A 57,671-nucleotide genomic window follows, 5' to 3' on the forward strand; every position below is an offset into this window, starting at 1 on the left:
TGTACGCATGGGCGAAAACTGCCAGAAACCAGGACGTAGCGTAACGAAAACTGGCAATTCCAGCACACCGATAACGCAGATGAAGCCTTGCAATGGATGTGGTCTGGGGTTTTTCAGGGGCGACTATCTACATCCCGCTATGGGCTGTGCGTAAATAAATCGTTTGGATGCGAGCAGGCCCATAGCGTTCTGAGTGCGCTGTCGCAGATCGCGGAATTGTCGATGCGCCGGGTCAATCATCCGCATGGGCGTGCGAGCTCACGTGAGGTGTGGCGCAGGTCTTGGTTAGGTGATTCCACCGGCTCAACTTCGTGTGCGGCGCGGCCGGTTCGCAGTGCTTCGCTAAAGCGCGTATCTCGGCGCAAGAAAATGTGCCGCGCCCAACTGACGCAATCGCAGTCCATCGAATCTTCCTTACGGAGGATTTCAGATGACGCTGGAATCACAAAATCAGCATGCAGCGACTGCCGCGTTTTTTATTGGCCTGAGCGCATGTCTCGGGTTACCTGGTGAGCTTGCGCAGCGGCTTGGTGAAGGCGAAACCATTCTGGGGCCTGCCGGCATGTTGTGCCGTGTCCACACGCACAGGCAGCAGGGCGAGCTGATGGCGTTTCCCGAAGTCATTCTGCCGCTGGCAGCGTGTGAGCTCGGTGGCGACGAGGTGGTGACCCTGCTGGCGCTGCAGGAGCAGCTGCTGACCGAGTATGGCTGGCGGCTGACGCTCTCGGACCTCGGTCTGCTGTGCGTTTGCCCGCTGTTGCTCGTGCACACGCCCGAAGATGTGGCTGCTGCACTGGAGCGTGGCCAAGTGGTCGCACGCGTTGCGCTGGACGCGCTGGTGGCGCTGGTAGATACCACGGCCGGGGTGGCGTCATGAAACTCTCCGGCGAGATCGGGATGGCTTCCACTAGCCGCGCAACGTCGCCTGCTCACGCACGACCCACCCAGTCCGAAGAGGTCGCTGCGCAACCAGAAGAACATGTACCCACCGGCCCTCTTGCTGGCTTGGGCTCAAGCGCGGGGTTGCGCGGCCGTCGCCCATCCTCGTCACGTCGCGCATCCTTGTCACGTCGCGCGGCGACCGATGCAGGTCAGGAAGGGAAGATACACGGTGGATCCCATCGGTCGGGGTTGTCGCAGTCGTCGGATGCAACGTCTCACACCGGACTGCAAGCGCCTCCTGCTGGGCTCAGCGACGCATCGGAGACGCCTGCCGCCAAAGAGACCTACGCCCAGCGCAGCGCGTCAGCCGCTGCCGAAGTGAAAGCGGACCTGCGTGCCCGCCTGGAAGAACTGCCATTTGCTGCGCCCTCGGAAGAGCAAAATGCACTGCAGGCCAGCTATCTGGAATGGGCAGACGCACGTGTGCAGGAACGCATCGCTGCGTTTGGGCCCGATGCCGGATACCAGGCCGTCGGTGATATGAAGACCGCTGGCACAAAAGCGGCGTGGCCGATCGCCTACGAGTGTCTCAGGGCTTTCATTACCAGCGCGATGCGCAGCCCGGTCGGTCTTGCCACAGGTGCAGCCTACGCTGGCTCGCGCCCGCCTGAAGCGGAGGGGCTGAGTACGGCGGTGCTTGCCGGTACGGCGGCGGCAATGGCGTCCTATACCAGCGAGACATTGCTGATCCCGGCCATGGACCGACGCGCGCGCGTCGCCAACTTGCCACGATTTCAGGCGATAGACCTCAAGATTCTGTTGCCCGATCCACCGCCGGTCATTCTGGAAATAACCGCCGAAGGCAAGCGCTTCACGCGTCCGGGCGAGGGCAATGCGCCCACGCTCGAGGAACTCGAGGCGCAGGCCTACGACGGCCGGCAGGGGATCGCCCACCGACAAACGTTAATGGAAGACAAATCGATCGACACCTTGTTGCTCAAGCCGACCATCAATGCAGGCTTCAATGCCGCTCGGCGGGCCGGCAGTAACCCAGGTCTGCTGACGCCGGCTGGCCAACTGGGGTTGAGCGCGCTCGCCATTGGCGGAGCCGCGATCGTCCAAAAGGCGCTGCTTGAGACGAGCAAAGCGATGTCACTTACCGGTCAGATCAGCGTCCCGGATCTGCTCGGCGGACAGCAACGGTTGAATCTATTTTCGCTGGCCTTGCCTGACAAGACACGTCGCCCGGCGCAGTGGTCTGATGCCTTGCATTTCCCGCCCAGGTATCTCCTGGAGACAGGGAAAGAAGCCTTCGCACTGGCAAAACAGGGCTTCAAAACCACCAGTGCGGTGACCACCACGGTGCGAGACCTGCTTGCCCGCCACGTGCTGAGCAATGTCATGGCCAGCTTCGGCTCGATCGGGGCCGGGCGCATCATCGTGGCACCGTTGCGTGGCGGCAGCCACATCCGTGTTGCCGGCGAAGCAGTCAATTCCACGCCCGTCGTCTTACAGCAGTTCGTGCAAACGGTCTTCAACGACGTGTTCTGGAATGCACTCAAGGCCAGGAACGGGGCCAACACCTCGCAGGCGACACGATTGGATAACGAGCGTGCCGCCATCGCAGCGGGCTATCGGCGAACCATTGCGCAGACGCTCGAGGCCTTGGTCAATCCCATCGACCAGGCGATCGCCGGGTTATCGGCAGCGGCGCCAGGTGAGGTGGCATGCGCCCTGGAGGACGGTATAAGCCCGGCGCCTGTTCCCGGTTCGCGTCGCGATAGCTTGCGTACAGCGTTGGAGACATTGCGCACCGAGATCGGCACGCAGTCTGTCTCGATCGCAACCGTTGACGCCGTACGCACTGAGCTGCATGACGGTTGGAGGGAAGCGTTTAGCGGGTTGCCACGCAACAACGACACCCTGGCACTGGATCGTCAGCTAGCAACACTCAAGCGTGCGTTGCGTGAGAGCGAGGAGCTTCGTCAATGGCAAAGCGGGCGACCATGAGCGCTCGGTCACTGCATTGATCCGCGTGCATATGACACGCCGTCGCCACAGACGCAGCCGCTGTTGTATCCGCGTCTGTGGCTTGCTGGCGGTGTGAGTGCTACGTGCTTGCGGATCTTCTTTGTACGCAGGTGCCTTGAGAGACGAAATGCATGGCATCGGTGATGTGGCTGGGCTGGCGACTGATAACGCAGACCATGGTTGGCTTCGCCTTCGCGCGGACTAGGTGTTTAGTCCCCCAGATGGCGTGCTGCGGCAATGGATCATCGAAGGGTGGGTGCTGGGCGCAGGACGTAGATGGTCGCAGGCATCCTGACTCGCAAGTACAAACCCTACGTATTTCCAGACATTGGTCAGGCTGGCCATGGAGTTTTTGTCGACGAATAGCGTGGCTAGCGAGTTGCTCTTGGTAATCGCTTGGATTGGTGCGGAGCATGCCCTTGCCGCAGTTCTGCTGGCATCCTTGAAGTTCTGGGGACGGCGTTGCCTTGCCTCGACGACGATACGCAGTCGGCCTAGCTCGCATGACGTGTACGGACTAGCCGTTTTAAACGAGCGGCCCCTGTATGGGCCAGTTACGCGGCCGCTTCGTCCCATAGCCATTTCAGTACCGAAACTAGAGCGGGTTACAGAGGCCGCTCGAGGGGCGAAAGTGCCCGTGCCACGACCATGGGTGGTGCATCGGCATGATGCGGATACAAGCCTGAATCACGCACGCAGCCATAGGTAATTGCCCGTGGCGATCCCCTCGAACATCTCGTCGTGCGCAACAAAAATATTATTGTTCCAGTAACGGCCATGCTCGGCGTAATGGGCGAGCAGATCACAGATCCACGCTCCGTCCACATCATCGTCCAGCGGCACTCGCACGATCAGGACAATCACGCCGGCATCATTCAAACCAAGCTGGGCCTGGTCCTGCGCATACACCGACAGATTCGCTTCCAGCAAAAGCCGGAAGACCGTCAATGTCCGCCCTGCAGGTGCCAACCCATATGAAATTCGCAGATAAAGTGCTTCTTCCTGTACGTCGTCTTCGGGTTGGGGCTCCGGCATGTGGAGATAGACTTCGAACCCTTCTACCCAGAGCACACGGCGACTGAGCACAGACTGGACGTCCGGCAAGTCCAGTGCCTCGCACATTTCGTGAACGATTTTCTCGAATCGGATGCTGCTCATCTTTGGTACGACATGCGCAGGGCCCTGTACCGGCCCTGCGGCATGTCAGTGCCAATTACTGGCCAACCAGTGACTTGGCGTTATCGCCGGCCTTACCGATGAATTTGTTAAGCGCCACATTAAAATCCAGATCATTCTTGAGCTGGGTGATCTTGTTGTTCATTCCTTTCTGTGCCTCGTCCGATGCACTAAGGTCGCCGAGAAGCGAACCGATCTGCCCATTCTGCGCAGCCAGACCACTGGCGCCGGAAATTCCGTTAGAAATGCCTCCAGTCAGGCCGTCCATGCCCTGCCCGAAGCGCGAGTTCAATGCACTTGCTTGTGGAAAAAGTTGCATACCAAGACTCCCTAACAGTTGAGGTGTAATGGAGCGCCTGCCGGCGCGTTTTCCCTGGTCGAAGCGACCAAGAGACTGATTTAGGGCATGCCGGCAATGTGCGCCACGATGTGGCGTGCGGCATTGAGGCCCTCGTATAAGGTGTTGAAGTCGTTACGTGCAGTCTGGTCACTTGCCGCAGACCAATGCACACGAATCTGTTGCGCAGTGGCATCAAGCGCCGACTCAAGGTTGCGCAAGCGCTCGCCAGAGGTATCCACCGCTTTGGTTTGCAAGATCTTGCTCATATCTTGGGTAACCGTTTCAGTCATGGCATCGAACATGGTGCGATTCTCATTGCGCCGCTTGCTGCGGCAGGGAGGTGAGATGTTTTGTACCGTCCGGAGTCTCGACGTAATGCAGCCCATCAGCGAGCAGAGCGGCATCGTAATTGGCGGGAGGCTTCAGGGCGGGGTCTTGCTGGGTGATCTCCACATGGAGCGCGCGAATTTCTGGCCCAAGATCGCTGCGCAGATCGGTAATGCGGCTACTTGCACGCTCGGCGTTATCACTACTGCCGGTGACGGAAAAAACGCCCTTTCCATCGTAGCGCACGCTCAAGCTGGGATCGGCGAGAGTGTCGCGCAATGTTGCCAACACTTCGTCGACTACCACCACATTGACGCCGGCGGCCTGATGGTCGCGCTGCAGCTGCGTGCGCAGGCGTGCCGCATCTGCACTGCTGTTGACCAGGCCTTCGATCCGCACGTGCGTACCGACTTGCTCGACACGCGCTTCACCAAAGCCCAGCTGCTTCAATAACGCTCTGGCCTGATTGACCTGATTCCCTACACGCTGCGGTGTGGCGGCATCGGATCGAAACGCCGGTTGCAGTGAGGGGATCAATGCTGCTGCCGCCAGCGCTAGCACGGCGCCCACCACTGCGCGCACGGCTTTGCGCGTGGGCGTGCGTGTGGCCTGCGTCGCGGCTGGGGAGAGCAGCCGCTCCAGCAGCACCACATCATCTGGCCAATCGGCCGCAGCGTCGCCAACACACAGGACCAGGGGGCCAAAACGAACCGGTTGCAGTTCGACAAACGGTGTCGCCGGCAACGTGTCACTGCGATAACGTATTTGACCATCATGATCTACCTCGATGATAAGTGAGGAACCAGGCCAGTCGTCGATCCGTATATCGGTATGGGGGTCGGTACCCAGGGAATATGTTCCTGGCACCAAATCTAATCGTGCGCCAGCATGGGTTCCGATCAGTACGCGAAGCTGTATGGTCATGCGCGAACCTCTTGCGTTGCCCGCTCAGGGTGCTCAATCAGCAGTGTGTTCAAACGCGTGATGGCGGTTGCACGATCAACGCGTCGACGCGGCTTTTCTGCATTTAGCAATATCAGTGGGAGCAGTAGATGGAAGTTGCGCAGTGCTGGCGTCGGTTCCGGATCTGCCGTTACAAGCTCGATCAAGCGCTTGCGTAAAGCCTGTAGGTTCTCGGTAGAAGCGCTCGCGCCGCTGGAGTGCAGATGTGCGCGCATTAACTTCCAGACCATCGTCGTCAACGATGCGGTGGCAGGATGGGCAACGCTGATGGCGCGCAGTTCGACGAGCGCAGCGGCAAGCGCATGTCGCCGCACCGCTGGATCGGTAGAGCATGTTGTCGCGTAGCGATCGATCACGCCGTCGATGCGCGCACGTGCGCTGTCGTCCACTTCCACCGGGGACGCGCCTTGCCAGCGTCCCGCCTGCGGATCGTCGGCATGCGTGTTACCGCCGCCGCCGTGCTGATCACCCTGGTGTTGTTCCTTGCCCTCGGGTCGCGCAATAGCGACGCTCACCCGCCCGCGCAGCGCACACGCACGCGTCGCTTCGGCGTCTTCCTGCTCGGTGGCATCGAAGTCGTCCAGGGTGTCCAACGACCCCATGCTACGTCGCCGCCTGCGGGGCGGGGCCGGACGCAGCCGCGGGCCATGCGTTGCGGTGTCGGTAACCGGCGCCGCGTTGGCGGATGCCGCGTCGGCATGTTTGTGCGTTGTCCGATGCGTACTCGGAACCGACGGCGGCAAACTGCCTGGAAAAATTCGGCGGATCATGGGAATGCCGCCTGCATCAGTGCCTGGCCGAATTGCATGATTGCCGAGGCGCCCCATGGCGCAGTGACTGCGATGGCAGCCACCACCACGACCAGCTTGAGCGCAAACGAAATCGATGCATCCTGCAGTGACATGACCGCCTGGATGAAGGCGATCAGCAGCCCAGCCAACGCGGCCACAGCCACCACTGGCAAGGACACCTTGAGGCAGAGCAACAAGGCTTCGGAGGTGAATCGCACCAGATCGTCATGGTCCATGGCGTCACCGATAGCTCAGAACCAGACCATGGATCAGCATAGACCAGCCGTCCATTGCGACGAACAACAGCAGTTTGAAGGGGATCGCAACATTGGTGGGTGTCACCTGCGAAAGCCCCATGGCCATCAAGGCGTTGGCCACTACCAAATCGATGACGATGAACACCAGGTACAGCAGGAAGCCGATGCGGAACGCTTCGGTCAATTCGCTGAGGGTGAATGCCGGTGCCAACACCAGCAAGTCATCTGACTTGAGTGCATCGGCTTTGTCCTTGGGCCAGATCTGCTGCGCAGAACGCATGAAAAACGCCTTTTCGCGTTCACGGGTGTGCTTGAGGAGGAACTGCCGAAATGGCTCGCGGCACGCATCGAGAAGGACAACAACCCGGTTGTTCTCCGAGCCAGCGCCGTAGTTCTGCGCAGCCTTGAACGCCTCCATGCCCACCGGCGCCATCACAAAGCACGACACTAACAACGCAACGCCATTGAGCACCATGTTCGGCGGTACCTGCTGCACCCCAATGGCATTGCGCAGCAGGCCTAGCACGACCGCGATCTTGGTATAAGAGGTGACCACCATCGCTGCGAAGGGCAGTAGCCCCAGCATCAAGACCACCAGCAGCAGGGAGCCAACATCAGGCATCTGCATGGGGGCTCTCCGACATGCTGAGGATCTGCACGCCAAGATGTTCGCCAACTGCCAATAATCTGCCGGTGCCGATGGTCTGGCCGTAAACAACCAGGCGGATGTCGGCTTGGTCGATCGGCACCGACAATTCCAGGATCTGACCGGGCTGCAAACCCGATAGCACCGAAAGGGGCAGCGCAAGCTGATCCACTTCCAGCTGCACCGGCAGTTCCAGCGCTGCCACATCGGTACTTGGCAGCAAGGCTTCGGGCTCGGTTATATCGTGCTGCATGGTGGGAATGTCCTCCAGAATCATCTGTTGCAGGTTCAGGCGCACCGGAGCGCGCAAGACCTCGCCTCCCGATAGGCCCCACAGCACTTCGCCGTTATGTATCGGAGCCGAGGTGATGCCGTGCAGCAAAACATCGCCCGGCCGCAGCGATTGCAGTAGCGCTGCCGACGCGGTGCGCTTGCCGATACGCAGACGCGTAGTGACCCGCAGTGAGGCCAGCCAGGCTGGCAGCTGCACAGGCGTTGCCAGTCCTGCAATGGCTGCTTGTAGTGCGGCAAGCAGAGAAGGGCTTGCGGTCAGTGGAATTGCGTCGATATCGCCCAGCGTCATGCCGAAGCCGAGAGCATCGCCTGCCTCTGCATCCCGCTGGAAGGCGACGACTTCGGCAACGCCCATTCCGAGGGGAACAAATGCCCCAAGGAAATCGCTTAACAGTGTTCCGGCAATCGAAACGCGCAGAGTGTCGTCGTGCTCATTCAATAGCAGTGCCAAGCCGTCGCGCGCGGCAATACGCAGATGCATGTGGCCACTTTCGAACTGCAGCCGCAGGCACGCAGCATCAGCGGGCAGGATCTCGCGGCTGTGCGTAGAGAAGCCGCAGCGGCGTACGCCACGCAGATCGCCAAGCGATCTGCTCAGCTGCGCGCGCGCGGCGGGAACGTGCGTTAGTGCCTGAGAGAGCGCACGTGCCGGTGGAACTAGGCTTTGCTCGGCTTGCAAGACAACGTCCCTCCGTATGGCCGTTCTGCCGCGCGTGGTGCCTCAGATAACTTCGATGCTGATCTGGAGCGGGCTGCTCAACGCGGCTTTCAATGCAGTATCCAAACGCTCCTTTCCACTAGAAAGTACCTCACAGGCATCTGGCGAGCTGCTGCTGAAGCGAAGCAATAGGTGGTCCGGCGAAAGCCGCAAAAACAAGGTAGTTTGCGCAACGATGTCCTGATTGATGTCCAGCCACGCTTCCCAGGTTCCTGCACCGCGCACCGGGGTAGCGTTGCAAAAATCGGCCACCCGCAGCGCGATGTGGGTGATTGCCATTTGCGCGCGTTGAGTGCGGATCCACTCGGCCGCGATTTGCCGCCCAAGTGCGTCACTGTCGTTGTCCCGGGAAACCGGGAGGTGCTGAGCCGGGTCGAGGCGAACCGTCTGGTCGCTGCGAACCAATGCAGGCTCATGCCCTTCGCTGGACGTATCCTCAGCCTCGGTTTGCGGTCCATCCTCGTCGCACTGCGGTGGCAACAACGTGCTCGGGAACGCGAGCTGCGTGCTGCTCAGGCGCCTGCGCAGTTGCGCAAAGCTATAGCGTTGCACCATCCGAACCGGTGTGACCACGGCTACCGGCCGCAGCGGTGCACCGCTGACTGGCAAGATACGCACATGGCGGACGGGTTGTTTGCGCATCAGACCACCACCCTGCCGATCGGCTGTAATTGCACCTCCGCACCCAATTCCTGAAGCGAGTAGACCTGCAGCCAACCCAGCCGCGCCTCGATCATGCGGCGCACATAGCGGCGCACATCCATCGACGCAACGACCGCCAGTGGATGCCGCACCTGATCGCCCACGATCCGCTCCACCTGTTCGACGAGCTGGCTAGCCTGCTCCGGCGGTAGCGCAAGGAAATTCCCGGCCGGGGTGGCCCGAATCGATTGCCGGATCAGTTGCTCAACAGCATGGTCGAGCATCACCGCAGGCAGTTGCCCCGTGCCTGCGGTCGCGGTATGCGCCAGATAGCGGCTGAGATCGCAGCGCACGTACTCGGTCAACATCAGAAGATCCTTTTCCTTTGGTCCCCAGGTCACCAGGCTCTCCAGAATGCTTTTGATATTGCGCACCGGGATGCGCTCTTCCAGGAGTCGCCGCAACACATCGGCGATGCGCTGGGCCGGCATGGCCTTATTGACCTCTGCAACCAGCCCTGGATAGTCGGCGCCTACCTGTTCCAGCATCCACTGGGTTTCCTGGATGCCGACGAACAGGTGTGCACGTGCATGTAGCGGCGCGATAGCCTGCTGGGCCAGTGCCGTTTGCATATCGGCGGTGTCCTCCAATTCGGCACGTGTCTCGGGCACGTCGTGTATCAACACCTCGTACTGCATGTCCTGCAGCGCCTCGGTCTGCCAGATCGCAATTCCTGGAAATGGCAATCCCAGCAGTTCGACCAATTGGCGGCGCTCGATTTCGATGGCCTGATCCAGCAGCGCAGGATCGAGGCGTGCGGCCAACTGTGGCGACAGCCGCATCGACAAGGGTGATGCGAAATCCGGTGCGCTTTTGCGAATATGGGGTGCTTCGCCTTTGGCACCTTTGCGGCTGGTCGATGGCAGTGTGCGCTGATCGCCGCCACTCATGTCGCGTTGCTTGCGCCAGATCGCATAGCCGCCCGAACCAACTGCCGCTGCCAGCAGCAAGAACAGCACTGCCGGAAATCCCGGCACGAACGCAAAGCACGCCAGCAGTACGCTTGCCGCCATCAATGCGCGGGCGTTGCTGGTGAGCTGGCGGCCGATATCAAGCCCAAGCGAGCTGATCTTGGTCTCGTTCTCGTTGGCAACGCGGGTAATCATGACGCCGGCCGCCACCGAGATCAGCAGCGAGGCAATCTGCGAAACCATGGCATCACCCACGGACAGAATTGCGAAGCGATTCGCTGCTTCGCCAGCACTCATGCCGTGGTAGGTCACGCCCACCACAATGCCCGCCAGGATGTTGACCATGGTAATCACCAAGCCGGCGATCGCATCGCCCTTGACGAATTTCATTGCGCCGTCCATGCCGCCATGCAGTTGACTCTCGATGGCCAGCCGCGCGCGCTTGCGGCGTGCTTCATCGGCAGTCAAATTTCCGCCGCGTAGATCGGCATCAATGCTCATTTGCTTGCCGGGCATTGCATCCAGCGTGAAGCGCGCGCCCACTTCCGCAACGCGCTCGGAGCCCTTCGCGATCACGATGAATTGGACGGTGGTGATGATCAGGAACACCACCAGACCCACCACCAGATTGCCGCCGACCACCAGCTCGCCGAAGCTCTCGATGATGTGGCCCGCCTCGGCATGCAACAGGATCGATTTGGTCGAGGCGATGTTCAACGACAGCCGCAGCAGCGTGGTGAACAGGAGCAACGAAGGAAACGACGACAGCGAGATCGAATCTGGCACATACATCGTGACCATCAGCAACACCACGCTCAGCGTGATGTTGATGCCCAGCAGCGTGTCGATCAGCGGGGTCGGCAGCGGCAGGATCATCAGGCCAATGACCGCCACTACCAAAGCGGCGATCGCCACTTCGCCGCTGTACGCGAAATATCGTGTCGCTCGCATGCGATCTCCTAGCAGGACAGAGGGTTGCCGCTGTCGTCGTGGTCGCGACCGAGGTCATCGACCCAACGCAACACCACCGCAACCGTTTCGAAAAGTGACTCCGGCACTGCATCGCCCAGCTCGACCACGTACAGCGCACGTGCCAGCGGCGGATTGGCAACAATCGGAATGCCCTGGTTGTGCGCAAAGGCGCGTAACTCCAGCGCACCGTCGTCCACCCCCTTGGCAACCACCTGCGGTAAGCCGAAGCCGTCCGGCTCGTAGGCCAATGCGACCGCGTAATGGGTGGGGTTGACCACCATCACCTTGGCCTTGGAGACGCGCTCGCGCGGATCACCGAAGATCAGCTCCTTGGCGAATTCCTTGCGCTTTCCCTTCACTTCTGGGTCGCCTTCACTCTCCTTGTGTTCGCGCTTTTGCTCGTCTTTGCTCATGCGCTTGTCGCGGATGAACAGCCAGTGCTGCACGCTCCAATCCGCCGCGCCAACCAGCACGAAGACCAATACCGCCAAGGCGCACAGCGTGCCCAAGGTGCGCCATGCGATCTGGGCGATGTCGGGTGTTGGCTCGTAGGCCAGCCCGATGATCATCGGCATGAGCGCACGGATACCGAACCACAGCACCACGCCAATCAATATGGCCTTCACGACTAACTTGAGCAGGTTGATGAAACTTCGCAGCGAAAAAAGCTTTTTCACCCCATTCACGGGATTAAGTGAATCGAACTTGGGTGTCACCGGTTTGAGCGAGGCATTCATGCCGGTTTGTAAAAAGACGCCGATCAATCCGCCGAGCAGGCACGCCACCAGGAACGGCAGCATCAGCAGTAGTCCCTCAATGCCAATACGGCCAAGCGCGCGGTTCATGGCCGTTGCATCGCGTGTATTTTCGGTGAAATCCATGCCGATCTGCATCAATGCGCGCATGTGTTCTACAAAGTAGCTGCCAGCCAGTTTCATGACCAACATGGCGCCAAGCAGCACCGCCGCTGCAGTCACATCCGGGCTGATCGGGATGTCGCCGTCCCTGCGCGCATCCTGCAACTTCTTTTCAGTCGGCTTTTCGGTCTTCTCATCCGACATGGCGCTCTCCGGCCGGTCTTGCTGCGTTCCGATTCTGGTAGAGCCGTCGCGAGTCAGCCCGTCTTTCAGGCGAACACCTGCATGGTTTGGCGAAGTCGCAAGGTTTGTTCGCCAACGTATTCCGATGTTCGCTTCTGAAAAGTTCTGGCCAGCGCAGTCGCGTAGCGTTGTGCACGCATGCTGTCTACGGCCAATTACGTAACGAGGTGCAATGTGGAAAAGATCGAGTGCCCGGACGCGATCGTGAGCGGTTTAATCGAGTTGATTACGGTCGGGCTGACACACGAAAAGATTGAGGACGCAGCAGCTGTTCTAGCCGCAGTGCGCCTACTTCGGCCAGAGCTGAAAGCGCTGGATACCTTCGATGCATGGATCTCGATTAAACGCGGCAATTACTTGGACGGCGCTCGCATGTTGCGCGAGCTGGAGGCCGATGCCGGCTCCAAGCCACTGTGCAGGGCACTGTATGCTTGCTGCCTGTTTGCGCTGGGCGACCAGACATGGCATGGCGTTGCTGAAGAGCTGATCGAAGAGGATGCCGATGCCGATGCTGTGGCCTTGGTCAAGGCGCTCTCTGGGCGTAATACCCCACGGACAGCGCCGCAAGAGGCGCCGGTTGATGCTTCCACAGCGTTAGAAGTTCCAAACGCGCAGTACTTGCGCGCCTGAGCAACGCCAGCCCCGACCCTGCCGGAGTATGTCATGACGCTCATTCCTCCTGTCCCGCCAGTTGCCGCCAGTGGCGGCATGTCCACGCAAGCGCTGTCTCCATCGGCGATGCCGAACCAAGCGCTCGTCAATCGTTTTCAAGCACTGATGCAGTCTTCAAGCCCGCTGCCGCCTGCCATGCAGCGTGTCGGTGAGCCGAGCATGATGAGCAGGGTGATCGACGTGCAAAACGACGGCATACGCACCGTGACCGAGGATATCGATGCCTTCAGCCTACAGGCGCCGACCATGGGGTTCCAGGAAATGGCAGCGCAACAGATGAAGTTGATGCATGAGCTGACGATGGTCGGCTTCAACCTCAATGTCAGCGTCGGCGTGGCGCAATCTGGCAAGAACGCCGTGCAGACATTGTTCAAGAACCAATAACATGCGCGCGCTCAGATGTACGGCCGTGCTGTTGCTAGCGCTGCTGCTGTCTGCCTGCAGTCAGCAGTTGTACTCGGGGCTCACCGAAAACGATGCCAACGACATGCTTGCGGTGCTGCTGCGTGCCGGAGTGGATGCGTCCAAGGTGACGCCCGACGACGGCAAGACCTGGGCGGTCAACGCACCGCGTGATCAGGTGGCCTACTCGCTGGACGTGTTGCGCGCCCATGGCATGCCGCATGAGCGACATGCCAATCTCGGCGAGATGTTCAAGAAAGACGGGCTGATCTCAACGCCCACTGAAGAGCGTGTACGTTTCATCTATGGTGTGTCGCAACAGCTATCGCAGACCTTATCGAATATCGATGGCGTGATTGCGGCGGATGTAGAAATTGTGCTGCCGAATAACGACCCACTCTCCACATCAGTCAAACCCTCGAGCGCTGCGGTGTTTATCAAATTCCGTCTCGGCAGCGATCTGACCAGCTTGGTGCCCAACATCAAGACGCTGGTGATGCATAGCGTGGAAGGGCTCACCTACGAAAACGTCAGCGTCACGCTGGTTCCGAGCGGTGCGGAGAGCGATGCGTCGTTCGCGACGTCGGCGCCGCCGAGAGGCTGGCCATGGCCATGGCTGGTCGGGAGCGCGCTGGCAGTGTGCCTGCTGGCTGGCGCGGCGGCGCTGTATTGGTGGCCAAACGCCGATGGGCGCCGTTGGGGCGGTTGGCAGCGTCTGCGTGAGTTGGGCAGGAAAAAAGCCGGGTGAGGTGAGGGATGGAGAGCACGCAGACCGAGAACACGGCGCGGTGGATTCAACGCTGGGCGGCCATGCTGTCTGACTTGGCGCACGGGTTGGATGCCGACCGGGTGGCCTATTGGCTGGGTCCGGTTGCGGCGATGGGCTGGGCGTCGGCGCCCGCGTACCGGCGCTTGCGCGTGATCCAGGCATGGTCGGGGTGGTCGGGCCTGCCGCTATCGGCGCTCGATCCACCGGCGAGCCAACTGGCGGTGCTCACGCCCGCGTTGCTGGCCAAGGTGATGATCAGCCGTGCGCTGTTTTCGCGTGGGTTGGCGGTGCGCCGTTGTATCGAGCGTGATCGCCTGGACTGGTTGGAGCAGTGCGTAGGGCCGGCCGTGCTTGAACAGCTGCGCCAGCACGCGGCCACCGGGTTAGCAGTGCCGCTGTTGCCGCGCGATGCCGATCAAGCGGCGTGGGTTGGCGATGGCTGGCGTCGGCTGGAGGCCGATGGCGTGTGGCCCAATCCGGTGGTGGCCAAGCTGCTCTCGCTGTCCTTGCCGCTGGGCGCTGCGCAGATTGCACCTGTTGCAGCAGACGGTGCGAGCGATGCGTTCCTTTCCGCGCTTCCCACGTTGATGCCGGAGGCCCTATGCGTCTCTGGCTGAGGTCAACGCCCGAAGCAATCGGCCTGGATTGCGATGTCATCCCGCGCGAGGCATTGGCCTCGGTGCTGGCACTGGATGAGGCAACCGCCCAGGTGCATGCGCGTTGCGCGCAGACGCTGGCCGAGGCGCATGCACATGCACAGACGCTGATCGACGATGCGCAGCAGCAGGCCGAGGCGATCCTGAAAGATGCACAAGAAAAAGCCGAGCGCAGCGCACGCCTGGGCTATGCAGCCGGCGTGCGGCGTCAGCTGGACCATTGGAACGAGAACGGCCTGCGCCATGCCTTCGCAACCGACGCGGCCGCAAAGCGCGCACGCGAACGTCTGGTCGAGATCGTCGCGCGGACCTGCGAGCACGTCATCCATGGGCACGATCCTGCAGCCCTGTATGCACGTGCTGCAAAGGAGTTGGAGAGTGCCCTGGACGAAGCGAAAGCACTGCGGGTAAGCGTCCATCCGGATGCGCTGGACGACGCGCAGCGGGCTTTCGATGCCGCTGCGACAGCAGCAGGCTGGACGATGCCGGTAGAGCTGTGTGGTGATGCAGCGCTGGCCTTGGGCACCTGTGTGTGCGAATGGGACACCGGGGTGTTCGAAGCCGATCTGCGCGATCAGCTGCGCAGTCTCCGGCGTGTCATTGGCCGTGTGTTGGCTACGCCACAGGTGCTTGCGGATGCGTGCTGAGATGTCGCTGCTGGAGACGGCGCTCGAAGGCGAACTGGCCACGCTCGCGTTCGGTCGTCGTTATGGCAAGGTGGTCGAAGTCGTTGGCACCATGCTCAAGGTCGCCGGGGTACAGGTCAGCCTGGGCGAAGTCTGCGAGTTGCGCCAACGCGATGGCACCTTGTTGCAGCGCGCAGAGGTGGTGGGCTTCAGCCGCGACCTCGCCCTGCTGGCGCCATTCGGTGAGCTGGTGGGGTTGTCGCGCGAGACACGCGTGATCGGATTGGGGCGCCCGTTAGCCGTACCGGTCGGACCGGCGCTGCTGGGGCGCGTGCTCGATGGCCTGGGCGAGCCGGCGGACGGACTCGGGGCGGTTGAGTGTGAGACCTGGGTGCGGGTCCAGGCGCAGGCGCCCGACCCGATGCGTCGGCGCTTGATCGAACAGCCCATGCCCACCGGGGTGCGGATCGTGGATGGTTTGATGACGTTGGGTGAAGGCCAGCGCATGGGCATTTTCGCCGCCGCAGGCGTCGGCAAGAGCACCTTGATGGGCATGTTTGCGCGCGGCACGCAATGCGATGTCAACGTCATTGTGCTGATCGGTGAACGTGGGCGCGAGGTGCGCGAATTTATCGAGATGATCCTCGGCGAAGACGGGTTGTCCCGCAGCGTCGTGGTGTGTGCCACTTCTGATCGCTCCTCGATCGAGCGCGCAAAGGCCGCCTACGTGGGCACTGCCATCGCTGAATATTTTCGGGATCAAGGCATGCGCGTGCTCCTGATGATGGACTCGCTGACCCGTTTTGCCCGCGCGCAACGCGAGATTGGACTGGCGGCCGGCGAACCGCCGACGCGCAGAGGCTTTCCGCCTTCGGTGTTCGCTGAGTTGCCGCGCCTGCTCGAACGTGCAGGCATGGGCGAGAGCGGTTCCATCACCGCGTTCTACACCGTGCTGGCCGAGGACGACACCGGCAGCGATCCGATCGCCGAAGAAGTGCGCGGTATTCTGGATGGGCATCTGATCCTCTCGCGCGAGATTGCTGCCAAGAACCAGTACCCGGCGATCGACGTGCTGGGCAGCCTGAGCCGGGTGATGAGTCAGATTGTGCCACCAGAGCAAAGCCAGGCCGCTGGCCAGCTGCGACGCCTGTTGGCCAAGTACAACGACGTGGAGACCCTGCTGCAGGTCGGCGAGTACCGCGAGGGCAGCGACGCAACCGCCGACGAGGCGATCGCCAGAATCGATGCGATTCGCGACTTCCTCTGCCAACCAACCGACCAGCTCAGTGGATATGAAAGCACCCTGGAACAGCTCGCCAGCGTGATTGACGATGCGTGACCGTGCCCGTACCTGGACAGCCTTGCAACAGCTGAAGACGCGCCGTTGCGAGCGAATGCAGGACCGCCTGAGCGAATGCAAGCATGCACTGGAGCACTGCGAACGCGAGCTCGCCAGATGCAGTGAGGAAGCCAACGCGTGCAGCACACGCTTGGCTGCGTTCGATACAGCGTTGCTCGAAAAGGCCGGTGTGGGCGGCTCGATCGATATCGACACGATCTTGCAGCACGAACACTTCCGAACAGTGCTATTAGACGCCTGCCGCGCGTCAGAGCAGGCGCAGGTAGCAGCTCGGCAGTCAGTGCAGAGCGCTCGCGATGAGCTCGTGTCCGTGCAGCAGGCGGTGAGCAAACTGCAGGCACAGGCACAGCTGTATGAAGAAAAGGCGATCCGTGCGCGCCGTGCCCGGCAGGCGCAACGTGACGCAGCAGAGGAGGAAGAGGCGATCGAGACGCTGGTTGCGCTGCGATCGCATCGTGCCGCGCCAGGGGGGGCGCGATGAGCGATATCGCCAACGCGCTGGTGGCCCTCTCCTCGCAGGGCTTGTCGCTGCTGACCTTGCTGGCGCTGTGCGGCGTGCGTGTCTTTGTGATGTTCACGGTGCTGCCGGCAACCGCGCAAGACAGCCTTCCCGGCATGGCGCGTAATGGCGTCATTTATGTTCTGAGCTCTTTTATTGCCTACGGGCAACCAGCCGACGCGCTGGAGAAGATCCAGGCCGCCGGCCTGGTCGGTGTGGTGTTCAAAGAGGCCTTCATTGGCATGTTGATCGGTTTTGCGGCATCGACGGTCTTCTGGATCGCCGAAAGCGTTGGCCTGCTGATCGATGACCTGGCCGGTTACAACAATGTGCAGATGACCAACCCGCTCAGCGGTCAGCAAAGCACGCCGGTGTCCACGGTGTTGTTGCAATTGGCGATCGTGTCGTTCTACGCCTTGGGCGGCATGTTGATGTTGCTCGGCGCGTTATTCGAATCGTTCCGCTGGTGGCCGCTGAGCCAGCTTCAGCCCGACATGGGAGCGGTGTCCGAGTCGTTCGTTATCCAGCAGACCGACGGCATGATGGCCGCGGTGGTCAAGCTCTCCGCACCCGTGATGTTGGTGCTAGTGCTGGTGGATCTGGCCATCGGCTTTGTGGCGCGCGCCGCCGACAAGCTCGAACCTTCCAATCTGAGTCAGCCAATCCGTGGGGTGCTGGCGTTGCTGCTATTGGCGCTGCTGACCAGCGTGTTCATCGCGCAATTCAGCGAATCACTCGGTTTCCTGCATTTCCAGCAGCAATTGCACGACGCCGCCCTCATGAGTGGCAAGGGGGGCGCGTCGCATTGATCTTTATTGAGACTTTCGCTGTCGCGTAGTTCATACACTGATGGCATGACGGTGGATTCACTCAACCGGCCGCGCTGCGCGTGCCGGCGACGTCGCACGCAAAGTTGCGGCCGACGCCCAATCCAAGGCGTCGCCGCTATCGACTTCTTTTCACTTGCCTCGCAGAGGGAACGCCATGGCTCATGTATGTACTCCAGTCCACCGCCGACGCGCTCCATTGGCCGCCGTTCTGGCGCTCAGCCTACTGGCGCTGTTGCCGCCGCATGCCGATGCGGCACAGGTGCCCTGGCACTCGCGCACGTTCAAATACGTTGCCGACCACAAGGATCTCAAGGAAGTGCTGCGTGATTTGTCCGCCAGCCAGTCCGTGACCACCTGGATCTCGCCGGAGGTCACCGGCACGCTCAGCGGCAAATTCGAGGCATCCCCGCAAAAATTTCTCGACGACCTTGCCGCCACCTATGGCTTCGTCTGGTACTACGATGGCGCCGTGCTCAGAATCTGGGGCGCAAATGAATCCAAGAACGCAACGTTGAGTCTGGGTACCGCCTCGACCAAGGCGCTGCGCGATGCACTTGCGCGCATGCGTCTGGACGATCCACGTTTTCCAGTGCGCTACGACGAGGCCGCGCACGTTGCGGTGGTGTCCGGGCCCCCTGGTTATGTGGATACCGTTTCGGCGATTGCCAAGCAGGTGGAGCAGGGTGCGCGTCAGCGCGATGCCACCGAAGTACAGGTATTTCAGCTGCACTATGCGCAAGCAGCCGACCACACCACACGTATCGGTGGCCAGGACGTACAGATTCCGGGCATGGCGAGCCTGTTGCGCGGCATATACGGCGCACGTGGCGCGTCCGTCGCGGTGATGCCCGGGCCGGGCGCCAACTTTGGGCGGGTACAGCCGATTGGCGGTGGTTCTTCCAACACCTTCGGCAATGCGGGCCAGGGCCAGGGCGGCGGAGCCAACGGCATCCTCGGGCTGCCTTCGGCATGGTTTGGTGGGACATCGCCGTCAGATCGCGTGCCAGTCAGTCCGCCATTGCCCGGTAGTGGGCCCAGTGCGCCCGCAGGTTCGCCTGCCAGCGTATGGCCGGAGCTCACCAAGGGGCGGCGCGACGAATCCAATCCGATCGACGTCGGCAACGGCGCAGAACTCGCCTCCGATGCTCCGGTGATCGAAGCCGATCCGCGCACCAATGCCATCTTGATCCGCGATCGACCGGAGCGGATGCAGAGCTACAGCACCCTGATCGAACAGCTGGATAACCGCCCCAAGCTCCTGCAGATCGATGCCACCATCATCGAGGTCCGCGATGGCGCCATGCAGGATCTTGGCGTCGACTGGCGCTTCCATAGCCAGCATACGGACGTGCAGACGGGCGACGGCCGTGGCGGCCAGTTGGGTTTCGACGGCGCACTGAGCGGCGCTGCAACACAGGGCACGATGACACCGGTCGGCGGGACGTTGACGGCGGTATTGGGGGACGCCGGACGCTACCTGATGACGCGTGTGTCGGCGTTGGAAACGACCAACAAGGCCAAGATCGTCTCGTCGCCACAGGTCGCGACGCTGGACAACGTAGAGGCGGTGATGGATCACAAACAGCAAGCGTTCGTCAGGGTCAGCGGATATGCGTCGGCGGATCTCTACAATTTATCGGCTGGAGTGTCGTTGCGGGTCTTGCCCAGCGTGGTACCAGGCTCATCGAACGGCCAGATGCGTCTGGATGTGCGCATCGAAGACGGACAGCTGGGATCCAATACCGTGGACGGCATCCCGGTCATCACCTCCAGCGAGATCACCACCCAGGCCTTCGTCAATGAAGGGCAGAGCCTGCTCATTGCCGGCTATGCCTACGATGCGGACGAAACCGATTTGAACGCAGTGCCCGGTCTGTCCAAGATTCCGCTGGTGGGCAATCTGTTCAAGCACCGCCAGAAGAGTGGGTCGCGCATGCAGCGGTTGTTCTTGTTGACGCCACATGTTGTTTCACCCTGAGGGCCTGCTGAAAAACATCGGGTGGCGGCCGGTAGGCGATAATGCCGCAGTTGCTGGTCGTTTCCCGAATGCACCCGGAAACCCGGTTGCTCCTGATATCTCAAACAACCCCGGCAGCGTTTGGGAAAAACGAAACATTTAATGCCAGATGCGTGAGTGTTTGTATTATCCGGAGCGGCTAAGGCCTTCACTAGGGAGGCGCTGAACGGCCGTCACTGGGAATCAGTATGTGCCACTCATGCATTTTGGTTCTTGTGCGATGCTCGCGCCCGCCTGGGCACTAAGTGGCAGCATTACTGGCTGCTCTAGGTTCCCCATGTCGGCTAGATCGGTGCCTGTGGCAGACGGCCAGAGGCAGCGCGGGACACTGGCAGCGATTGCGCAAGAGCGCTTCGCAATGCCTGGCCGTCAGCATCCCCCATGGGCCGGTGAATTGGCACAGATCATCTGGTCGAATGACGATGGCTTGGTGATGTGCGCTTGCACGCAGAACAAGGCTCACGCTAGCAGCAATGTCCGATTCGTGAAGGTGCTCCAGGGAACAAGATCGGGGCATTTGATGAGGCGTTGAAGCCGACACTGCGCCGGTCGCTTGAGACGCGTTCTGTATCACTCGCCCTGCTGTATGCCGGGCAAAAATGCGAACCTGATGTGGGCGGCGAATGTTCATGGATACATCGGTCACGGCATTGCCGATTTCGGTAAGGAACGTTGCCGGTACCCTGCACCATCTCGGTCCCAGATGGGCGCAGCCGCCACCCTGACGAAGCCTGCAGGCTGACGCGTGAAAGCGGCAACCTGCAGGCCGTGGTCGGTAGGGGGCGACCAACAGCTGTTTACTGCATCGATCCGGTGTCGTTCGAGAAGCTCAAGATAGAACCCAGCCCGCCATCGAACCCACCACCGAAGCCACCACCGAAGCCACCACCGAAGCCACCACCGAAGCCACCACCGAAGCCACCACCGTTTTGCGCTTGGAGCATCTCTGAGACGATATACATGAGCGCCTGGGTCGCTGGCGACAGGCCTTTGGACTGCCCACCCTTACCGTTACCCGATCCAGAATCGTCACCCTGCTTCGCACCCTGACCTTCTTTGGCTTTGTTGCCTCCCTGAAGCAGGGCATTGATGATGAATGCCAGGAACTTGTCCAGCTGGGCTTCGCTGATGCCTTGTTGGCCCTGACCTGAACCGGACTGAGTGCCATCGAGCGGGCCGATCTGCAGCGCGCTGGAAAAGTTAGCGGTGTTTGCGTTCAAAGAATTCATCGTTACGACTCCTCTCTGATTAACTGGGGTTTGTCTTTCACTCGGTTGCCGAGTCTGAGTATCGGCATCTAGGGGGCGCATTGCTGCCCCGAACCAACAATAAAGTGGCAAGCGATCGCCGACAGAGTGTTTGCGAAATTGCGCTTGTGCGTGCGAAGGCAGAAACGAAAAAGATGATTTCGGATCGAGAACAAAATCCAGGACCAGTTTTTTAAGAGGTTTTTTCGCTTGCTTGCTAAGTGCTTCGCCGGACCTGAGTAAATTGCGTACAGCTGGCGTTATGGTGCCGCGGTCGAGCGCCGTGGGTCGTGTGTGCCGGCGCTCGACTCACATGGAGACCTATCTTCAATCGAGATCGAGGTAACGAAAAATGATCGATTCAACGATCGCCCACCAGCATGTCGAAAAAGAATTCAGTTTTCAGTTCGAGCCCTGCTCTTCGTCAAAGCAACGTATGCGCGCGCAATGGTCCGGAGGTGATCGTCGGGCAGGCGCCGGGCCGCAGCGCATTTTATTTGCAGCAGTGCTGGCGTGCGCGGCACCTTTCGCGCGCGCGGATTGCTTTGAAGAGGCCGCCGGCTATCAGCACGTCAACCCCTGGGTGTTGCGCGCGATTGCCTGGCAGGAGTCGCATGGTCGTGCCGACGCAATCCATCGCAATAACAACGGTACGATCGACTACGGGAGGATGCAGATCAATTCAATCCATCTGCGGCGCCTGTCCAATTACGGCATCTCCAAAGACGCCTTGATGCACCCGTGCGTCAGTGTGTACGTGGCAGCATGGCGACTACGGGAGATGACGAACAAATACGGAAATACCTGGGCCGCTGTAGGCGCTTATCATTCGGAAACGCCCGGGGAGCGGGATAAATATGCACGTGCCATTCATTCGATTTTGATCAAGCGTGGCGTGGTTGCTGACTAGCATGAGTGTGAGCGTAGTAGTGCGTGTGGTGCTACACAAGACGTGCAGAACGCTGGGGGTATGGCGGGTCGCGGGTCTTTCAAAAGGATTGGCGCGTTGACCAGAGAACGCGTCGGCGCATGGCGGATGTACATGCGGCGTCGCACATGTGTCGCCTGAAGAAGCCAGTACTGCTCCAGCAGTCGTAAAAGAATGTTGGAAGCGCGCCTGAGGCAGCTGGCAACGCTGCTTTGCAGGCGCTTGACAGCAGCAGCTGGTGTGCGGAAACGGCATATCTCGCGGACACTGTGACGCCTCCGCGCCGTGCGCAACGGCCCGGGATGACGACGTAGTGTTAGCCGCTCTTAGACGAATTACCCAACTGCTGGGACACGCACTGCTGGCTAGCCAGCAGTGCGTGTCCCATGGAAAGTTGCGGCTTGGATGCTGGGCTGCTTGATCGCTTGCGCAGCTGAGTGATTGTTACGCTTGTAAAGGTTGCCTGCGAGATGCTTCGGCTTCGCGAACGGCCGCTGCAGCTTGCCAGGTGCCCGCAATTGTCCTGTATTGCATACCGGCGGCCATGCCGGCCAACGTATTGGAGAGCAATGCGCTGCGTGCGGGCGCCAACCCGAGCCAGGTGCCAATCATGTTGATTGCAGTACCAAATGCGACGTTGGAATTGATAGCGGTTGTGCGTGCGACCGAATGGTCCATGACGCGCTCATAGTCTTCGCGCTTGCCCTTAAAGGCTGGTTCCCAGATCTGCTGGGTCCCGGCTTCGTCGGCTTCGTGCTGGGTGACATTGATCCAGTCAAGCGTTTCCAGGCCGACATTTAAGGCTGTCGTTACCGCGGCTTGCCTAAAGTGAGCTCTTGTTGCCTCGCCCATGTTGAAAGGTGACATCAGGCCTGCCCAGCGCTGCCTAGCCGATGCAAAGTCTGGCGCCTCCAGCTCGTTCGATGCCAGGTTGGTCATGACGTTGGCCATGCCGTAAAACCTGCCTGCGCTGGTGACGTGGGGATCGCTGATGCCACCATTGGTCGGTGCCCGCGTTCCCACCATGCGAAATGTCGCCTGGATGGAATCGCGGGCCGCAGCATAAGGGGCGATCTTGAGCTCACTGGCTAGCAGCCTGGCTGCCATCTCAGGTCGGCCAGAGGCCTTGCCCGCAGCACCTATGGCGATATTGCTCAGGATGCCGGCAAGCGCGAGCCGGGTGACCACATCCGAATAATGTTGCTGCTCACGCCTTTTGGAATGACGTTCGTCTTCAGATAGTGCTTCCCACTGTTCGAGATTGAGATTATGAAAGCCTCGCGCAGCCGCGTCTGGGTTGCGGTTCTCGCGGTTGCGTCGCAGCGTATGCAGCGCCAGATGCAGCGTGCCCGACACCGCTTGCAGGGCGACGACCGCTTCGGGTGGAAGCTGGCGAAGCGCAGCAAATAATCCTTCGCCCAGCAATTCACGCGCAAACGTAGTTGGTCCCACGGAGGTGGTCTGGTGCACGAGGTGTCCCAGCGCAGCCCCCAGGTATTGTTTGTCGAAACTTATCGGTAATATCCCGCGCGCTGCAGCTGCGACCGCTGTCGCGGTCGGCCCGAGTACGGTGGTTACTCCACGTGCTGCACCAGCTCGGACTGATGCAGCCAGCGTACCCAGACGGGCCGTGGCTGTCGTTGAGGTGGACGGATGCACCTGGAGATCGGGTTGTGCGGCTTGTTCTTGCGTGAGAGAGGGTGGGGGCGACGACGTGAAGGAATCTTCAGCGTCATAGAAGTGCTCGCCGGTGCTCGCTTCTGCGTGCGCGGCTTGCAGCCGCGGGCTCTCATGGGGTGACTGGCTTGTGTCAGTAGCGGTTTCATACACGCTGTCGCTTCCCGTGCTAAGACGTCGTCCTGATGGTCTACGCGGCAGGGCGGACAATGCAGAATCCCCCGCAGGCGTCGGCGTATCGCCGTGTCGTGGTTCTGATGGTATTTCGATCACACTATCTGGGCCGGTCGCTTGCGGTTGCCGGGAAGCACTAACTGGAGAGATCGTCGTCATGGCAGGTCCTTGCGTTGGTGGGAAGCCGCGTAAGATCGCCAGGGCCTACTGGGCTGGCGATGGATGGCGTCAGACGATGAAGACATCACTCGAGAGATGCGTGGTGGCGACAGCTTCGATTGCAGTGCCGGTATCGCTCATCGCAGATCGAGGCATCGATCGACAAACCAGGCGCGGCATGCGGCACGCTGACCCCGGCATGTGCATAGGCCCGGCTCAGCTTTCCGTGCAACTACGCTGCGAACGTCTTAGCTTGCAATCGAGATGCGCAGGCGCACCTGGTACCGGCGACCACCTTGTGTGGTATATGTCATCGTCATCGGCGGCTCGAAAATTGGCATGACTCCCGAGATTCTGGACACATATATTGCGAAGGGATCATTCCGCATCCGAAAATTCCATTTGTGTGTTCGCAGAAAATGTGCTCCTACTGCGCATGCCTTCGCATAAACGAATGCATTTACGCGTGTGCTGGCGATGCTGTGCTAGGCGTGATTGACCAACGCCAGCACTTGCGCGTGACCCAACAGCGGAGTGACGATGCTATGTTGCGTGAGCGAACGCCCGGGAGGTGTTGTTAACTTCGAAAAGCATGGCTGTATTAGGAGTATCAAGCCGTGGGGCAATAAAGCGCAAAAATGCCAGGGTTTGCGTCAATTGCTTATAGATACGTATCAGTATTTTGCATGTTTGATCCATGCTTTGATTCTTCCCTGTTTTTCATCACTAGGAGCCCGGTGGGCCGGATGCTGCGTAGGGCGCCGCCACGACAAAGGCAAGGTGTGAGCGATGCACCATCTTCAAGCGAACGCTGAGAGCGCTTTCCAATTGCGATGGCATCCATCAAGAGACGGTGGCGAAACGGTTCTGACCGAATAGTTCTGACCGATACTGGAATCCAGGTCACCTCCCCACCATTTCTGGTGATATGCCTTAGCGCATATCGTTACTCGTCTCTGCGAGACGCACTTTATCTAACATCGCTCGGCCCAGGTCATGCATCCTCTGATCGGTGCGCAGGTCGAACGGATGCATCGGGCCATCAAGTGAGAGAGCCAAGGTCAACTGCTTTCAACACGACAACCACAGATGACGGCAACAGTATCTGGCCGATTTGATCGATGTTGACAGCTAAGGTGGTCGGCGCGACGCTTTGAAGGATCTGACACCGTAGGAATTCAGCTGCAAGCAGTGAACAAGCGAGCCCGAGCATTCAAGATGGATTCGATCCATCCCATGCCTGGATTCAACACCCATTGAGTGCTGCGCGGGGGCACCAAGCCCGCAAGCCTATCTGCAGCAGATGCTGCGGAAGAGGCGAAAGCATCCGGGCTCATGTTTCACCGGGCTTATAGAGTGAATGCAGTCGTCCCGCCGCAGTGCCACTGCAGCGGGACGATGTTGCTTCAAGGTCGCGCTATGGATAGCGCTCGGAGTGCCGTTAGCTCATGCACTGCGACACCATCGCTGTATCGGAGGAGCAGCATTCAAGGCTGTCCTGCTCAAGTCAGGATCAACTCACAGCATTTCCGGCGGCGGGGCAGTCGCCTTGGAATGCTGCTTGCCGCGTGCATGTTCGATGGCGGTTCGCAGTTTGCGCGCGGCGCCGGTCACGGCGGAGGCGGTGGTTTCAGCACTGTTGGTGGCCGCAATCGGCGGCAGGCCGGCGACATGCGCCTCAATGCTGCAGGTTCGATCCGCCGCGCCGCCGCGCTGACCGTTCTCATCGCGCAAATGCACTTCCACACGGGTGATGTCGCCGGCGAAATGCGCCAGCTGAGCGGTGCAGGTCTTTTCGACATGCCCCACAACAGATGGGTCGTGCGGCACGTGCTTGTCGGTCTGGATCTGAATCTGCATAGAGTGTCTCCTTCGCGGTCATCCGCTACGTCTGCCGCAGCGGTGGCTTGATTCTGCGTCAGCCGAGTGTTTTCGCAAAGTGACAACCATGCTCGCCCATTCATGCGAGGGTAGGGTGTCGATGGTGTTGTCGCCGACCTCGCCGCCGCCGATGCTGTCGGCGTAGCGAGGTCTGCAGTCGGCCCGGTATAGGCAGGCCTGCCGGGGCTGAATGGCAGTACCGGGCGATCGGCTCGACCGAGGGCGGTGCCTTAAGATGCCGGCACCCGCGGTAGTCCGCGCCTGCTCGATGCCTGCCTGTGTCCGAATTTCGATTTGTCTTGGGTGCCCATCGGGGCGTATTGCCGCGGTTGCTGCTGCTTGCCGCGTTGTGGGTGGTCTGCGTAGGGACGGCCGTGGCGCAGGACGACGACACCCTGCTGGAGACCGCGCAGACCCAGCTGGACAGCATGCAGAAGGTGCTGACCCAGGCCGAAGCGGGGATGGAAAAATCAGACACCGACCAATTGCGTAAGCTGGCTGACGATGTCACCGGCGCGCAGCGCCAGGCCCAGGATCTGGCACGCTCGCTGGAGCCGCCGTTGAAGGAGTTGTCTGTTCGGCTGGCGGGGCTTGGCGAAGAGCAGAAGACCGACCCAAAGGATTTGAAGGACCAACGCACCGTGCTCACGCGCGAGCGTAACGGGCTGGATGCCGAGCTCAAGCGGGCAAACCTGCTGGCACTGGATGCCCAGGATCTTGCCGACCGGCTCGAAGGCGAACGCGCCCAGCGCTTCAGCGAGAAGCTCTCTGCGCGCGTGGCCTCACCGCTGTCGCCGGCGCTGTGGAATGAGATCGCCCAGGAATGGCCCGACGACCGCGCGCGTTTGCAGGCTCTTTCCGACAAGGCTGTGCAAGCGGTGCGCACAGGTACAGCGACCAACGGCATCGGTGGCCTGGTAATCGGGACGCTGGCGGCATTGGTGCTGGCGTTCCCACTGCGCATCTTCTTGCGTCATCTGGGGCGGCGGTATGCGGCCTCGCGTGCGCCCGGTGGGCGCCTGCGACGCTCCGGGCTTGCGCTGTGGTTTCTGCTGGTCGGCACGCTGAGTCTGGGCATGGCCGCATGGGCACTGGCCGAAAGCGTGCGCGCGTTGAGCGAGCTACCTACGGATCTGGAGCAGCTGCTGAGCGCATTTGTGGTGATCAGTTTTGTCGCCGCCTTCGTCGGTTCGCTCAGCGCCAGCTTGTTGATGAAGCACCAGCCGACCTGGCGTCTGTTCCCGCTGGACGATGCCACTGTCGACCGTTTGCGCGTGCACTGTCTGGCCACGGCGGCCGTAAGCTGGTTCAGCGGCATGGCGATCAGGATCAATGATGTCGCGCGCAGCAGTGTCGCGTTGACGACAGCGACCGATGCGGTTGCCGCGCTCTTGTACGCGGGTTTGATCCTGTCGGCGTTGGCTGGCCTGAGCCTGTCATTGCGCGCGCATGCAGCCAACGTGGGTGCGGCCGACGCGGACAGCAGCGCACCGCCACCGGTGGTGTCGCGCGGCGGCGGCTACATCGTGTTGATCCGTCTGCTGGGCCATGTGGCGGTGATCTTCGCGTTGGTGGCGGCGTTGTTCGGCTACATCAATCTGGCGCTGTTCGTCGAGCAGCAGATCATCTGGATCACCCTGGTGTGCAGCGTGCTCGCACTGCTGGTGATGTTTGCCGACGACCTGACGACCTGGGTATTCAAGCCGGAGAGCCGTTTCAGCCGCGCGCTAGCGCATGCATTGAATGTCGGCAGCGGACGGTTGGTGCAGGTGGGGTTGTTGATCTCCGCGGCGGTACGGGTGCTGTTGGTACTGCTGGGCATCGCTGCACTGGTGACGCCATACGGCGCCAACATCGCCGCGGTGACCGGCTGGCTGGAAAACGTCTCGCACGGCATCGCGATCGGTAAGGAGCTGGTCATCACGCCCAGCGACGTGGCCCGGGCGCTATGCGTGTTCCTGCTCGGCATGGGTCTGGTGCATGTGGTACAGAAGTGGCTGCTCAATACGTATCTGCCCAAGACCGAGCTGGACGCCGGGGCGCGTAATTCGATCAGTACGGTGGCGCGTTATCTTGGCTGGTTGATCGTTGCAGTGTGGGGGCTTACCGCGCTGGGTCTGGATTTGAGACGCTTGGCGCTGGTGTTGAGCGCGTTGTCGGTGGGTATCGGTTTCGGCCTGCAGGCGATTACGCAGAACTTCGTGTCGGGGTTGATCCTGCTGGCCGAGCGTCCGGTGAAGATCGGCGACTGGGTGCGTATCGGCGATCAGGAAGGTGATGTGCGCAAGATCAGCGTACGCGCGACCGAAATCCAGGTGGGCGACCGTTCCACGTTGATCGTGCCCAACTCGGAGTTGATCACCAAGAGCGTGCGTAACATGACGCTGTCCAATCCCATGGGCCGTGTGCAGTTGCAGTTCTCGGTGCCGCTGGAAACCGACGTGGCCAAAGTGCGCGACATGCTGCTGGCCTTGTTCGCCGAGCACGAAAAAGTGTTGGCCGAGCCGGCTCCATCGGTGTTCATCGATTCGCTCGCCGGCGGGCATGTCAATTTCAATTCGTTTGCCTATGTAAGCAGTCCGCGCGATTCGTATGGCGTGCGCAGCCAGTTGTTCTTTGCACTGCTGCAGCGCATGGAGGCGGTGGGCATTGCGTTGCAGTCGCCACAGGAGATCCGCTTCAGCCGCGCAGGTGCAGCGGTGTCGCGCGATGCGGCCGATGGTACGTCTGCATCGGAGGACTGAGTTGGCGAGTTGTGCGTGGTCGCGCGGCAGTAGAGGCAGCTTGCAGGACTGGTGCGGCCATCTTTGACTGCAGCGATCGATGCATTCCAATGCTTAGGGCCAAAACTTGCGTAGTCGAGGGCGCGATGCCCTCACCGCTTGCGTGACACGCCGTGAACCCGTCCATTGGGGCCCGATGGCGTCATCCATGTGGCCAACGATCCCGTAAGCGGTAAGGACACCGCGCCAGAATGTCCACGCTCCACGGCAGTGCAGTGGCTCAGATCAGGAGCGGTCCGCCACTGGGATGTCCTTGACCAAGGCCAGATCGTCCACGCTGACGTCTTCGGTGTAATCGAGCCAGGCGCGGATCTCCAGGTCTTCGACCGCATGTTCCAGGCCCACCGGCATGCGGATGCGCCCGGCGGCGTCGGGCACCACCCATTGCTGTGCCAGCACGACGTTACGTTCGGACGACACCGCTTCGACCCAGAACGCGCGCGTGGGTCGGCGCTTGGTGTAGAGCTCGAGCATGTAGCGGCCGGCGTCGGTCTTGCGGGCAGCCTGGGTGAGCATGATCGGCTGGCGCACACGTGGACGTGGACCTTGCTGGGAAGCCTCCAGCGGCGCATCGACGGCGATGCCGCGCGTGAGGTCCGGGTCGCGATACAGCTTCATGTTCTGGTGGCGGTCCACCACCAGTGCGCACCAGTCGCCATCGGCTGAGCCGTCTTCGAATGCAGTACAGCGGTCGACATAGGCCAGCGTGCCTTTGGAATGCGTGCGGTCGAACTGACGCGAGGTGTTTTCCAGGTACACCGTTTTCAGGTTGGTGTCCTTGTCGTATTCCAACAGCACCGGCGGGCGAACCTGTTGTACGCCGACCACCACATCGCCATTGCCGTTGATGCGCAACATGCGCGTGCTGCGTCCGGTCCATAGCGTGCGCGCATAAGCCAGATAGCGTGGATAGTCCTTACCGCTGTCGCGGCTGGCGGCAACGCTGGCGCTGGGCGTGGCATCGCTGGCCAGCAGCGAGCGGCCAAAGCCGAGCGTGCGCATGCCAGGTTCCAGCAACTGCAGCAGCGTCGCGCCCGAATCGAGCGTGCTGCCTGCGCGCGTCACCACTTGTTGTGGTGCGATGTCCTTTCCCAGGAAGAGCAGCAGGTTCTCGCGCTTCTGCTTGGCCAGCACGTCGCTCAGATCGTTGGGCATTGCCAAATGATCTGAGGCGATGACAATGATGGTGTTCTTGCCATAGCGGCTATTGCGGATGCGCGCGACCAATTCGCCGATCAACCGGTCGCTGCATTTGATGGCGTGCAGCAGGCCGATATCGCCGAGTGCGCTGTCGTAGTGCTGGTCCTTGCAGGCCAGCGGCAGGTGGCCGGCCGGATGATGCGTGTCCATCGTGAGTGTCGTCAGCATGAAGGGTTGGCCGGCACGCGAGAGCGTCTGGAAGCTGCTCCATGCGTCCTCCAGCAATACATCGTCGTGCACGCCCCATGCGGAAAAGTGCTTTGGCGCCACGCCCTTGTCCTGGAAGTAGTGCACATCGTGCACCACGTCGAAGCCATGGCTGGACAGGAAACGACCCTTGCCGGCGAAGCTTGCATCGGCGCCGCCTACATAGTGATTGCGGTAGCCCTGATCCTTGAGGTAATCGCCTAAGCAACGCGCTTCGGGCAGGAACATGCCCATGCGGTCCATGCTGTTTTCATCGCCCGGCGCGGTGGTGAGCGGCACGCCGCACATCGAGGCGACCATGCCGGCAATGGTCCAGCCGCTGCCTTCGGTGGAGGTGAGATTGCGCACGTCCACCGCTTCGGTGGCAAGCGCGCGCAAGTTGGGCATCAAGCCCGGAAACACGTTTTCGTCGAAGTAGGTGCGCTCCAGGCTTTCGCCATAGATCCACACGATGTTCTTGCGCTTCTGCAGTGGTTGCTGCGGCACCTGGTATTCCGGCACAACGGTGGCGTAATCGACCGGACGCAACTGGTAGTACAGGCGCTTGCCATCGCGATACAGCGGACTCACTGCGATGCTGATCAGCAACATGCTCGCGAACCCTGCGAACACCGCAGCGCCACCGCGCGGACGTTGAAAGCGTTGCACCCGCACCAGCAGCAGCGGGCTCACCGAGAGCAGCAGCATGCCGACGAACACCGCGATATAACCGGAAAAATCGCTGACGCCGGCACCGTCCATATCGGCGCGCAGGTGATACAACGTGGCCGCGTTGATGCCGTCGCCACTGAGCCGGTCCACCAATCCCCAAGCGCTGAGTAGCAGCAGAAACAGTGACAACAAGCCAGCCTTGAGCCATGCCAGACGCGGCGAGGCGACCAACAACCACAACAAGAGCAACAACGAAACCAACAACATCCAATGCATGCGCAGCGTCCGTGGGGGAATGATGCGAGCGCGTGCCGGACGCCTTGCTCGCCATGTCCTGTGTGTCACCTGCAATGTGACACCCGGATGACGGACTATGCCGCGCCGAAGCTGACTGAAATGTTTGTTACGGCTGAGATCCAGCGCCGCGTCAACGCGGCAGCGTGCAGAGTAATTGCGCATCACCGCGTACCAATCAGCACATCACTGCTGAAACGCGTGCGGCGCCGAATCGCAATCGTACCCATGCATGAGGGGAGTTGTGCTCGCTGCAGCGTTGCTGCAAGCGACAGCGACGCGAGGTGTGTGGGATGAGTCTGTGCCCAGTACGCTTGTAATCGGCTATGCAGAGCGCGGTGCGAAATTCGCAAGATGTTCTAGTGCTTTCCTCGCACAGTTCGTTGCGTGTCCCACGCAGCACTGAATGCAATCTCGCAGGCAGTGAGGGCTGACGAACGATCCGAGGTACTTGACCGCTGCCGACCAAAACACCCGGATGCTGCCACAAAGATCAGCCGCTAACGGTGCCCACGCTCTTCGCGCGCACGCACGCGGCGGTCGAACAGCAGCGCGCTGACCACAATGCCCAGCCCCAGCACGACGCCGAGCAGGAACAGCACCATCGCAATCGCCGGATACCCCCACAGCTTCAAGCCGGTTTCGATGCGCATCATCTGCGCCGAGGCCATGATCAGCGCGGCAGTCACGATGCCGGCCGCAACGCGGTTGGCGATCTTCTGCAGGCTTTCCATCAGGTGCGATTCTTCCAGCCCGGTGACGCGCATCTGCAGGCGGTTTTCCGCAGCCAGCGACAGAATCTCCGACATGCGGCGCGGCCCTTCGCGCACCAGATGCTGCAGTTCCATCGCCTCGCTGGCCAAATTGGCGGCAGACAGCGATTTTTTCAGACGTGCCCGCATCACGTGCTGCAGATGGCGCTCGACGATGCGGCGCGTATCCATATTGGGCGACAGGGCGCGGCACACGCCTTCCAGATTGAGCAGCGTCTTGCCAAGCAGGCTCAACTCCGGCGGCGTGCGCAAACCGGTCGAGGTAGCGATGCGCACAAGATCCAGCACCACGCGGCCTTCGGAAGTGGCGTCGTGCGCGGCATAGCGCGCGATCATCTGCCCGGTTTCGCGCTGGTAGCGCTCTTCGTCGTAATCCTCCAGTCGCGTGCTGAGCGCAATGGTCTCTTCAGCCACTTCTTCGCCGCGCCCATCGACCGCGGCGAACAGCAGCTTGAGCAAGCGCTCCCGCAGGCGCGGCGGCACATGCGCCACCATGCCCAGGTCGAAGATGGCCAGGCGCCCATCCTGCAGCACGCGCAAGTTGCCTGGATGCGGGTCGGCGTGTATTTCGCCATGCACGAACATCTGGTCCAGATAGCCTTTGACCAGCTCTGCCGCCAGGTCGTCCATCGGCTGTTCGGTGCGGCGCAGACCGGAGATCTTGTCCACGCGCACGCCTTCGGCCAGCTGCATGGTCAGCACCTTGCGGCTGCTCAGGTCCCACACCGGTTGCGGCACCCACAGCAACGGGAACGGCTTGAGATGCTTGCCGAAGCGCACCAGGGTTTCGGCTTCGTCTTCATAGTTGAGTTCGGCGCGTAGCGTCTTGCCGAATTCCCCCAGCCAATCGGCAAAGCGCACACGCCGGCCGATGCCGGTGAGGCGGTCGGCGGCAGTGGCGAAGCTCTTGAGCACGTCCAGGTCCGAGCGCACCTGCGCGGCCACTTCGGGCTTCTGTACCTTGATGGCCACCGGCGTGCCATCGCGCAACGCGGCGCGGTGCACTTGCGCTAGCGAGGCGCAGCCCAGCGGGACAGGGTCGAAATGCGAGAACGCCTTGTTGACCGACACCCCGAGTTCTTCTTCGATGATCTGGCGGATGCGCTCCACAGGCACCGAGCTGGTGTTCTCCTGCATGCGCTCCAGCGCGGTGGCGAACTCCGGCGGCACGATGTCCGGCCGGGTGGACAGCATCTGGCCCAGTTTGACGAAGGTGGGGCCAAGCGATTCCAGGTCTGAGACGAACTGGTCCGGGGTGCCTTCCGCGGGCACTTCGTATTCGTTGATGGCCGCCGGGTCCAGATTCATGCCGGCGAACACACCCGAGCCGCGATAGCGCAGCAGCAGGCGCAGGATTTGCGTGCGCCGGCTCATGCCGCCCACCACGGCGTGATCTGCCGGGCCTGTGGCCTTGGCCGGTGCGCGGTGCGGGTCGTTCCGACTCAAGGCCATCTCCGGGGCGTCATGCAGGCGGCGAGTGTGGCCAGCGGCGGGTCGTCGCGTGGTGAATCCGAGTGCGCCTGCACCATGCAGGCACGCCTGCCCAAGGCCGGCGCGACCGACCGCAAGCGCACACGCGGCATGCTGGCATCGCCCCGGCAACGGCACGCATCAACCGCACAATGGCTGCTCATCACCCCACACGGGCGCCGAATCGGCGAGAATTCACGCATACCCAAGAAGGATCTCTGCATGGCCGGTGCCAGCCTGTTCACCCTGCTCGACGACATCGCCACGCTGCTGGACGACGTTTCCATCCTGACCAAGGTTGCGGCCAAGAAGACCGCCGGCGTGCTCGGCGACGATCTGGCGCTCAACGCGCAGCAGGTGACCGGCGTCACTGCCGACCGCGAGTTGCCGGTGGTGTGGGCAGTGGCCAAGGGCTCGTTGGTGAACAAGATGATCCTGGTGCCGGCGGCGCTGGCGATCAGTGCGCTGGAAGCTTGGCTGCGCGGGCGCGGCTACAACGTGCCGCTTGTGATGCCGTTGATGATGATCGGTGGCGCTTATCTGTGCTTCGAGGGCGTGGAAAAGCTGGCGCACAAGTTCCTGCACAACGACGAGGAAGAAGCGCAGCGGCATGCCGAGCGCACCCGCGCGCTGGCCGACGAGAGCGTGGACGTAGTGGCGCTGGAAAAGGACAAGGTGAAGGGCGCGATTCGCACCGATTTCATCCTCTCCGCAGAGATCATCGTGCTCTCGCTTGGCGTGGTCTCCGCCGTGTCGTTCGGGCAGCAGGTGGCGGTGCTGGTGGCAATTGCGTTGGCGATGACCATTGGCGTGTACGGCCTGGTCGCGGCGATCGTGAAGCTGGATGACCTGGGTCTGTACCTGACCAAGAAAGGCGCCGCGCTGGCCGCCTTTGGTCGCGGCATCCTTGTGGCGGCGCCGTGGCTGATGAAGTTCCTGTCGGTGGCCGGCACGCTGGCGATGTTCCTGGTCGGCGGCGGCATTCTGGTGCACAACATCCCGGCGCTGCATCACCTGGTGCTGGATCTGGCCAAATCCGCCGGCGGCATGAGCTGGCTGGTCGAAGCGCTGGGCAACATGCTGGTCGGCGTGGTGGCCGGTGCGATCGTGCTGGGCGCGGTGATGCTGTTTCAGAAGCTGCGCGGCGGCAAGAACGTACAGTGATCTTGTGCCTTAAGCGAAGTGATGTGCATGCTGCCGATCACGCGTCTGCGTTTGCCTGTGGTGCTTGTTAAGCTTGCGACAGATCATGTGTGGTCTGAGCTGATTGCGCTGGCATTGCCCTCTGTCCGACCGGTTTGGCCGGTTCCCAGGACAGACAACCGATGGGGTGCAGCATGCAGGAGAGGGTCAACGGTCGCGGTCATGCAGGCGGATCTGCGCCTGCATCCGCGCAGGCAGACGTGGCGAAGGCAGCCAATGGCGCGCACGCCGAACCGATCCACGCGGGCGCAGTGATCGGTCGCAGGCGCTTTCTGAGTTTGGGGGCAGCGGCAATTGCGGCGAGCACGACCGGTGCCCCGGCGCGGGCAGCTCTCCCTGGGAAACGCCAGATGCGGGCCACCTGGGTGACGAGTGTGCTCAATCTCGATTGGCCAAGCGCGGCGTCCTCGCGGATGGTCGACCCGGTCGCGCGTGTCATGGCCCAGCAGCAGGAATTGCTGACCATTCTCGATCAAGCCCAAGCGCTGCATCTCAATACGCTGGTCTTCCAGGTCAAGCCATGCGCCGATGCGCTCTACCGATCAAGGATCCTGCCGTGGTCGCAGGTGCTGACGGGCGTGCTCGGGAAAGATCCGGGTTTCGATCCATTGGCATTCTTGCTCCGCCACGCACATGCACGTGGCATCCAGGTCCATGCTTGGCTCAATCCTTACCGTGTTTCGACCGACATCAGCCAGGCCACGCTGGAGATGTTGAGCGCTGCGGCAAGCGATTCGCCACCCAGCGTGTATGTGCAGCATCCCGAGTGGGTGGGCGTGGCCGCCGACCGGCTGGTGCTTGATCCGGGCATTCCGGCCGTCCGTTGCTGGATCTGTGCCGTCGTTGCGGAACTGATTGTTCGTTACGACGTGGATGGTGTGCAGTTCGATGATTATTTCTACAGCGAAACCGCCCAGTCGCCACTGGACGATGCTCAGACCTACGCGCGCCACGGAGCAGGTTTCGCCGACAAAGGCGACTGGCGACGCGACAACACCTATCGATTGATGTGCGATGTGGGCAGGACTATTCGGGCGATCCGGCCAAGCGTGGCTTTCGGGGTCAGTCCGGCAGGCGTATGGCGCAATCGGCAGGACGACCCGCGCGGATCGGACACGCAGGCAGGCGCGCCCTCGTTCGATGTGGCCTATGCCGATACCCGACGCTGGGTGCGCGAAGAGCTCATCGATTACATCGTCCCGCAGATCTATTGGCCGTTTGCGCGGCAGATTGTGCGTTACGACGTCATCGCGCGCTGGTGGGCCGACACCGTCGGCACCGGGCGTGTGCAGCTCTACATCGGCATGGCGCTCTACAAGGTGGGTACACCCAATGCATTGGAGCCGGACTGGACTGTCGCAGGCGGTGTGCCCGAGATCGCCCGCCAGTTGGATCTCAATGCTGCCTTGCCGCAGATACGCGGTTGCATGCTGTTCCGCCATGGATTTCTTGCCCAGCCCCAGACCGCACAGGTGGTGGATTACCTGAAGCTGCGTTGGCAGGGCGATTAACCGGCGTTGATCACCCGGTTCTTGCCGGCCGACTTGGCGTCGTACATGGCGCGGTCGGCGCGGCGGATGACCTCGTCCTGGGTCTCGTCGGTATTCCGTAGCGCCACGCCGGCGCTGAAGCTGATGAACACGCGCACGTCGTCATGCAGCAGCGAGCGTTGCGACAACGCGCGCTGCAGGCGGATCACCGCCGCGCTTGCTTCGAAAATGGTCGAGTCCGGCAGCAGCAAGACGAATTCTTCGCCGCCGAAGCGGGCAATGGCGTCGGTGGTGCGCAGCACCGCCTTGGCCACGTCCACGGTGTGACGCAGCGCGGCGTCGCCACCGGCATGGCCGTGGGTCTCGTTGAGGCGACGGAAGTCGTCCAGGTCCAGCATCGCCACGCACAGCGGCTGGCCGCTGCGCTGGGTGCGCACCGCCTCGCGCTGGAACAGTTCTTCGAAGCCACGTCGGTTGAGCGCGCCGGTGAGCTGGTCTTCGCGCACCAGGCCGGCCACATCCTTGAGCTCCTGTTCGAGCGAGGCGATGCGTTGTTCGGAATCTTCCACCTGCCGACGTGCCGAAAGTAGTTCGTCGCGCGCTGCCAGCGCCTGCGCCTGCACACCGGCGGTGTCTTGCAGCAGATCCTGCAGCAGCCGGTTGAGGTCGGGAATGCCGCGCGCGTCGCCGATCGCCTGCGAATAACCGGCAACGCGGTCGTGGTATTCGCCGGTGCTGGTGGCCATGCCATCCAACCGGTCGACGAAGGACACCATCATTTCGCGCATGGCAGTCTTGGATTCTGCGATGCCCTGCTTGAGCAGGCCTTGCTTGTAGATCACCTCACGCAAGGTGCCGCGTGCCTGCTCGATGGAGCTGACGTCCAATGGGCCGGAAATCAGCTGCCGCACGACCGAGATCTGGCCTTGCAGCCAGCTGCGATCATCCAGGAGTTCGCCGACGTTCTCAAGCAACAGGTCGAACAAGCCAAGTAATAAGTTCTGTTGCTCACTGGCATCTTCAGCACGTAGGCCAATCTGATGGCTGAGCTCGCGCAGGCGCTGTTCCAGCGTGATCAGCTCGTGTCCCGGGCGCCAGTGGCGCAGTGCCGATGCCAGCGTCTGCGCTTCTTCGGCCAGCTCCGGGTTGCGTTGCAACAGCGTGGCCAGGGCATTGCCCAGCGCGTGGCGCAGCAGGTCGCACAGCTGCTCGGCCTCGGTGCGGCCTTCGGCCAGCGAATCGCCGATATCGATGGTGCGGATGTATTTGTCGATCAGCTGACGCAAGGCACGGCCATAGCCAGGCCAGTCGCCCGCTGCATACGCCGCGCCCAGGCGCACGCCCATGTCGCCAAGCTCGCCGTGCAGGCTGGCGATGCCTTCGGCGAAGGCCAGCAGCAGTGCCTCCGGATGTGCGGCATGCGAAAACAGCCGCATCAGCAACGCCGTGGCGGCGGCGGGATCGTGTGCGCCGGACTTGGCTTTGGCCGGCACCAGCTGATGCGCGGCCAGGCCTTGCCCGCTGCGCTCGCCGTTGATCACCGTGGGCATCGTGGTTGCGGAAGGGCGCGCGGTGTCCGTGCCGCCCCAGGGCAACAGGCGGCGCAGCCCGCCACGTGGACGGCTTGGGTGATCGGGCTGGTCTGCCATGCGCCACGGTCTCAAAAGGTCTTGTGCTGACGATCGTTATCGGCGCGCAGACGGGGTGCTTGAGCAAGCCGGGCCGCAGCGCGCAATGGCGGCGTGAGGGCGGTAAGCGAAGCCAGGTCGCGATAAGCGATGCAGGGCGCCAATGAACGAGTTACTCATATGACGGCGAACGCGGCTGAAATTTCCCGCATCCAGTGCATATCACTGCCTACGCACCGATACGGGGATGTTATCGCACTGCAATGTGGCACTTATGCCTGCGCACATGCGCAAATGTGCTTAACGGAATGTGGGCTGTCGCAGAAAAGTCAGCACGTGTTCACGCATATTTTATTTGGTCGGGGTGTAGATTCATCAGCAAGGACAACGTGGAGTACGCGCGTTGCCCCCGCTCCTCATTCGTAGCAAGTCGTCTGGCTGAATCGGCAGACGGCGGTTTTCGCTTCACCGTTTTTCCGTCTCCACCCACCTTAACGACGGATGTTTGATGCTTGCCATGATGCCGCTTCACGCTACCACCGCACGTTTAGAGCGCAGCACGATGCTCCCGACTTTGAAGAAGAGCGGGCGACCGCGCGATGCGCGTGGCCGTTTCATTCGTCACCACGAGCGCTTGCCAGTGTCGTTGGCAGACACGCGTGGCGCCTTGTTCGTGGTGTCGGAGATGGCGGACTTCATCAAGGCCGGCGGTCTGGGCGATGTCGCCGCTGCGCTGCCGCGCGCGCTGCGCCATCGCTACGACGTACGTGTGCTGATCCCCGGCTACCGCGCGGTGCTCGAGCGCGCCGGCAAGGTGGAGATTGTTGGCCGCGTGTTGGCGCATGCCGCGCTGCCGGCCTGTGACATCGGCCGCATCGTGCAGTCTGACGGGCTGCCCATCTACATCCTGCTGTCCAAGGAACTGTTCGAACGCGACGGCTCGCCGTATGTGAGCACCAGCGGTTCGGAGTTCGAAGACAACGCGATCCGCTTTGCCACCTTGTCGCATGCTGCCGCGGAAATTGCCGCAGGCCATGCCGGGCTTGGCTGGAAGCCGCGCCTGCTGCATCTAAACGACTGGCCGTGCGCGCTGGCGGCCGGCTACGTACGCTGGTCTGGCGGCACCACGCCGTGCCTGCTGACCATCCATAACCTGGCCTATCAGGGTCTGGTGCCGTATTCGATGGCCGCCGCGCTGGGCATTCCTGCCGAGCGGGTGGCCGAGCTGGAGTTCTACGGGCAGATGTCGTTCCTGCGCGGCGGCATCGTCAACGCCGACCACGTCAACACGGTCAGCGTCAGCTACGCCAAGCAGATCACCGGCCCGGCGCAGGGCTGCGGGCTGGACCGGCTGCTGGCCGGCCGCGCCGCCAAGGGCGCGCTCACCGGCATCGTCAACGGTATCGACGCCAGCTGGGATCCGCGCACCGATGAATACCTGGATTCGCACTTCAGCGTGAACCAGTGGCAGGGCCGGCAGGCCAATGCAGCGCAGGTGCGCAAGGCATTCGGGCTGCGCGAGAGCACCGGCCCGCTGTTTGCGGTGGTGTCGCGGCTGGTGCATCAGAAAGGCCTGGACCTGATTTGCGAGGTGGCCCCGCAGATCGTGGCCGCTGGCGGCCAGATCGCGGTGATCGGCGGCGGCGAGCCGGAGATCGAACGGCAGGTGGCCGAGCTGACCAGGCGCTATCCCGGCCAGGTGGGCGCCTTCATCGGCTTCGAGGAAGGCCTGGCGCGGCGCATGTTCGCCGGTGCCGACTTCCTGCTGATGCCCTCGCGCTTCGAGCCCTGCGGCCTGAGCCAGATGTATGCGCAGCGCTTCGGCTGCCTGCCGATCGCGCATGCGACCGGCGGGCTGATCGACACCGTGGACGATGGCGTGACCGGCTTCCTGTTCCAGCACGCCAGCGTCGAAGCGCTGCGCCGCTGCCTGGAGCGCGCCTTCCGCACCTTCCGCCTGCCCAGCCTGCTGTCTGCGATGCGGCGCGCGGCCATGCTGCGTCCCAGCGGTTGGGATGTGGCAGGTAAGAAATACCTCTCGCTCTACGAACACACCGCCGCAACCGCGCCCGCGCTCGCGACGGTGTCATGAGCGAACGGCAGGGCGGGCAGGAGCAGCGCACGGAAGCAGACGGCATGACCACGGAAGGGAACTCGGAGATGTTGCAGAGCCTGCACGCGCTGGCGGATGGATTGCCGGCCGACGCCTTTGCGGTTCTTGGGCCGCATCCGCTCGCCGATGGCCGCCGTCAGGTGCGTGTGCTGGCGCCGGGCGCCGAGGCGATGGGGTTGATCGACGCGCGCGGCAAATTGCTGGCACGCATGCAGCCCAGCCCGATCGATGGCGTCTTTGAAGGCACGCTGGCGATCGAAGGGCCCTACCGGCTACGGATCGTGTGGCCGGACATGGTGCAGGAGATCGAAGACCCGTACGCGTTCGCGGCCACGCTGGACGAATCGCTGTTGCTGCAGATCGCTGCCGGCGACGGCCAGGCCTTGCGCCGGGCGCTGGGCGCCCAGCATGTGCAGTGCGGCGATGTGCCCGGTGTGCGTTTTGCAGTGTGGGCGCCGCATGCGCAACGCGTGGCCGTGGTTGGCGACTTCAACGGTTGGGACGTCCGCCGGCACCCGATGCGTCAGAGTATCGGCGGCTTCTGGGAACTGTTCCTGCCGCGGGTTGAAGCTGGCGCGCGCTACAAGTACGCCGTCACCGCAGCCGATGGCCGCGTGCTGCTCAAGGCCGACCCGGTGGCGCGGCAGACCGAATTGCCGCCAGCCACCGCGTCGGTGGTGCCGGGCACGGCCACGTTCGCGTGGACCGACGCGGCCTGGATGGCCAAGCGCGATCCCAGCGCCGTGCGGGCGCCGCTGTCGATCTACGAAGTGCACGCCGCTTCTTGGCGCCGCGATGGGCATAACCAGCCGCTGGATTGGCGGACCCTGGCAGAGCAGCTGATTCCTTACGTTCAGCAGCTCGGCTTCACCCATATCGAATTGTTGCCGATCACCGAGCACCCGTTCGGCGGTTCCTGGGGCTATCAGCCGTTGGGCCTGTATGCGCCCACCGCCCGCCATGGCAGCCCGGATGGGTTCGCGCAGTTCGTGGATGCCTGCCACCGCGCCGGCATCGGCGTGATCCTGGACTGGGTCAGCGCGCATTTCCCCGATGACGCACATGGCCTGGCGCAGTTCGACGGCGCCGCCCTGTACGAACATGCCGATCCGCGCGAAGGCATGCATCGCGACTGGAATACGCTGATCTACAACTACGGCCGGCCGGAAGTGACGGCGTACCTGTTGGGCAGCGCGCTGGAGTGGATCGACCATTACCACCTCGACGGCCTGCGCGTGGATGCGGTGGCCTCGATGCTGTATCGCGACTATGGCCGTGCCGAAGGCGAGTGGGTGCCCAACGCGCATGGCGGCCGCGAGAATCTGGAGGCGGTGGCGTTCCTGCGCCAACTCAATCGCGAGATTGCCGCGCAGTCCCCCGGCGTACTGACCATCGCCGAAGAATCCACCGCCTGGCCGGGCGTGACCGCGGCGATCAGCGACGGCGGCTTGGGCTTTACGCACAAATGGAACATGGGCTGGATGCACGACACGCTGAGCTATATGCAGCGCGATCCAGCCGAGCGTGCACAGCACCACAGCCAGCTCACCTTCGGGTTGGTGTATGCCTTCGATGAGCGGTTTGTGTTGCCCATCTCGCACGATGAAGTCGTGCACGGCACCGGTGGTCTGCTCGGGCAGATGCCAGGCGACGACTGGCGCCGCTTCGCCAACGTGCGTGCGTATCTGGCGCTGATGTGGGCGCACCCGGGCGACAAATTGCTGTTCATGGGCGCCGAATTCGGCCAGTGGGCAGATTGGAACCACGACCAGTCGCTGGACTGGCATCTGCTCGATGGCACGCGCCATCGTGGCGTGCAGCAGCTGGTGGGCGATCTTAACGCCGCGCTGCGCCGCACTCCCGCGCTGTATCGCGGGACCCATCGCGCCGAAGGCTTCGACTGGAGCGTGGCCGACGATGCGCGCAATAGCGTCTTGGCCTTCATCCGCCACGATCCTGCTGGCGGTGCCCCATTGCTGGCGGTGAGCAACCTCACCCCGCAACCGCATCACGGCTATCGCGTGGGGGTGCCGCGTGCCGGCATCTGGCGCGAGATCCTCAACACCGACAGTGCCCATTACGGCGGCAGCAACCTCGGCAACAGCGGTCGTCTTATGACCGAACCGATGGGCATGCATGGGCATGCGCAACGCCTGCGCCTGACCCTGCCGCCGCTGGCCACGATCTATCTGCAAGCGGAGAAATAACGATGAACCAGCGCAATGCAATCACACCGGCCTGGGGCGCCTGGCCGGCGGGTGAGGGTCAGGTGCGCTTTGCGCTCTGGGCTCCGGAAGCCAAGAACGTGGACGTGGTCTTCGACAACGGCGCGCGCAGCGCGCTGCAGGCGGGACAGGACGGTTTTTTCAGCACGGTGATCGACTGCGCGCCCGCTGCACGCTATCGCTACAGCGTCGACGGCGGTGAGCCAGTCCCGGACCCGGCATCGCGCTGGCAACCCGAAGGCGTGCACGGCCCCAGCGCGGTACAGCCAACCGATGGCTACGCCTGGCAAGACACCCAGTGGCAGGGGCGGCCGTGGGACGAGGCGGTGATCTACGAAGTGCATGTGGGCACCTGCGGCGGCTATGCCGGCGTGCAGGCACAACTGCCGCAGTTGGCGGCGATGGGTATTACCGCCATCGAGCTGATGCCGTTGAGCGCGTTTCCCGGCGCGCACAACTGGGGCTACGACGGCGTGCTGCCGTATGCACCGGTGGAAGCCTATGGCACCCCGGACGAGTTGAAGGCGCTGATCGATGCCGCGCACGGGCATGGCTTGATGATGTTGCTGGATGTGGTCTACAACCACTTCGGCCCAGACGGCAATTACCTGCACAGCTATGCCGCGCCGTTCTTCAACGAAGACAAGCCCACCCCGTGGGGCGCGGCGATCGATTTCCGCAAGCCGCCGGTGCAGCGATATTTTATCGATAACGCACTGATGTGGCTGCACGAATACGGCTTCGATGGCCTGCGCCTGGATGCGGTGCATGCGATCTCGCCGAATGCATTTCTGGACACCTTGCGCGAAGCCATCGAAGCCAGCTTGCCGGCTGGCCGGCATGTGCATCTGGTGCTGGAAAACGAGGCCAATCAGGCCTCGCAATTGCAACGTGGCTACACCGCGCAATGGGACGACGACTTCCACAACGCCTTGCATGTGCTGCTGACCGGTGAAGAAGAAGGCTATTACGCTGCGTTTGCCGACAAGCCGACCGAGCATCTGGCACGTGTGCTTGGCGAAGGCTTTGCCTACCAGGGTGAGCCCGATCCGCGCGGGCATGTGCGTGGCGAACCCAGTGGCGCGTTGCCGCCGCATAAATTCGTGGTGTTTGCACAGAATCACGACCAGATCGGCAACCGCGCCCGCGGCGAACGGTTGAGTGTGCTGGTGTCGCAGCAACGCTTGCGTGCGGCCTTGGCGTTGACCGCGCTCACGCCGATGATTCCGCTGTTTTTCATGGGCGAACCGTGGGGCGCCAAGCAGCCGTTTCTATTCTTCACCGACTTCGGCCCGCCGTTGGATGAGGCGGTGCGCGAAGGGCGCCGGCGCGAGTTCGCGCACTTCGCTGCGTTCGCCGACGAAGCCCAGCGCGCCACCATTCCCGACCCGAACAGCCATTCCACGTTCGCGGCATCGCGTTCGCCGATCGCCGACGCAGCGCATGGCGACGGCGCGCAGTGGGCAGCCTGGTTCAAGGCATTGCTGGCTGTGCGTCGCCAATGGTTGGTGCCGGGCTTGGCGCAAGCGCGCGCTGTGCGTGCCAGCGTGCTGGCCAATGGCGCAGTGACGGCCACGTGGGAGCTGCCGGATGGTCTGTGGCACATCGCCTTTAACGTGGGCACCCAGGCAGTGCCGATGCCGCCGCTGCGCGGACGCGTGGCGCATGTCGAAAACGGTGCGGCCGACGCGCAGGAACTGCCGGTCGATGGCTTCATCGCCTGGCACGAGGCACAGTCATGAGTGCGCCCGCTTCGGGCAATGAGGATCTCAATACCCTGGCCGCGGCGGCCGGGGTGATGGTGGATTGGGTGGATGCCAGCGACCAGCCGCGGCAGGTGTCCGAGCAATCGGTGCATGCCGTGCTCACCGCGTTGGAATTGCCCGCCGCCACCACCGCGCAACGCGCTGACAGCCTGCGCCGTTGCCAGGCGCAAGCCGCCGAGCCGGCACCGCTGCTGACCGTGCAGGTGGGTGAGCCGCTGCCACTACGCGTGGCGGCCAATGCCAGCGGCCGCTGGACCGACGACAGTGGTGCCAGCGAAGCCGCCCAGGCGGATGCGCAAGGGCAAGTGCGTGCCCCGCAGCGCTTCGGTTACTGGACGCTGCAGATCGGCGCGATGACCCAGCAGGTGGCAGTGGCGCCGCTGCGTTGTTTCAGCGTGGCCGATGCCTGCGGCCAACCATCCCCGCGTGCCTGGGGCATGGCGTTGCAGGTGTATTCGGCACGCAGCCTGGACGACGGTGGCATCGGCGATGCCGCCGGCACCGTGGAATGGTTGCGGCACGCGGCCTTGGCCGGCGCCGACGCCTTGGCACTGAGTCCGGTGCATGCCTCGCGTCCGGTAACGGGTGGCTACAGCCCATACTCGCCCAGTGATCGGCGCTTTCTCGATCCATTGCATGCCGCGCCGGTGCGCATCCTGGGCGAACTGGCGCTGGATGCAATCAACGAGGTGCCCGGACTGCGCGAACGTTTCGATACCTTGCACAACGGCGCATTGATCCATTGGCAGGCCTCGGCGCACGCCAAGTGGGAATTGCTGCGCCACCTGTACACGCGTGTTGCGCCCGATCACGCCGACCTGGTCGCATTCCGCACTGCAGGTGGCGCGGCATTGGAAGGCTTTGCACGCTTCGCCGCGCAGGATTTCGGCGACAACGATCCGCAGCTGCACGTGTTCACACAGTGGCTGGCTGCGCGCAGTTGGTCCGATGCACAACGCGAGGCGCACGAGCGCGGCATGAAGCTCGGGTTGATTGCCGATCTGGCGGTCGGCTTCGACCCCAACGGCGCCGAAGCCGCTGCCGCAGCCGACACCGTGTTGCGCGGCCTGGTGCTGGGCGCGCCGCCGGATGCCTTCAATGCCGATGGTCAGCATTGGGGCATCGGTGCGTATTCGCCCGCCGCATTGCGACGGAGCAGCTACGCGCCGTACATCGCGCTGTTGCGTGCGGTGCTGCGCGACCGCGGCGGTATCCGCATCGATCACATCCTGGGCCTGATGCGGCTGTGGGTGGTGCCCGATGGCGCCAGTTCCAATGAAGGTGCGTATCTGGCGTATCCGCTGCACGATCTGCTCAACTTGCTCGCGCTGGAATCGTGGCGGCATCGCGCGATTGTTATCGGCGAGGATCTGGGCGTGGTGCCGCCAGGCATCCGCGAAGAACTGTCGCGGCGTGGGGTGATGGGCATCGATGTGTTGATGTTCACCCGCGATGAGGACGGCGCGTTCGTCTCGCCGGCGCTATGGCGGCCGGATGCGATCGCCACCACCACCACCCACGATCTGCCCACGCTCACTGGCTGGCGCGAGGGCCGGGATATCGACTGGCGGCGCAAGCTGGAATTGATCCAGCCTGCGCAGGCCAGCGACGATGCTAAGGCGCGCAGCAAGGACGTGGCACGGCTGGAGGCGGCTGTCGAACACGCCGGCCTGAGCAGTGCGCACGACCCACTGCTGGGCGCGCTGCGGTTCACCGCCACCAGCGTTTCGCCACTGGCTTTGTTGCCGGTGGAGGATGCGCTGGCGCTGGACGAACAACCCAATCTGCCGGGCACCGTCGAGGTCCATCCCAACTGGCGTCGACGCCTGCCCGATCCTTTGCCACATGCGCGCCTGAGTTCGGCGCTGCAGGGCTTTGCCGAGGCGCGTCGCGTCGCGGCCGTTTCGGAACCGCATCCATGATCGATCTACGCGCCACCGCCCGCCTGCAGCTGCATGCCGGTTTCACCTTGCACGACGCGCTCGCGCAGGTGCCGTATTACGCCGGGCTGGGCATCAGCCACCTGTATCTGTCGCCGATCGGCACCGCCGTGCCGGGCTCCACGCACGGCTACGACAACATCGATCCCACCGTGGTCAATCCCGAACTCGGCGGCGAAGACGCGTTGGTCGCACTCTCGCAAGCCGCGCGCGAACACGGCATGGGCCTGATCGCCGACATCGTGCCCAACCACATGGCCACGCATGCGCAGAATGCGTGGTGGTGGGACGTGCTGCGCAACGGCCGCAGCGCCAAGCATGCCGACTGGTTCGACATCGATTGGCGCGCGCCGGGACGCGACGGCAAGTTGTGGCTGGCCGTGCTGGACCGCCCGTATGCGACAGCGCTGGCCGAAGGCCTGATCACGCTGGTGATCGAAGACGACGGCAGCGCCGCGTTGGCGCATTACGACCAGCGCTACCCGATTCGTCCGCAAACGATGGAGATCCCCGAAAAAGCCGCACGTGCGCAGTGGCTGCGTGACTACAACGACGGCGCCAAACGCGGCGATGGCCGCCTGCACAAGTTGATCGAGCGCCAGCCATATCGCTTGAACTGGTGGCGCGTGGGCAACGACATGCTCAACTACCGTCGCTTCTTCGACATCACCTCGCTGGTGGCGTTGCGGGTGGAATTGCCGGCGGTGTTCGATGCAGTGCACGCGTTGCCGCTGCGGCTGGTGGCCGAAGGCCATCTGGATGGCTTGCGCATCGACCACGTGGATGGGCTCACCGACCCCACCGGCTATGTGCGCAAGCTGCGTAGCCGGCTGGATGCAGCCGGCCGCACGCGTGGCCTGAAGCCCGGCACGCTGGGCCTGTATTTGGAAAAAATCCTTGCTCCCGGCGAGCACCTGCCGGCCGACTGGCCGTGCGATGGCACCACCGGTTACGACTTCATGGACCAGGTGGGCGGCCTGCTGCATGACGCGGCCGGCTTCAAGCCACTGGCGCGTGCCTGGCAGAAGGTGAGCGGGCGCAGCGGCGACTTCGCGCAGGAAGAACGCAGCGCCCGTGATGAAATCCTGCGCGGCCCGCTGCAGACCGAATTCAATCGCGCCGTTGGTGCATTGTCGGCGTTGGCGCGACTGGATCCGCCCACGCGCGAGTTCAGCCCGCAGATGCTGGCGCGCGGCTTGTGCGTGTTGCTGCGCTGGTTCCCGGTGTACCGCACCTATGCCGGTGCGAAGGGCATCACCGGTAGCGAGGCGGAGCGTTTGCGCGCCACCGCCGTAAAGGCGCGCGAGGGCATGCCGGAATCGATCGTGGCGGCCGTGGACGCGATCGAGCGCTGGTTGCTCGACGATGCCGGTGCCGACCGTGCGCAGATCGCGTTGCGGCGCATCCTGCGCCGTCGTGTGGAACAGCTGTCTGCACCGCTCAATGCCAAATCGGTGGAAGACACCGCGTTCTACCGGCATGGCGTACTGTTGTCGCGGAATGAAGTCGGCAGCCATCCGACGCATTTCGCCAACGAAGCCGCCGAGTTCCACGCGCAGAATAGCGAGCGCGCCAAACACTACCCGCGTGCATTGCTGGCCACGGCCACCCACGACCACAAGCGCGGCGAAGACCTGCGCATGCGGCTGGCGCTGCTGTCCGAGCAGCCGCGCTGGTGGGTGGAGCAGAGCGCGCAATTTGATGCGCTGGCCGAAGCGCTGGAATCACCGGCCCTGGCCGGTGGCGACCAGCAGATGCTGTGGCAGACCTTGGTGGCGGCGTGGCCGCTCGGCCTGGGCGCCGATCAGACCGAGCCGCTTGCCGACTACGCCGAGCGCATCGCGCAATGGCTGCTCAAGGCGGTGCGCGAAGCCAAACTGCACACCAGCTGGACCGATGGCTCGCCGGCCTATGAGCAGGCCGTGCAGGCCACCGTGGAGCAGGTGCTGTGCAGCCGTGCCGGGCTGCCGCTGCGGCGCGCGCTGCTGCGCGCCAGCAACCACATTGCCGCCGCTGGCGCGCGTAACGGACTGGTGCAAACCACCTTGCGCCTGACCGTGCCCGGCGTGCCCGACCTGTATCAGGGCACCGAAGGCTGGGATCTGTCGTTGGTGGACCCGGATAACCGCCGCCCGGTCGATTACGCTCAGCGCCAGCAATGGCTGCAGCAGGCACGCGACTTCACCGGGTTGCTGCGCAGCTGGCGCGATGGCGCGGTCAAGGCGCGTCTCACGGCACTGTTGCTGCAGCTACGTCGCGAACATCCTTCGCTGTTTGCGAAGGGCGACTATCAGCCTTTGAACGTGGCGGTCAGTGGCGGTGCACAGGTGCTGGCATTCCGTCGCCAGTACCGCGGGCAGTCGCTGGTGGTGGCCGTCACGCGGCTGGGCGCTGGCGCTGAGGGCGAGGGCGATCTGCCGTTGCTGGTGGCGCCGGCCACCTGGGGTCAGGCATCGTTGGCATTGGTCGAGGGCACATACCGTAATGTGCTCGACGGCAGCACGCTGCAGCCACAGCGCGGCCGTGTCGAGCTATCCACGCTGTTTGCGCGTGCGCCGGTGGCAGTGTTGCTGTCCCAAGAAAATTGACCCCCCGAGAGAAACGTACGCAATGAATGACATGGAACGGCAGGCGCGGCTTGCCCAGTTGGCGCGGGAGATTTGGGAGGCGGAGGGCCGCCCGGACGGGCACGCAGACCGCCATTGGGCCATGGCCGAGCGGCTGGTGGAGGCCGAGGAGCGCGCCGCCGAACAGGCCGCCGAGTACGCGGCTACGCCGATCGCTGCACGTCAGTAACGCTGCGTCTGGCAACGTGCATGGCTCGGTCTGCGGGCTGGCCCATGTGCTGCGGATCGCTGCGCCAGTGCAAAATCGCGCACCGTTTGCGTTCACCGTTCTAAGGAGTCACCGATGGCCACTCGCAAGTTCACCCAGCGCTCGCGCATCCGCGAAGGCCGTCCCAACGCGCTCGGCGCCACCTGGGACGGGCTAGGCGTCAACTTTGCGCTGTATTCGCGCAACGCCACGAGGGTGGAGCTGTGTCTGTTCGACGAACGTGGCCGCGAACAGGAGCGCATCGCGCTGCCCGAATACACCGACGAGGTCTGGCACGGGTATCTGCCCGACGCACGGCCCGGCCAGTTGTACGGCTATCGCGTGCATGGGCCATACGCGCCCGATGCCGGACATCGCTTCAACCACAATAAATTGCTGCTGGACCCGTACGCCAAGCAGATCGTCGGCGAACTCAAATGGGCACCGCACCTGTTCGGCTATACCATTGGCCATCGCGACAAGGACCTGAGCTTCGACCGCCGCGACAGCGCCGCGTTCATGCCCAAGTCCGCGGTGATCGACCCGGCCTTCACCTGGGGCCAGGACCGCCCGCCGCAGACGCCCTGGAACCGCACGGTGATCTACGAAGCGCACGTGCGCGGCCTGAGCATGCTGCACCCGGCAGTACCGCCGGAAGAGCGCGGCACGTTCTCGGCGCTGAAAACCGACGAATTGATCGACCACATTAGCTCGCTCGGCGTCACTGCAGTGGAATTGCTGCCGGTGCATGCGTTCGTGGACGACCAATATCTGCTGGAAAAAGGCCTGCGCAATTACTGGGGCTACAACACGCTGGGCTTCTTTGCGCCGCAGGCGCGTTACATGTCCACGCGCACCGTGGCCGAGTTCAAGCAGATGGTGGCGCGGCTGCATCACGCCGGCCTGGAAGTGCTGCTGGACGTGGTCTACAACCACACCGCCGAAGGCAATGAGCTCGGCCCCACGCTGTCGTTCAAGGGCATCGACAACGCCAGCTATTACCGCCTGGCCGACGATCGTCGCTTCTACATCAACGACACCGGCACCGGTAACACTTTCGATCTCACCAATGTCGGCGCGTTGCGCATGGTGATGGATTCGCTGCGTTACTGGGTGCAGGAAATGCACGTTGATGGCTTTCGCTTCGATCTGGCCAGCATCCTCGGCCGCGAGCGTTACGGCTTCGATCCCTCCGGCAGTTTTCTGGATGCGGCGCGCCAGGATCCGGTGCTCAGCCAGACCAAGTTGATCGCCGAGCCGTGGGATATCGGCCCCGGTGGCTATCAGGTGGGCAACTTCCCGCCTGGCTGGGTGGAATGGAACGACAAGTTCCGCGACAACGTGCGCGCGTTCTGGCGCGGCGACGGCGGCCAGCTGGCCGAATTAGCCACGCGCCTCACCGGCTCTGCGGATCTGTTCAATCACAGCGGCCGCCGGCCGACCGCGTCGGTCAATTTCGTCACCGCGCATGACGGCTTCACTCTGCGCGATCTGGTCAGCTACGAAGGCAAGCACAACCTCGCCAACGGCGAAGATGGCAGGGACGGCAGCGACCACAACATCTCGTGCAATTACGGCGTGGAAGGCGAAACCAACGACCCGACCATCAAGCAGCTGCGTCGCCAGCAGATGCGCAATCTGCTCGCCACCTTGCTGTTATCGCAAGGCACGCCGATGTTGCTGGCCGGCGACGAATTCGGCCACAGCCAGAACGGTAACAACAACGCGTATTGCCAGGACAACGAGCTCACCTGGATCGACTGGACCGCCGCCACCAGGGCTGCCGCCGCCGACCAGGCTGCCTTCGTGCGCCGACTGATCCGCATCCGCCAGCGCTACCCACTGCTGCATCGCGCGCGTTTTTTCGACGGCAAGTTCGACGAGGCGTTGGGCCTGAAAGATCTCACCTGGTTGGCACCGGACGGCCACGAGATGGACGAAGCCGGCTGGCACGACCCGGAAGCGCGCGCGCTGATGCTGCGCCTGGATGGCCGCTCGCCGACCACCGGTCTGCGCGAGATCGCGGCCAATGTGACGCTGCTGATGTTGATCAATGCCGCCTCCACCAGCGTGTCGTTCACACTGCCGGCGATGCACGATGAACACTGGCGCGTGCTGGTGGACACCGCGCGCCACGGCGGCCGCGTGGTGGCCGGAGGCAGCGAATGGAAGGCACCGGCGCATTCGCTGACGCTGCTGGCAGTGGAGCGCGACCGCATCATCAGCAGTGCGCGGATCGTCTCCGAAGGAGCACGTTGATGGCGAGGATGGCCTGATGGATGTTTTGTTGGCAGGGGCGACCGGCCTGGTCGGCAAACAGGTGCTGCAGCAATTGCTGGCCGATGCGCGATGCACCGGCGTGGTCGCGCTCACGCGGCGTCCGCTGGCACAGATCCACCCCAAGCTGCGCAACCATGTCATCGACTTCGAACGGCTCGAGCACTGGACCGCACCACGCATGGAAGCGGCCATCTGCGCCTTAGGCAGCACCATGAAACAGGCCGGCTCGCGCGAAGCGTTTTATCGCATCGACCATGATTACCCGATGGCCATCGCACGCGCAGCCTGCGCGCAGGGTACATCGGTTTTCGTGCTGAACTCGGCGGCCGGCGCCAATGCGCAATCGCGCATCTTCTACAGCCGCGTCAAAGGCGAGCTGGAACGCGATCTGCGCGAGATCGGCTTCCCCTCGCTCACTTTCGTGCGCCCTGGCCTGATCGGCGGCGAACGACAAGAACGCCGCACCGGCGAGCACGTTGGCAGCATTGTCCTCGGCGCACTGGGCCCGATCCTACCCCGGCGCTTTCGCATCAATCCGGCCGAACGGATTGCCGCAGCGATGGTGACTGCCGCGCTGGCACCGGCGCGTGGTGAGCACAACGTTGAGGCGGCGGATTTGGTTGGGTAGCCCCGAAGCCAAGGAAGCGCTGCTGCGAAGATTGGCGTGCCAGATGAGCGGCGCGATAGGGCTTGAAAGTGGTGGCGCAACCTGGATTTTCGTTGCCGAGATGCAGTAGGTGTCCGGGCCTTGAAGTATCCTCATCCGGTGCAGGTTTGCCAGAAGGAATGGCCATGCAGGGTTTGATCAGACGAACGCTGGCTTTGGTGATCGACGAATGGCGGAGCTGCAGCGTGCCGCTGCTAAATGCGGCTGCAAGTAATGACGATTAAGGTGATTGCCAGGATCGTGTTTGTGGCAAGCGCAGTGGCATTCGCGTCCTTATGGTGTGTTTCCTTGTCGTTCTCGTCGCATTTGTTCTCAAGCGGATAAAGTGTGGAACGGAATTTATCAAGTAATTGCTTGGCTAGTTGCGCTATTGATTTGCTGCAAATTCTTGTGTGAATCAAAGACGCCTTAGGACATTGAATTCTTGCTGAGCATATCTTGGGAGCCGTTAGCTCTTGCAGTTAGAGCGAGTGAGTCAGCATCTCATACGCCCAACGACTGCCCGCCATCCACGGCCAACACTTGCCCGGTGATCCAACTCGCCTGTGGCGATGCGAGAAACAACGCGGCATCGGCAACATGCTGCACTTGTCCGAGGCCACCGAACGGAATGCTGTCGCGGATGCGTGCATACAACTCCGGTTCCTCGCGACGGCGTTTGTCCCACAGGCCGTCGGGAAACTCGATCGATCCAGGCGAGATCGCATTGACGCGGATGCGCTCTCGCGCCAGTTCTGCGGCCAGGGTAGTGGTGTAGTAGTTCAGCGCAGCCTTGGCGGTGGAATAGGCGATCGCACGCGGGGTGGGGCGTTGTGCGTTGATCGAGCTGATGTTGAGGATCACCGCCGCATCGCTGCTGCGTAGATACGGCAGCGCGGCGCGATTGCAGCGCACTGCGGCCATCAGATCGATATCCAGTCCGGCCTGCCAGTTGGCATCGTCGTTGCCATGTCCGAAACCGGAGGCGTTGTTGATGACCACGTCCAGGCCACCTAGCGCCTTTGCTGCGGCGTGCACGTAGGCGTCGATCTGCGTGGCGTCCGCCAGGTCGCAGGGCTGTATGTGCACCGGGGCGCCATGTGCTGCCAGTGCGTCTGCCGCCTGTGCAAGTCCGGCGGCATTGCGTGCGCAGATCGACACCTGCGCGCCGTTGCGCACGAAGCCTTCTGCGATTGCTAGGCCAATGCCACGGCTGCCGCCAGCGATCAGGACACGTTGCGGGCGAACTGCGGAGTGGGACATGGCGGGTGCTCAATCTGGAAACATGCATTATCAGACAGCTGGGCGATGCACGGTCGCTGCGTGCATTGCTGACTCCTGCACGTCTACGAAATCTGTCCGTCTTTGACTTGCACGAATAAGTCGGCCAGGGCACAGACCGGGTGCCGCATTGCGCAGCGCCTAACAAAACAAGCACGCACAGACCCACGCACCACCATCCAATGCAGTCGCGCCTGCTGTCATATCGCTGCCATCTGCAACGGCCGTTGCCTGCGCCGTAAGCCTCATCACTGCCAGCGATCAGCTCATGCGTTTTTGATTGCTCACGGCTAACCAAACGTTTACACACCGGCGGCGCGCTGCGGGCACAACGTGCGAGTCATTCAGCGGGATGTACACATGGAAACCCATATCACCGTCATCGGCGCCGGCTTCTGCGGCACCGCGCTGGTCCGTGCACTGGCGCAGACGGCCGATGCGCAGGTGCGCATCACCCTGGTCGGCGTGGCCGAGACCTTTGGCAGCGGGATCGCCTATGGCGCAGCGCGGCCAGAGCATCTGCTCAACGTGCGAGCCAAGGATCTGGGCATCGACGCACAGGCGCCTGGCGCCTTCGCCGACACCCTGCATCTGGGCGACGGCGGGCGTTTGGAATTCTTGCCGCGGCTGGCCTATGGCGACTACCTGCGCAGCGAACTGGATGCGGCGGTGAGCGGCGCGCAAGCCTCGATCATGCGACTGTCGCAAGAAGCGGTGGCGGTGGAGCGCGTGCGCAAGGGCTTCCGCGTGTTTCTGGCCAATGGCGATGCGTTTCAGAGCGATCGCGTGGTGCTGGCGGTCGGCGCGTTGCAACCGCAGGCGCTGGCGGGTATCGGCCCGCGCTTGAGCGTGCATCCGCGCTATATCGGCTGGCCGTGGCAGGGCGATGCGTTGGCGCGGTTATCACCGGACGACGATGTGCTGATCGTCGGCACCGGGTTGACCATGGTGGACGTGGCACTGACCTTGCACACGCGCGGGCATCGAGGCCGGTTGCTGGCGATTTCCCGGCGTGGGCTGGCACCGCAAGCGCATCTGCGCCAGCCCGGCGCGCCACTGGAATTGCCGCCGCATCTACAGCGTGCGCTCAAAGACGCCGATCTGCGCGGCCTGTTGCGCGGGGTACGTCAGCTCAGTGCGGTGGTCGACGATTGGCGTCGCGTGGTGGATGCGCTGCGCCCGCATCTGCAGCCGCTGTGGCAGCGCCTGGAACTGAGCCAGCGTGCGCGCTTCCTGCGGCACCTGCGCCCCTACTGGGAAGTGGCCCGCCATCGCGTGGCGCCTGGTGCCGCCGAGCAGCTGGCGCAATTGCAAGCGTCGGGCCAGTTGCAAATTGTGTCTGCACGCTTGCTGCGTGCGCGCTGGGTGCCCGATGGCGTGGAAGCGGTGATCCGCCCGCGCGGCTCTGCTGATGCGCAGACCGGTCACTACGATGCAGTCATTCGCGCCACGGGCTTGGATACCGACATCGACCGCACCAGCGACCCTTTGATTGCCGGCATGCGCGAAGCCGGTCTGCTGCGCGCCGATCCGTTAGGCCTGGGCGTGGACACCGATGCGCAACTGCGCGTGCGCGATGGCGCCGGGCAGATCGTGCCGGGGCTGTATTGCGTAGGCCCGCTATTGCGCGGGCGCTATTGGGAAATCACCGCGGTGCCCGAGTTGCGCGTGGCCACGCGCGCATTGGCCGACCGGCTGCTGTTGGGTGCAACGCCTGCGTTACAGCCGACGCCTGAGCAGGTGCCGCGCGAGGTCAATACGCGGTTGTAGGTGCGGCGGCTCGTTAAGTTTTTGCGGTGGCGTAAGTGCTTGCCTGTTTTTCATCTGGACCGAAAGTGTGTGCAAAGCGCGGACGAGGATGCGCTTTGCCTCGCATGGTCTGCGAAGATATTGATCGCGTCTCGAACAGCGTATGCCCGCTCGCTTAGAGCCGATCTTTCGCTATGCGCTGAGTGATACACAGAATGCGGATCTGTGCACGGCGTTCGCCAGGCAGCGCAATCATGCCGCGTAATGCGTAGTGTCGCGCGCTCATGCAGGACGGAGTGGGTCATGTTGGCGGTCTGGGCGCATGCAAGCCCAGGCCGTCGCATCCCGTTATTTGCCGGAGTTCGCCATGCCACGTCTTGTTTCTATCGCAATGCTTACCACGCTATGCGCGTGCGCGCTGCCCGCGCTGGCCAGCGAATCGCTTAAGAGTTACAACGAAGTGACCGCCGCGCTGGACGCCGGTTACGACGTCAGTGTGAGCACCGACCTTGCACGCTGCGCGCCCGAAGAAGGTACGCCGGTCACCCAGACCCGCGGCGGCCGCCATATCGATGCCTACCGCATCACCGCGGACGGCACCGTGGCATTTTCGGATGCGCATTTCACCGTCGCCAACGACGGCAAGCCGATCCAGCAATTCATGCGCTACCAACTGCGCCCGGATGGCAGCCTGCGCTTCACCACCTACATGTATGACCTGCCGGGCCTGCAGCAACGTGGGCCAGTGCTGGCGTATCAATGCAAGCTCAATGAAGGCGTTCGTTTCCACGCCGATTGAGCGCATCGGGTGTCTGCGATGCCATCACATGCATGGCATCGCAGCATTCGAAAAGCGTGTAGGCCCCTGCACAAGCCGCGTGGCCTGGGCTACGGCAGGGCGACTGGCGCAGGACTGCCTGGCCGGGAGCTGCAATGCGGTGGCAGCCGCGGCGCGCGTACCGCGGCGCGGGAGGGCTGGCAGCGCCAGTAGACGCCGGATTCGCCCGTGATGCCGCCTTGGCCTCACAATAGGCGGCCAGTTCTCAACCGATGTCGCCATGCGCAAGACCTACCAGCTCAACCTCGAAGGCAAGAACCGCGATCGTCTGCTGGAATCCAGCAAGAACGATATCCGCAAGTACATCCGCCGCGAGCGCCGCAAGGACCAGCCGGAAGGCGCGGACTACTGGGACTTCGACATGCGCTTCGGGGTGGATGAAGCCAGCGCCGTGGCACTGCCGCCGGCCGAGCTGATCCGTTCGATCAACGTGCTGACTTCCGAAGGTGGCGACCAGTTCTTCGTCGAAATCCTGCGCAAGCCGGGCAAGCGTGTGCCGCGCGCCGAGAGCGACCATGCGTTCGGTGATGGCGAGCTGGATTTCGAGCAGGACTGAGTTTTCGCCGCTCACTTTGCGCGACGTACCGCGGTGGAGCGGCGAGCGCTTGATGCGCTGCTCCCTGCGTGGCGGCGGAAGCGCCGCACAGATCGTCTTCCGGTTGCGCTCGGCGCTGCGTAGCCAATGTGCACGGACCATCGAAGTTGGCAGTGCGCCATCGTGAGCAAGTACTTCCAGGCGATTGAGGGAAGTTGCGCAGTCGCCGGCTCGTCTGCTGGCGCTGGATGGCGTCATCTGCCGCACGGGCGCTGCGGTCAAGCGGGCTAGGCATCTACCTGACGACTTCCGCCTCAGGGTGTTGCCACCCTCAGCCAGGCTTGCCAGTCTTCGCCTGTGCGGCCGCACGCAATTTGTCCTTCTTGCTCGGCCGCTTGCCCTTGATGCCGCCGTTGTTATCCGCTGCACGCACCGCTGCATCGGACATGTCGCCAGCAGGCGCATCTGCCGCCTGCGTCGGCTCGAAGCCTTCGATTACGCTGGTCGGCACGCGCAGGCCCTGGCGTTTTTCGATCAGCCGCCACTGCTGCGCACTGTCGGCGGTGACGAAGCTGATCGCCACCCCGCTGGCACCGGCGCGTGCGGTGCGGCCGATGCGGTGGGTGTAGTCGACGGTGGAGCGGGGTAGGTCGTAATTGAGCACTGCCGGCAGGGCGTCGATGTCGATGCCGCGCCCGGCCAGATCGGTGGCCACCAGCACCTGCACCTCAGCCTGTTTGAAGGCGCGCAGCGCGCGTTCGCGGCGGCCCTGGCTCAATTCGCCATGCAGCGGCAACGCCTCAATCCCGGTCTTGCTCAGTTTTTCGGCAACCTTGTCAGCGGTGTGGCGACTGGCGACGAATACCAGCAGCTGCGGCCAGGCGTGTTCCAGCAGCAGATGACGCAGCAGCTGCGTGCGCTGGCCGGCATCTACTGCAATCGCGCGTTGCGTGATCGCTGGCGCCTGTTCCGGCGTGCCTTCAATGGTGATGCGCAGTGGGTCGCGCAGACGCCACTTGGCCAGCGCTGCGATGGCGGGTGGGAAGGTGGCCGAGACCAGCACGCTTTGCCGCTGCGCCGGCAGCAGGCCGAAGATGCGATCGAGCTCGGCGCCAAAGCCCAGGTCGAGCAGACGATCGGCCTCGTCCAATAGCAGCGTGCTCACCTGCGCCAGGCGCAACGCATTGTGCGCCACCAGGTCCAGCAACCGCCCCGGGGTGGCGATGACGATATCCGCGCCGCCGCGCAAGGCCATCAGTTGCGGATTGATCGCCTCACCGCCGGTAGCGGCGACGATCTTCAGCCGGCGCGGCAATGCAGCGGCCAACGGCAGCAAGGTCTGCGCGACCTGTGCGACCAACTCGCGCGTTGGCACCAGAATCAGTCCGCCCAGCACGCGTGGCGCCTGTTCCGGCGCCTGTACGCGCTGCTGCAGCAGTGGCAAGGCGTACGCCAGGGTCTTGCCCGAACCGGTCTGTGCGGTGGCGATCAGGTCGCGGCCGGCCAGCATCGGCGGAATCATCGCGACCTGGATCGGCGTGAGCGTACGCACACCGGCCCTGGCGAGCGCGGACTCGAAAAAGGGCTGTAGCTGTAGCGACAGCAAATCTTCTTTCAGTGACATCGTGCGATTATCCGCGCATTGTCGACGGCGTGCATGCCGAAACGAAGTGCAGGTGCGCTCGCTGCGCATAGCGCTCCACGGCGCCGCCAAGCGGCAGTGGCAACAACCGGTGTGTCGACCCGAGGTTTGCTGCGTCCAATGCGACCAACCCACG

Annotated in this window: 45 protein-coding genes; 26 read left to right on the forward strand and 19 right to left on the reverse strand. The window is 62.8% G+C overall.

The window, feature by feature from the left end; all coding sequences use genetic code 11:
- Positions 1–430 precede the first annotated feature (430 nt).
- Positions 431–877, forward strand: a complete 447-nt coding sequence (gene hap3, locus NX05_RS15865; RefSeq protein ID WP_039433149.1) for an Hpa3 family type III secretion system protein — start codon at positions 431–433, stop codon at positions 875–877.
- Positions 874–2,892 carry a type III secretion system effector XopF1 gene (gene xopF1 / locus NX05_RS15870; RefSeq protein ID WP_039438471.1) on the forward strand — a complete coding sequence of 673 codons (2,019 nt, stop codon included), beginning with the start codon at positions 874–876 and terminating at the stop codon, positions 2,890–2,892. The genes hap3 and xopF1 overlap by 4 nt, the downstream gene beginning before the upstream one ends.
- A 708-nt stretch (positions 2,893–3,600) precedes the next feature.
- Here the strand turns inward: xopF1 and NX05_RS15875 are convergent.
- The 11 genes from NX05_RS15875 to sctU all read right to left on the reverse strand — a co-directional run bounded on the left by NX05_RS15875 (position 3,601) and on the right by sctU (position 12,071).
- Positions 3,601–4,071 (reverse strand): CesT family type III secretion system chaperone, encoded by a 471-nt coding sequence (locus NX05_RS15875; RefSeq protein WP_039433143.1) that lies wholly within the window; start codon positions 4,069–4,071, stop codon positions 3,601–3,603.
- A gap of 55 nt (positions 4,072–4,126) precedes the next feature.
- Positions 4,127–4,408 carry an HrpE family protein gene (gene hrpE, locus NX05_RS15880; RefSeq protein ID WP_164722199.1) on the reverse strand — a complete coding sequence of 94 codons (282 nt, stop codon included), beginning with the start codon at positions 4,406–4,408 and terminating at the stop codon, positions 4,127–4,129.
- 80 nt (positions 4,409–4,488) lie between these two features.
- Positions 4,489–4,731 carry an Hrp regulator HrpD6 gene (gene hrpD6 / locus NX05_RS15885; RefSeq protein ID WP_039433140.1) on the reverse strand — a complete coding sequence of 81 codons (243 nt, stop codon included), beginning with the start codon at positions 4,729–4,731 and terminating at the stop codon, positions 4,489–4,491.
- 10 nt (positions 4,732–4,741) lie between these two features.
- Positions 4,742–5,680 (reverse strand): HrpD5 family protein, encoded by a 939-nt coding sequence (gene hrpD5, locus NX05_RS15890; protein WP_039433138.1) that lies wholly within the window; start codon positions 5,678–5,680, stop codon positions 4,742–4,744.
- Positions 5,677–6,489, reverse strand: coding sequence for a hypothetical protein (locus NX05_RS15895; protein WP_039433136.1), 813 nt, complete (start codon positions 6,487–6,489; stop codon positions 5,677–5,679). The genes hrpD5 and NX05_RS15895 overlap by 4 nt, the downstream gene beginning before the upstream one ends.
- Positions 6,486–6,746, reverse strand: coding sequence for a type III secretion system export apparatus subunit SctS (gene sctS / locus NX05_RS15900; protein WP_010367904.1), 261 nt, complete (start codon positions 6,744–6,746; stop codon positions 6,486–6,488). The genes NX05_RS15895 and sctS overlap by 4 nt, the downstream gene beginning before the upstream one ends.
- Before the next feature lie 4 nt (positions 6,747–6,750).
- Entirely contained in the window at positions 6,751–7,395 is a 645-nt protein-coding gene (gene sctR, locus NX05_RS15905; RefSeq protein ID WP_010367905.1) for a type III secretion system export apparatus subunit SctR, read from the reverse strand.
- Positions 7,382–8,386, reverse strand: a complete 1,005-nt coding sequence (gene sctQ / locus NX05_RS15910) for a type III secretion system cytoplasmic ring protein SctQ (protein WP_039433133.1) — start codon at positions 8,384–8,386, stop codon at positions 7,382–7,384. The genes sctR and sctQ overlap by 14 nt, the downstream gene beginning before the upstream one ends.
- Positions 8,387–8,428: 42 nt before the next feature.
- Positions 8,429–9,067: a type III secretion system protein SctP gene (sctP, locus tag NX05_RS15915; RefSeq protein ID WP_039433131.1), complete on the reverse strand. Its 639-nt coding sequence runs from the start codon at positions 9,065–9,067 to the stop codon at positions 8,429–8,431.
- Positions 9,067–10,989, reverse strand: coding sequence for an FHIPEP family type III secretion protein (locus tag NX05_RS15920; protein ID WP_010377374.1), 1,923 nt, complete (start codon positions 10,987–10,989; stop codon positions 9,067–9,069). The genes sctP and NX05_RS15920 overlap by 1 nt, the downstream gene beginning before the upstream one ends.
- An 8-nt stretch (positions 10,990–10,997) precedes the next feature.
- Positions 10,998–12,071, reverse strand: a complete 1,074-nt coding sequence (gene sctU / locus NX05_RS15925) for a type III secretion system export apparatus subunit SctU (RefSeq protein WP_039433129.1) — start codon at positions 12,069–12,071, stop codon at positions 10,998–11,000.
- Positions 12,072–12,284: 213 nt separating this feature from the next.
- Here sctU and NX05_RS15930 point away from each other — a divergent pair, with 213 nt between their 5' ends.
- The 9 genes from NX05_RS15930 to sctC all read left to right on the forward strand — a co-directional run bounded on the left by NX05_RS15930 (position 12,285) and on the right by sctC (position 19,902).
- On the forward strand, positions 12,285–12,740 hold the full coding sequence (locus tag NX05_RS15930) for an HrpB1 family type III secretion system apparatus protein (RefSeq protein WP_039433127.1): 456 nt from the start codon (positions 12,285–12,287) through the stop codon (positions 12,738–12,740).
- A 33-nt stretch (positions 12,741–12,773) separates the two neighbouring features.
- Positions 12,774–13,166, forward strand: coding sequence for a type III secretion protein HrpB2 (locus tag NX05_RS15935; protein WP_039433125.1), 393 nt, complete (start codon positions 12,774–12,776; stop codon positions 13,164–13,166).
- A gap of 1 nt (position 13,167) precedes the next feature.
- Positions 13,168–13,932 (forward strand): type III secretion system inner membrane ring lipoprotein SctJ, encoded by a 765-nt coding sequence (gene sctJ, locus NX05_RS15940; RefSeq protein ID WP_010367919.1) that lies wholly within the window; start codon positions 13,168–13,170, stop codon positions 13,930–13,932.
- Between the two features lie 8 nt (positions 13,933–13,940).
- A complete protein-coding gene (locus NX05_RS15945; RefSeq protein WP_010367920.1) occupies positions 13,941–14,570 on the forward strand; it encodes a type III secretion protein HrpB4 in 630 nt (209 codons plus the stop codon).
- Complete coding sequence (gene sctL / locus NX05_RS15950) at positions 14,555–15,256, forward strand: type III secretion system stator protein SctL (protein WP_010377380.1); 702 nt, start codon at positions 14,555–14,557, stop codon at positions 15,254–15,256. The genes NX05_RS15945 and sctL overlap by 16 nt, the downstream gene beginning before the upstream one ends.
- Positions 15,246–16,574, forward strand: a complete 1,329-nt coding sequence (gene sctN, locus NX05_RS15955) for a type III secretion system ATPase SctN (RefSeq protein WP_010367925.1) — start codon at positions 15,246–15,248, stop codon at positions 16,572–16,574. Before sctL ends, sctN begins: the two co-directional genes overlap by 11 nt.
- A complete protein-coding gene (locus tag NX05_RS15960; RefSeq protein WP_039433122.1) occupies positions 16,567–17,076 on the forward strand; it encodes a type III secretion protein HrpB7 in 510 nt (169 codons plus the stop codon). Before sctN ends, NX05_RS15960 begins: the two co-directional genes overlap by 8 nt.
- Complete coding sequence (gene sctT, locus NX05_RS15965; RefSeq protein ID WP_010367928.1) at positions 17,073–17,903, forward strand: type III secretion system export apparatus subunit SctT; 831 nt, start codon at positions 17,073–17,075, stop codon at positions 17,901–17,903. The genes NX05_RS15960 and sctT overlap by 4 nt, the downstream gene beginning before the upstream one ends.
- 175 nt (positions 17,904–18,078) lie before the next feature.
- Positions 18,079–19,902 carry a type III secretion system outer membrane ring subunit SctC gene (gene sctC, locus NX05_RS15970; protein ID WP_026112365.1) on the forward strand — a complete coding sequence of 608 codons (1,824 nt, stop codon included), beginning with the start codon at positions 18,079–18,081 and terminating at the stop codon, positions 19,900–19,902.
- 836 nt (positions 19,903–20,738) lie between these two features.
- Here the strand turns inward: sctC and xopA are convergent.
- Positions 20,739–21,170 (reverse strand): XopA/Hpa1 family type III secretion system protein, encoded by a 432-nt coding sequence (gene xopA / locus NX05_RS15975; RefSeq protein WP_053012867.1) that lies wholly within the window; start codon positions 21,168–21,170, stop codon positions 20,739–20,741.
- Between the two features lie 370 nt (positions 21,171–21,540).
- Between xopA and NX05_RS15980 the strand changes: the two genes are divergently transcribed.
- Positions 21,541–22,098, forward strand: a complete 558-nt coding sequence (locus tag NX05_RS15980) for a lytic transglycosylase domain-containing protein (protein WP_010377396.1) — start codon at positions 21,541–21,543, stop codon at positions 22,096–22,098.
- A gap of 462 nt (positions 22,099–22,560) precedes the next feature.
- Here NX05_RS15980 and NX05_RS15985 read toward each other — a convergent pair whose 3' ends face one another.
- Positions 22,561–24,126 carry a hypothetical protein gene (locus tag NX05_RS15985; protein ID WP_164722206.1) on the reverse strand — a complete coding sequence of 522 codons (1,566 nt, stop codon included), beginning with the start codon at positions 24,124–24,126 and terminating at the stop codon, positions 22,561–22,563.
- A gap of 1,518 nt (positions 24,127–25,644) precedes the next feature.
- Entirely contained in the window at positions 25,645–25,986 is a 342-nt protein-coding gene (locus NX05_RS15990; protein WP_010367940.1) for an HPF/RaiA family ribosome-associated protein, read from the reverse strand.
- 341 nt (positions 25,987–26,327) lie between these two features.
- Here NX05_RS15990 and NX05_RS15995 point away from each other — a divergent pair, with 341 nt between their 5' ends.
- Complete coding sequence (locus NX05_RS15995; protein ID WP_039433113.1) at positions 26,328–28,751, forward strand: DUF3772 domain-containing protein; 2,424 nt, start codon at positions 26,328–26,330, stop codon at positions 28,749–28,751.
- A gap of 264 nt (positions 28,752–29,015) precedes the next feature.
- Here the strand turns inward: NX05_RS15995 and NX05_RS16000 are convergent, their stop codons facing one another.
- Complete coding sequence (locus NX05_RS16000; protein WP_039433111.1) at positions 29,016–31,124, reverse strand: phosphoglycerol transferase I; 2,109 nt, start codon at positions 31,122–31,124, stop codon at positions 29,016–29,018.
- 518 nt (positions 31,125–31,642) lie between these two features.
- Positions 31,643–33,367, reverse strand: a complete 1,725-nt coding sequence (locus NX05_RS16005) for an ABC1 kinase family protein (protein WP_039433109.1) — start codon at positions 33,365–33,367, stop codon at positions 31,643–31,645.
- A gap of 240 nt (positions 33,368–33,607) precedes the next feature.
- On the opposite strand from NX05_RS16005, the gene NX05_RS16010 reads away from it, so the two are divergent.
- Positions 33,608–34,549 carry a DUF808 domain-containing protein gene (locus NX05_RS16010; RefSeq protein WP_010367950.1) on the forward strand — a complete coding sequence of 314 codons (942 nt, stop codon included), beginning with the start codon at positions 33,608–33,610 and terminating at the stop codon, positions 34,547–34,549.
- Between the two features lie 161 nt (positions 34,550–34,710).
- Entirely contained in the window at positions 34,711–36,099 is a 1,389-nt protein-coding gene (locus tag NX05_RS16015) for a glycoside hydrolase family 10-like protein (RefSeq protein WP_104607735.1), read from the forward strand.
- Here NX05_RS16015 and NX05_RS16020 read toward each other — a convergent pair.
- A complete protein-coding gene (locus NX05_RS16020; protein WP_039433105.1) occupies positions 36,096–37,727 on the reverse strand; it encodes a GGDEF domain-containing protein in 1,632 nt (543 codons plus the stop codon). The two genes, NX05_RS16015 and NX05_RS16020, sit on opposite strands and share 4 nt — an antisense overlap.
- A 487-nt stretch (positions 37,728–38,214) precedes the next feature.
- Here NX05_RS16020 and glgA point away from each other — a divergent pair, with 487 nt between their 5' ends.
- From glgA to NX05_RS16060, 8 genes are all read left to right on the forward strand, one after another.
- Positions 38,215–39,798, forward strand: a complete 1,584-nt coding sequence (gene glgA, locus NX05_RS16025) for a glycogen synthase GlgA (protein ID WP_039433098.1) — start codon at positions 38,215–38,217, stop codon at positions 39,796–39,798.
- Positions 39,795–42,026, forward strand: coding sequence for a 1,4-alpha-glucan branching enzyme (locus NX05_RS16030; RefSeq protein WP_039433096.1), 2,232 nt, complete (start codon positions 39,795–39,797; stop codon positions 42,024–42,026). Before glgA ends, NX05_RS16030 begins: the two co-directional genes overlap by 4 nt.
- Before the next feature lie 2 nt (positions 42,027–42,028).
- Complete coding sequence (treZ, locus tag NX05_RS16035; protein WP_039433095.1) at positions 42,029–43,786, forward strand: malto-oligosyltrehalose trehalohydrolase; 1,758 nt, start codon at positions 42,029–42,031, stop codon at positions 43,784–43,786.
- Entirely contained in the window at positions 43,783–45,732 is a 1,950-nt protein-coding gene (locus NX05_RS16040; RefSeq protein WP_039433094.1) for a 4-alpha-glucanotransferase, read from the forward strand. Before treZ ends, NX05_RS16040 begins: the two co-directional genes overlap by 4 nt.
- Positions 45,729–48,338: a malto-oligosyltrehalose synthase gene (treY, locus tag NX05_RS16045; protein WP_039433093.1), complete on the forward strand. Its 2,610-nt coding sequence runs from the start codon at positions 45,729–45,731 to the stop codon at positions 48,336–48,338. The genes NX05_RS16040 and treY overlap by 4 nt, the downstream gene beginning before the upstream one ends.
- Before the next feature lie 22 nt (positions 48,339–48,360).
- Positions 48,361–48,546 (forward strand): DUF2934 domain-containing protein, encoded by a 186-nt coding sequence (locus NX05_RS16050; protein WP_008575499.1) that lies wholly within the window; start codon positions 48,361–48,363, stop codon positions 48,544–48,546.
- Between the two features lie 114 nt (positions 48,547–48,660).
- Positions 48,661–50,823 carry a glycogen debranching protein GlgX gene (glgX, locus tag NX05_RS16055; protein ID WP_010367969.1) on the forward strand — a complete coding sequence of 721 codons (2,163 nt, stop codon included), beginning with the start codon at positions 48,661–48,663 and terminating at the stop codon, positions 50,821–50,823.
- A gap of 16 nt (positions 50,824–50,839) precedes the next feature.
- A complete protein-coding gene (locus NX05_RS16060; protein WP_039433092.1) occupies positions 50,840–51,472 on the forward strand; it encodes an NAD(P)H-binding protein in 633 nt (210 codons plus the stop codon).
- Positions 51,473–51,994: 522 nt separating this feature from the next.
- On the opposite strand, the gene NX05_RS16065 is transcribed toward NX05_RS16060, so the two are convergent.
- The gene (locus tag NX05_RS16065; RefSeq protein ID WP_039433091.1) at positions 51,995–52,753 is read right to left on the reverse strand and encodes an SDR family NAD(P)-dependent oxidoreductase; all 759 of its coding nucleotides are present in this window, start codon (positions 52,751–52,753) and stop codon (positions 51,995–51,997) included.
- 378 nt (positions 52,754–53,131) lie between these two features.
- Here NX05_RS16065 and NX05_RS16070 point away from each other — a divergent pair, with 378 nt between their 5' ends.
- From NX05_RS16070 to NX05_RS16080, 3 genes are all read left to right on the forward strand, one after another.
- On the forward strand, positions 53,132–54,541 hold the full coding sequence (locus tag NX05_RS16070) for an FAD/NAD(P)-binding protein (RefSeq protein WP_039433090.1): 1,410 nt from the start codon (positions 53,132–53,134) through the stop codon (positions 54,539–54,541).
- A gap of 346 nt (positions 54,542–54,887) precedes the next feature.
- Positions 54,888–55,319 carry a VirK family protein gene (locus NX05_RS16075; protein WP_026112367.1) on the forward strand — a complete coding sequence of 144 codons (432 nt, stop codon included), beginning with the start codon at positions 54,888–54,890 and terminating at the stop codon, positions 55,317–55,319.
- A gap of 259 nt (positions 55,320–55,578) precedes the next feature.
- Positions 55,579–55,914: a DUF6172 family protein gene (locus NX05_RS16080; RefSeq protein WP_039433089.1), complete on the forward strand. Its 336-nt coding sequence runs from the start codon at positions 55,579–55,581 to the stop codon at positions 55,912–55,914.
- A 310-nt stretch (positions 55,915–56,224) separates the two neighbouring features.
- Here the strand turns inward: NX05_RS16080 and NX05_RS16085 are convergent, their stop codons facing one another.
- The gene (locus NX05_RS16085; RefSeq protein ID WP_039433085.1) at positions 56,225–57,517 is read right to left on the reverse strand and encodes a DEAD/DEAH box helicase; all 1,293 of its coding nucleotides are present in this window, start codon (positions 57,515–57,517) and stop codon (positions 56,225–56,227) included.
- Between the last annotated feature and the right edge of the window lie 154 nt (positions 57,518–57,671).

The sequence above is a fragment of the Xanthomonas vasicola genome, assembly GCF_000772705.2.
Taxonomy (GTDB): domain Bacteria; phylum Pseudomonadota; class Gammaproteobacteria; order Xanthomonadales; family Xanthomonadaceae; genus Xanthomonas; species Xanthomonas vasicola.

What these genes read in the sequence shown, in the direction of transcription:
- hap3 (WP_039433149.1), top strand. Translation starts at nt 431, where the DNA reads ATGACGCTGGAATCACAAAATCAGCATGCAGCGACTGCCGCGTTTTTT.
- xopF1 (WP_039438471.1), top strand. Translation starts at nt 874, where the DNA reads ATGAAACTCTCCGGCGAGATCGGGATGGCTTCCACTAGCCGCGCAACG.
- NX05_RS15875 (WP_039433143.1), bottom strand. Translation starts at nt 4,071, where the DNA reads ATGAGCAGCATCCGATTCGAGAAAATCGTTCACGAAATGTGCGAGGCA.
- hrpE (WP_164722199.1), bottom strand. Translation starts at nt 4,408, where the DNA reads ATGCAACTTTTTCCACAAGCAAGTGCATTGAACTCGCGCTTCGGGCAG.
- hrpD6 (WP_039433140.1), bottom strand. Translation starts at nt 4,731, where the DNA reads ATGTTCGATGCCATGACTGAAACGGTTACCCAAGATATGAGCAAGATC.
- hrpD5 (WP_039433138.1), bottom strand. Translation starts at nt 5,680, where the DNA reads ATGACCATACAGCTTCGCGTACTGATCGGAACCCATGCTGGCGCACGA.
- NX05_RS15895 (WP_039433136.1), bottom strand. Translation starts at nt 6,489, where the DNA reads ATGATCCGCCGAATTTTTCCAGGCAGTTTGCCGCCGTCGGTTCCGAGT.
- sctS (WP_010367904.1), bottom strand. Translation starts at nt 6,746, where the DNA reads ATGGACCATGACGATCTGGTGCGATTCACCTCCGAAGCCTTGTTGCTC.
- sctR (WP_010367905.1), bottom strand. Translation starts at nt 7,395, where the DNA reads ATGCAGATGCCTGATGTTGGCTCCCTGCTGCTGGTGGTCTTGATGCTG.
- sctP (WP_039433131.1), bottom strand. Translation starts at nt 9,067, where the DNA reads ATGCGCAAACAACCCGTCCGCCATGTGCGTATCTTGCCAGTCAGCGGT.
- NX05_RS15920 (WP_010377374.1), bottom strand. Translation starts at nt 10,989, where the DNA reads ATGCGAGCGACACGATATTTCGCGTACAGCGGCGAAGTGGCGATCGCC.
- sctU (WP_039433129.1), bottom strand. Translation starts at nt 12,071, where the DNA reads ATGTCGGATGAGAAGACCGAAAAGCCGACTGAAAAGAAGTTGCAGGAT.
- NX05_RS15935 (WP_039433125.1), top strand. Translation starts at nt 12,774, where the DNA reads ATGACGCTCATTCCTCCTGTCCCGCCAGTTGCCGCCAGTGGCGGCATG.
- sctJ (WP_010367919.1), top strand. Translation starts at nt 13,168, where the DNA reads ATGCGCGCGCTCAGATGTACGGCCGTGCTGTTGCTAGCGCTGCTGCTG.
- NX05_RS15945 (WP_010367920.1), top strand. Translation starts at nt 13,941, where the DNA reads ATGGAGAGCACGCAGACCGAGAACACGGCGCGGTGGATTCAACGCTGG.
- sctL (WP_010377380.1), top strand. Translation starts at nt 14,555, where the DNA reads ATGCGTCTCTGGCTGAGGTCAACGCCCGAAGCAATCGGCCTGGATTGC.
- sctN (WP_010367925.1), top strand. Translation starts at nt 15,246, where the DNA reads ATGCGTGCTGAGATGTCGCTGCTGGAGACGGCGCTCGAAGGCGAACTG.
- NX05_RS15960 (WP_039433122.1), top strand. Translation starts at nt 16,567, where the DNA reads ATGCGTGACCGTGCCCGTACCTGGACAGCCTTGCAACAGCTGAAGACG.
- sctT (WP_010367928.1), top strand. Translation starts at nt 17,073, where the DNA reads ATGAGCGATATCGCCAACGCGCTGGTGGCCCTCTCCTCGCAGGGCTTG.
- sctC (WP_026112365.1), top strand. Translation starts at nt 18,079, where the DNA reads ATGGCTCATGTATGTACTCCAGTCCACCGCCGACGCGCTCCATTGGCC.
- xopA (WP_053012867.1), bottom strand. Translation starts at nt 21,170, where the DNA reads ATGAATTCTTTGAACGCAAACACCGCTAACTTTTCCAGCGCGCTGCAG.
- NX05_RS15980 (WP_010377396.1), top strand. Translation starts at nt 21,541, where the DNA reads ATGATCGATTCAACGATCGCCCACCAGCATGTCGAAAAAGAATTCAGT.
- NX05_RS15985 (WP_164722206.1), bottom strand. Translation starts at nt 24,126, where the DNA reads ATGACGACGATCTCTCCAGTTAGTGCTTCCCGGCAACCGCAAGCGACC.
- NX05_RS15990 (WP_010367940.1), bottom strand. Translation starts at nt 25,986, where the DNA reads ATGCAGATTCAGATCCAGACCGACAAGCACGTGCCGCACGACCCATCT.
- NX05_RS16000 (WP_039433111.1), bottom strand. Translation starts at nt 31,124, where the DNA reads ATGCATTGGATGTTGTTGGTTTCGTTGTTGCTCTTGTTGTGGTTGTTG.
- NX05_RS16005 (WP_039433109.1), bottom strand. Translation starts at nt 33,367, where the DNA reads ATGGCCTTGAGTCGGAACGACCCGCACCGCGCACCGGCCAAGGCCACA.
- NX05_RS16010 (WP_010367950.1), top strand. Translation starts at nt 33,608, where the DNA reads ATGGCCGGTGCCAGCCTGTTCACCCTGCTCGACGACATCGCCACGCTG.
- NX05_RS16015 (WP_104607735.1), top strand. Translation starts at nt 34,711, where the DNA reads ATGGGGTGCAGCATGCAGGAGAGGGTCAACGGTCGCGGTCATGCAGGC.
- NX05_RS16020 (WP_039433105.1), bottom strand. Translation starts at nt 37,727, where the DNA reads ATGGCAGACCAGCCCGATCACCCAAGCCGTCCACGTGGCGGGCTGCGC.
- glgA (WP_039433098.1), top strand. Translation starts at nt 38,215, where the DNA reads ATGCTTGCCATGATGCCGCTTCACGCTACCACCGCACGTTTAGAGCGC.
- NX05_RS16030 (WP_039433096.1), top strand. Translation starts at nt 39,795, where the DNA reads ATGAGCGAACGGCAGGGCGGGCAGGAGCAGCGCACGGAAGCAGACGGC.
- treZ (WP_039433095.1), top strand. Translation starts at nt 42,029, where the DNA reads ATGAACCAGCGCAATGCAATCACACCGGCCTGGGGCGCCTGGCCGGCG.
- NX05_RS16040 (WP_039433094.1), top strand. Translation starts at nt 43,783, where the DNA reads ATGAGTGCGCCCGCTTCGGGCAATGAGGATCTCAATACCCTGGCCGCG.
- treY (WP_039433093.1), top strand. Translation starts at nt 45,729, where the DNA reads ATGATCGATCTACGCGCCACCGCCCGCCTGCAGCTGCATGCCGGTTTC.
- NX05_RS16050 (WP_008575499.1), top strand. Translation starts at nt 48,361, where the DNA reads ATGAATGACATGGAACGGCAGGCGCGGCTTGCCCAGTTGGCGCGGGAG.
- glgX (WP_010367969.1), top strand. Translation starts at nt 48,661, where the DNA reads ATGGCCACTCGCAAGTTCACCCAGCGCTCGCGCATCCGCGAAGGCCGT.
- NX05_RS16060 (WP_039433092.1), top strand. Translation starts at nt 50,840, where the DNA reads ATGGATGTTTTGTTGGCAGGGGCGACCGGCCTGGTCGGCAAACAGGTG.
- NX05_RS16065 (WP_039433091.1), bottom strand. Translation starts at nt 52,753, where the DNA reads ATGTCCCACTCCGCAGTTCGCCCGCAACGTGTCCTGATCGCTGGCGGC.
- NX05_RS16070 (WP_039433090.1), top strand. Translation starts at nt 53,132, where the DNA reads ATGGAAACCCATATCACCGTCATCGGCGCCGGCTTCTGCGGCACCGCG.
- NX05_RS16075 (WP_026112367.1), top strand. Translation starts at nt 54,888, where the DNA reads ATGCCACGTCTTGTTTCTATCGCAATGCTTACCACGCTATGCGCGTGC.
- NX05_RS16080 (WP_039433089.1), top strand. Translation starts at nt 55,579, where the DNA reads ATGCGCAAGACCTACCAGCTCAACCTCGAAGGCAAGAACCGCGATCGT.
- NX05_RS16085 (WP_039433085.1), bottom strand. Translation starts at nt 57,517, where the DNA reads ATGTCACTGAAAGAAGATTTGCTGTCGCTACAGCTACAGCCCTTTTTC.